This is a genomic window from Kitasatospora sp. NEAU-CNBT7 (assembly GCF_057220535.1).
The window spans coordinates 1-57404 of the sequence record NZ_JBXQQB010000036.1 but is presented as its reverse complement, the minus strand read 5'-3'; the positions used below and the strand labels follow the sequence as shown (position 1 = coordinate 57404).

The following is a 57404-nucleotide window of genomic DNA, read 5'->3' as shown; positions in this document are numbered from 1 at the left end:
CCGTCAGGGGATCACGATGACGGGTCGGTTGGCCCGGCGGGCCAGCCGGCTCGACACCGACCCGAACAACTTGCCCAACAGCCCGTGGGTGCTGCCGACGACGATCGCGTCGGCGGCGTACTCCCGGCCGACCTCTTCGATCTCATGGCAGATGTCCCCACCGCGTTCGACCAGGATCCACGGCACTCCGGCGAGGAAGTCGGCGCAGGCCAGTTCCAGCCCCAGGATCTCGGTGCGGTGGTCGGGAAGATCCACGAAGACCGGCGGCTCGCAACCCGCCCAGACCGTGGCCGGCAGCCGGTTGGCCACATGGACGATCACCAGCCCGCACTGTGAGCGCCTGGCCATGCCGACGGCGTAGGCCAGCGCACGCTCGCTCGACAACGATCCGTCGAAGCCGACGACCACACCGTGCTGGAAGGCCGGGTCCAGTTCCCGTGCGGCCTGCTCCTGGGCGCCCGGTTCCCCGTCCATCGGGCCACCGACCGGTCCGGCATCGGTCCGCCGCCCTGGCACAGCCCCGGTACCGCCGGTCTGAGCGGCGTCACCGGCGCCGTCGCGGCGCACGGCTTCCGCGCGGGGCGCGCGGGGCGCCGGCATCCCGGGCACCTGCTGCTGCCCCTGCAACGGTCCCGCCTGCAACTGTCCCGTCAACGTCGCCCGATTCGTCCGGCCCGACCGGACGAGCCCACGCACCCATGCCAGGGCATGCCACCGGGGCGCCCTGGGGCTCGGTACGGAGTCGTCGACCCGTCGCGCAGCGGCATCCGCACGGGCGGATCCGGGAGGCTCAAAACCAACCATGGCTCAAAGCTCTTCACACTGAAGCGGGCCGACAGGAGAGGCCGAAACGGCCCCGACAACAGATCCACTCCGCGGCATCGCGCCGGTCCACGCCGAGCACCACTGAATGCGACCTGTTCCTTTCAGAGTACGACGAGCCGGGGCTCCGGCCCAGCGCCGGAGACCGGATCCGGCGGACGATCCCGCCAATGGCGGGGTGCACGCCGAACCGAACGCGCCCCCTACGCCGACCGGAGCCGGAGGCAGTACCGAACCCCGGACGGAGAGAAGGTTCCCTGGAGCTTGACCGAACAGTCGCCCGCACGCAACAGGACGTCCACACAACGTGACCCGACCGTCATACCCCTGCGTCCTGTCCCTTCCGCCCGCCGCCGCAGCGGCCGATCCGTCCTGAACCCATCCGCCCCACCCGACACGCGTATCCCTGGCGTCACGCAGGGTCGACTCGATCCGGCCATTCCCCTGCATTTCGGGCCGCCCGTTGGCAATTGCCAGATGCATACGGTTCGTCACTGGCAGCATGCTGCGCATGTCGCTGCTCCTGTTCGACCTCGACAACACGCTCCTCCCGAGGGACGCCGCCTACCGATCCTGGGCACAGGACTTCCTGGCCGAGCACAGGCTGCCGGCCACCGACATCGAGTGGATGTCCACCATCGACGGGAGCGGCTACGTGCCCCGGGAGACGGTGTTGGGTGCCACCAAACGCCGTTACGGACTCGACCACTCGCTCGACCTTCTTCTTGCCCACTACCGCCGGGGAATCAACTCCCATATCGCCTGTCCGGATTCACACGTCCAAGCCCTCCACGCCGCCCGCTCGGCAGGCTGGACACTCGGCATCGTCAGCAACGGAGGAACCCGCCCGCAACTGGAGAAGATCCGGCGTACCGGGCTCTCCGCCCTCGTCGACGGCTGGGTGATCTCGGAGGAGGCGAACTGCGTCAAACCCGACCCGTTGATCTTCGAGATCGCCGCACAGCGATGCGGTGTACCGCCGGTGGCCGGCTGGGCCGCCGAAACGTGGATGGTGGGTGACCACGCACCGGCGGACATCGCGGGTGCGGAGGCCACCGGGCTGCGCAGCGTATGGCTTCACCACGGGCGGCCCTGGAGCGAACAGGGCTACCGGCCGACCCTAAAGGCCCGCGGGTTGCCCGAGGCTGTCGGGATGATCCTCACTGCACGCAGCGCCCCGACCGCGGTCGGCTCCCGCGCGGCCCGGCCCCGGCTCCGACCCCAACTGGCCCGCGCCGCACGGAGCCTCCAGGGTGTCGCCCCGGGCGTCCAGGGCATGGGACCGGACGCTCACGGCATCCCGAGCGTCACGGGAGTCGCGGGCGTCCCGGCCACGCCGCTCCCCCGTCCGGTGAAGCTTCCCCAGACCGCCCAGTTGCCGCAGACCGCCCAGGCCCGCCAGGCTGCCCAGCCCGCATAGACCGGGGCCGGGACCGAGGCCGAGGCCCGACTGGGGCCAGGGCCGGGGTCCGGCCCGCCGAAGCACGGTTCGGGGCGCCCCGGAGCAGCTCGCTCCGGCCTCCGGATCGATCCGTACGCGGGCGGCGAACTCGATGGCCGCACCGAACACCTACGCCGAACTACGTCGGGGTCATCTACGTCAGGGTCTCCTACGCCGGGTCCGCGGCCGATGACGCCGCGGGCGCGGTCCCCGGGTAGCGCCACCAGCGGCTCACGCCCTGTTCCCGGAAGCCCATCCGGCGGTAGAGCGGTTCACCCGACTCGGTGGCCGTCAGAGTGGCGAGCCGATCGGGGTGGGCCCCGAGGGCCCGTTCGATGACGGCCCTGGCGGCTCCCTTGGACCGGTGTTCCGGGAGTGTGGCGACCCAGTACACACCCACGGCCACTCCGTCGTCGTACGTCACGCAGGCGCTGGCCGGCGTACCTCCGCGCCGGGCCAGCCAGACGCGGTAGCCGGGACGTTCCAGCAGCGCGGCCGGGAACAGCCCGCCGCGCTGCCAGGGCAGCCGGGCGACTTCGGGGAAGCCGTAAACCACGGTGCGCTCGGCCTCCGCAAGGGCGTCGACGCCGACCACCTCATGGACCGTCAGACCGGCGTCGGCCGGGAAGCGGCCGCGCCCGGCGTCAGCTCCGGAATCGGCATCGGCATCCGCCCCGACACCGACACCGGCGTCGGCACCGGGCGGACCTGACGGGCGGGTCATCACAGGCTTTCCTCGCGCCGCCTCGCAGCCGAAACGGGAGAAGTCCAGGCGCCCGTACGGGTCCTCGAGACAGAGGTGACCGGTGTCCCATTCCTTGAAGAGTCCGACGAGTTCGGCTTCCAGTGCGCTCGGGTCGGCGTACGGTCGGGTCACCACCGCGCGGTCGGCCTCGACCTGCTCGGGGCCGCGGTCAGGCCGGACCGCGGCGAACCCGGGACGCCGGAGAGCGAGCCACCCCCGGGCCTCGGCCTGGGCGAGCTGGAACGCGGCCGCGTTGTCGTTGGCCAGTTCGAGCCGGCCCGGTATCTCCATGGCCCGACGATAACGGGCTCACGGGCAGGCGGCGGCCGGGCCGTCATCCGACCACCGCGGCGCCTCACCGGCGACCACCACGGCGCGACAGAACACCACCTTCACCCACGTGACCACGTGCCCGCGCACCCGAAGTCACCACTCCCCAGGCCCCGTCCCCTCCCGCTCCTTCTCGCCCGCTCCCGCCCCTGCTGGCGCCGCCAGACACGTCATCGCGCCCGGCGCGGGTCAGGTCATCGCACCCGGCCACCTGTCCACCCCATGTCCACCCCACGGGTCCTGCCGGGAACCGTGCGTGAGCTCGGACGCCAACCCCTCCGCTCCGACTCTTGCGCCTACGGCGGAACCCCTGTGCTGTCAGGCCTCAGGAGGCGCGCGTGAATGGCCTGCGCGCCCCTGTCTCCCACCGCCTATTTTCAGTCAATCTGCAGACACCCCCTTCCGCTTGGACAAAGCCGCAGTCCAAGCCGATGACAGAGGGGTGGCGATCGGCGACGGCGGGTGATCGGTCGTGTGACAACCAGCCACCATTGCGCCCGCCCCCTTCACAGGGGGGTCGACGGGTGCCACGCTTCGTGATCGAATGCATCGCGCCAAATTGCCATGTCGACATAGCGTCGGATGGTGAACTTGTCACAACGGCAACGGTCCACCAAGTAGATTCGATCTTGGCGAGCAGCGCGGCACCACCACACCACACCACCGAAGGGGCTGGAGCGCCTTGAGCAGGGTGAGCAGGAGCGACACGGGTCCTGACAGCGGCCAGCCGTCGACGAGTCTCCCGGGCCGAGCCTCCAGAGCTGGTGCGTCCAGGCCGAATCGGGTCGCGCCGGCGAGTCCCGGCCATCCGACCGCCGGTCAGATCGGCCACCGCACTGCCGATTCCGCCACCTCGCCCGCCGTCCCGACCGCAGCCACCGGCTCAGCCCTCGGCCCCGGAAGCGGCCCCGCTCACAGCGCAAGCGTCAACGCCGGGCCCGGCACCGGCTCCGGCCTGACGCACGGCCAGTTCTCCTCCGGCGGACGGGCTTCGGCGGCGTACGCTCCGTCCACGCACCTTACCTCGCGCGGCACCGGGCCCGGCGCCCCGTCCGGAGCGCCGTTCGGAGCGCCGTTCGCCGGGTCGGGCGCGTTCGCCGCCGCCCACGGCAGCGGACCGGGCAGCGGCGCGACCCTGGGCGGCGCAACTTCAAGCGGCATGGGCGGCGCAACTGTCGGCAACGCAACTTCAAGCGGCATGGGCGGTGGGGGCGGCAGCTACGGCACCTCCCCGGGCCACCCGGCCGGTCCGTACGGGAGCCCGGGCCCGGCGGCCGGTCTGCCCACCGGCTCCGCTGTCTCCTCGTCGGCCCTCAGCGGTCCGGGCGGAGTCGGGAACGGAGGAGGCGCCGCCGCCAACGCCCTCACCAGCGGCACGGGTGGCACGGGCGGCACCGGCGGTACGGGGGCGAACGGACCCGTACCGCTCGCCGGCCCCGCCCCCCGCAAGCTCTCCGGTCGACGCCGCCGGGAGACGGTGGCGGTGCTGATCTTCAGCGGCGCGCCGATCTTCGAGAGCTCCATCCCGCTCTCCGTCTTCGGCGTCGACCGCCAGGACGCCGGGGTGCCGCGCTACCGGCTGCTGGTCTGCGCCGGTGAGGAGGGCCCGCTGACCACCACGGGCGGCCTCACCCTGACCGCACCGTACGGGCTGGAGGCGCTCGCCCGGGCGGGCACCATCGTGGTCCCGGCCTGGCGGTCGATCTCCCAGCCGCCGCCCGCCGAGGCGATCACCGCCCTGCGCAAGGCGCACCACGAGGGCGCCCGGATCATCGGCCTGTGCACGGGCGCGTTCGTCCTCGCGGCGGCCGGCCTGCTCGACGGCCGTCCGGCCACCACGCACTGGATGTACGCGCCGACGCTGGCCAAGCGCTACCCGCGCGTGCACGTCGACCCGCGCGAGCTCTTCGTCGACGACGGGGACGTGCTCACCTCCGCGGGGACGGCGGCCGGCATCGACCTCTGCCTGCACGTGGTCCGCAGCGACCACGGCACCGAGGCGGCCAACGCCCTGGCTCGCCGGCTGGTGGTGCCGAACCGGCGCAGCGGCGGCGGTCAGGCCCAGTACATCGATCAGTCTTTACCTGAGGAGATCGGCAACGACCCGCTGGCCGAGGTGGTCACCTGGGCGCTGGAGAACCTCAACCAGCAGTTCGACGTCGAGGTGCTGGCGGCTCGCGCGTACATGAGCCGGCGCACCTTCGACCGGCGGTTCCGCACGCTCACCGGCAGTGCGCCGTTGCAGTGGCTGATCACCCAGCGGGTGCTGCAGGCCCAGCGGCTGCTGGAGACGTCCGACCTGTCGGTGGACGATGTCGCGCGCCGTTGCGGTTTCCGGTCGCCGGTGGCCCTGCGGGGGCACTTCCGGCGCCAGTTGGGCGTCTCGCCGGCCGCGTACCGGACCACCTACCGCGCCCGTCGGCCCGCGCCGTCCGGCCTGGTCCCCGCGCAGGCGCTGCCGGGCGAGCGTCCGGCTCCGAGCCTGGCCGCGGCGGGCCAGGGCGGTGTGACGGGCGGTCAGAGCGTGACGGGCGGGTACGGCGGAGCGGGTGCCCAGGCGGGCACGTCGGGGTACCTCGGCGCGCCGTCGAACGCTCCCGGCGGCCAGGGCGGACCGGGGCTCCCGGGTGGCCCCGGCCTCCACGGCGCCGCGGCCTCCGGACAGCCCTCGGGATCGCCGGCGGGTGCGCGCAACCGCGTCCGCCCGATGGTCCCGCCCCAGCCGGGTCCGTCGACCGGCGGGCGCCCGGCCCGCGGCTCCGACCGGCTCCAGGACCGCATGCCCGACCGCACCGCGGACCGGGCGGGCGAGCGACCGCTCGAACGGCCGCTGGAGCGTCCGCTCGGCCGTTCCGGTGCGCTCGCGCCCGACGCCCCGGGTCCGGGGCGGCTCGGTCCGCGGTTCGACCCTCGGACCGGCCTGCACACCGGTCCCCGGGAGGAGCAGCGGCGGGAAGATCTGCGGCGGGAGGACCTGCGGCCGGGCGACCGCGTGGGCAGCAGGACCGACAGCCGGGCCGATGGCGGGACCGATGGCCGGACCGACAGTCGGGCCGGCGGCAGGGGCGAAGGCAGGGCCGTGGAGCACGCGGTCGCCGACGACCAGGGCCAGGACCAGCCGAGCGCCCGCGGTCAGGGTCTGGGTCACCGTCCGGACCGCGGCCCCGGACCGGCCGCTCCCCATCCGGACGAGGACGAGGCGGCGGTCACCACCGTCCCGGGTCCGGAGGTGGCGCCGCGCGCGGGCGACGAGCAGGCCGAACGCGACGAGGCTCCGCACGCCCGTACGGCCCGACCGCTCTCCGCGACGCGTGATCGCGCCGTAGGGTGAGTGGCGTGAATGACCGCTTGGTATGGATCGACTGTGAAATGACCGGCCTCGACCTCGACCGGGACGCCCTGGTCGAGGTCGCCGCGCTGGTGACCGACTCGGAACTGAACATCCTCGGCGAGGGCGTGGAGGTCGTGATCCGCCCGCCCGCCGAGGCGGTGGAGACCATGCCGGACGTGGTGCGCACCATGCACACCGCCTCCGGCCTGCTCGCCGAGCTGGAGGCCGGCGTGACCCTGGCCGAGGCCGAGGAGCTGGTGCTCGCCTACATCCGCGAGCACGTGCCCGAGGCCGGCAAGACGCCGCTGTGCGGGAACTCGGTCGCGACCGACCGCGGCTTCCTGTCCCGGGACATGCCGACGCTCGAGGGGTACCTGCACTACCGGATCGTGGACGTCTCCTCGATCAAGGAGCTGGCCCGCCGCTGGTACCCGCGCGCCTACTACAACAGCCCGCAGAAGGGCGGAAACCACCGGGCCCTCGCGGACATCCGCGAGAGCATCGCCGAACTCCGCTACTACCGCGAGGCCGTGTTCGTCGAGCAGCCCGGCCCGGACGGGGACACCGCCCGGGCCATCGCGACCAGGCACCAGCTGCCGACGCCCTGACCAGCCCTCCGGTCCGGAGGGTGTGCGAAACCCTGGCGCGAGCACCCTTCCGGATCCTGTAGAGTTCTTCCTGTCGGAGCGGGAACGCCCCGGACAGATGGTGGGTGTAGCTCAGTTGGTAGAGCACCTGGTTGTGGTCCAGGTGGCCGCGGGTTCGAGTCCCGTCACTCACCCCATCGACCAGAGGGTCCGATCTCTTCAGGAGATCGGGCCCTCTGGCGTTTCCGCGTACCCGCACCGGCCGGCGCCAACTCCACGTACGGGCACCCCTCCCCGATGAAGCTACCCACTAGTAACATTGCTGCCATGACCACACCTTCGATCGGGCAGCTGCTCGACTCCACCGTCCCCATGGCGCACACGCTCAAGATCGAGTACCTGGAGACGACCCCCGAGCGGGCCGTGCTCCAGCTGCCCGACCAGCCCGCCTTCCACAACCACGTCGGCGGTCCGCACGCCGGTGCGATGTTCACGCTGGCCGAGTCCGCCAGCGGCTGCATCGTGCTCGCCGCCTTCGGGGACCAGCTGTCCCGCGCCGTGCCGCTGGCCGTCAACGCCGAGATCGCGTACAAGAAGCTCGCGATGGGCGTGGTCACCGCGACGGCCACGCTGGGCCGGCCGATCGCCGATGTGGTGGCGGAGCTGGACAAGGGCGAGCGCCCGGTCTTCCCGGTCACCGTGGAGATCACCCGTGCCGACGGCGACGTCACCGGTGTGATGACCATCACGTGGACCCTGCGCCCCAACTCCTGAGCCACGTCCACACCTGACGCTCCGGGGGCCGCCGCTCGCACGACCAGGGCCTCCGGAGCGTCCACGCCGCGGCAGCTCCCTGTCCCGGACACCCGGTGCGGTCGGCAGGCGCGGAGGGCCTGGCAGGCCCGGAGGGGCCGGTACGTACAGCCGGCAGGTACAGCCGATAGGAACGGCCGTGGCCGTACCTGCCGGGTCGGACGGCGCGCGGGCGGCGGGAACCGGACCCCCGGATCGGGCCTCGGGCGGTGGGGAGCTGAGGCACCGGTGCCGGGAGTACGCCGCCTGTCCGAAGGGCTGCCAGATCGGCCGGAAATCGACCCTCACGGGCGGCGGCCGCCAGCCCGGACACCCGGGCGGGCCCAGGCCTTCCCGTCGGACCCCGGGCATCCCGGGGTCCGGCGCGGCGCCGCGGTGGCCCTCGAACACGCGCCGATGCTGACGCAGAGTCACCGCCGGGCGTGACCTTCGACCCTGTCCGCTCGTTCTCCCCTCACGTGCGAGCCAATCATGCGAAGCCCCCGCCTCCGGATGCCGACAGCAGTCCTCGCGCCACCGGAGGCGGCGGGGCGGACCTCGACATCACCGGCCGTAGCGGGCTCGGCACCGGCCCCACCGGCCGCACTGGCCGCACCGACCGCACCACGATCACCGGCCGCACCGGAATCACCGGCTCCACCGGTCCCGCCCCCGCCGGCATCGCCCGTACGGGCGGCGCGGCCGGGCGGCTGCCCGGGGCGAGAACGGGGTCCACGGCCCGGACACTGGCCGCAGGTGGCGCCGTGCTCGCCCAAGTCTGGGGGCTGGGACTCGGGTTCAGCACCGCCGCGCACGCCACGACGGACACCGGGCGCCGCGCCGCCCACGCGGACGCCCCGGCGGGCGCACTGCTCGACGGGCTGACCGATACCGTCGCACCGGTCCTGGACCGACCGGCACGGCCGGTGGAACAGGTGCTGCAGGACCGGATCCGGGCCGGTGGCCTCCCCCTGCCCGGCCAGGCCACCACCGTGCCCGACGCCTTCGCCCTCGCGACCGTGCTGCTTCCCTCCGTGCCGCCGCAGAGCCGGGGCGACGTCCCGGCCCGCGCGTCCCGTTCCCATCCGGCGGGCAGCGAGGAGGGGTCGGCGGATCCGGCTGCGCCGCTGCCCGCGGTACCGGTCGCCGGGAGCGGCCCCGGCGTTGCGGACACGGCCGGCTCCGAGGAGGACCTGGGTACCGAGGTACCGGATCCGGGCGCGGTGTCGCTCCCGGGGTCCGGCCACGCGGGGGCGTTCCCGTCGGGGCGGGCGGTCCTTGCGATCCCCCCGGCCGTCGCCCAGGGTCCGGACGGGCAGGGCCCCACCGATCAGCTGGCCCTCGCCGCCGCCCCGGGCCGGCGGGGTGGCGCGGAGAGCGGAACGGCGGTGCTGGTACCGATCGTCGCCGGGCTGCTGCTGACCGGCGCCGCCACGTACAAGCACCGGGGCCTGCCCCGCGGCCACTGAAGCGGCTCCACCGCGGACCCGCCACCACCTCACCGGCCGCCCCGGACCAGGCACCCTGAACCGGACACTTTGAACCAGGCACCCTGAACCAGGCACGCCGGACCGAGCCCCTGACCCAGGCACCCCGGCTGCCCGCATCCGCGGATGCCCGCGCGGGCGTCCGTCAGCCGAAGACGCCGGGTGGCGGGGCGGGTGACGGGGCCGCCGTGGCGTCCGTCGCCGGGGCGGCCCCGGCCGTGAAGTCGGTCAGGGCGCGGCCGTGCTCGATCCGTCCGAGGTAGGAGTCGGAGGCCACCCGTCGGCCCAGTTCGGCGAGCGGCAGCGGCTGGTGGCCGGCCAGCAGGATCAGGTTGCCGAACCGCTTGCCGCGCAGCACCGCCGGGTCGGCGACCAGGCAGACCTCGGGGAAGACCACGAGCAGGGTGGCGGCCTGGCTCCGGGCGAAGGGCAGTGTCGAACCGTCGGTGATGTTGACGGCGAACCGGCCGCCGGGCGCCAGGGCCCTGGCGGCGAGCGCGGCGAACTCCACCGTGGCGCAGTGGGCTGGCACCCGGGCGCCGGCGAAGACGTCCGCGATGACCAGGTCGGCTGAGCCCTCCGGCGTCCGTTCGAGCACCGAGCGGGCGTCCGAGCCGCGCACCTTGATCTGCCAGCCGCGTTCCAAGGGGAGCTCCGCGCGCACCAGTTCGGTGAGCGCGGTGTCGATCTCGGCGACCTGCTGGCGGGAGCGCGGGCGGGTGGCGGCGACGTAGCGGGCCAGGGTCAGGGCCCCGCCGCCCAGGTGCAGGACGGTGACGGGACGGCCGGGCGGGCCCGCCAGGTCGATCACATGGCCGAGCCTGCGCTGGTACTCGAAGCCCAGGTGGGCCGGGTCGTCGAGGTCGACGAGCGACTGGGGGGCGCCGTCCAGCAGCAGGTGCCAGGCGCGCGGGCGGTCCCGGTCGGGGCGCAGTTCGGCGTGGCCGGAGTCGACCGCGCGGACCAGCGGGCCCTGCGCGTGGGTACGGCCGCCGGGCGCACCCGGAGACGTACCGGATGTGCCGGACGTGCCGGACGAGGCGCCGGTGGTGGCGGTGGTACCGGCCTGATCGGCCCTGTTCGTAGCCTTGCCGGCCCTGCTGCGTCCCATGCGGCCATTATCTGCCGATATCCGCCGGCCACGGCCGGGGGGTGACCGCCGTCCGCCCCAGTCCGGTGCCGCAGGGGGCCGTCTGCCGCGGGCGGGGTCAGAACGGGCCGAGGCCGCCTGCGGTCAGCGTGCAGGCGGCCTCGCAGAGCGCCGAGCGCAGCACCCACGCATCGGTCGGCCTGGCCGGGGCCTCGGGTCCGGTCGGGGGGATCACCCAGCGCGGATCGGAGGGGGCCAGCACGGCGGCGCCGGCGGTACAGGAGCTGCCGGGCAGGTGCCAGCTGTCGGCGGTGCCGGCCGGGACCAGGAAGGCGATGGCCGATCCGCCCGCCGTCTGCAGCACTGCTCCGCAGGCGCGGCGGAGCCGGAGGATGTCGACGGTCTCCAGGCCGTGCCGGACCGAGACCGTCACCAGGTCGTACCGGACCGGCGGGCGGGGCGACTTGGGCGGCCGGCCCGGGGTGGCGCCCTGGCAGACCGCCGGACGGGCGGATCCCGCTCCGCCCCCGCCGAGGGCGGCCCGCTCGCCGCCCGGGGCCTCCGGCAGGAGTGCGGGGGCCACGCCGGGCAGGACCCACTGGGTGGCCAGACGTCGATGGTGGGGCACTCCGATGGCCATGAGCCCTCCTGCTGTCACCTCGTCAGGTCGGAAGCCGGGTCACTCGGTCGGGTGGGGGCGGGTGACGGGGGCTTCCACGTATCAGGACAACGCACGGAGGGCGCCCGAGGCCACGGGGTGGCGTACAGCAAGGCATGGCATTTCGTGGCGGATACCGGCGCGCCGGAGCGATATGTCCGCTATTGCCCGGAGATTGCGCGACAACCCGCAGTAACCGGTGCGTGACGGCGGGTACTGTCTTGCCGACACCGGGAGGCCACCCGAACCACCCGGCCCCACCTCCCCCCGGCCCCGCCCGGCGCGTCGGCCCCACCCGCGCGCCATCCGCACACCACCCCCGCACCACCCTCCCGGCACACCCTGAAACACCCTGGAACACCCCGGCACCCCCGGCACACCTCCCGGCGCACGACCACGGAGCGCAGCATGACAGCGACCCGACCGAACGGGCCCGCGCCCGCGGCCCCCAACACCGTCATGCGCGAGCTGCGCGGCGACCTCTCCCCCGGGGAGTTCGCCACCGCGGTGCGCCGGGCGGCGCGGGAGATCGGCGAGCACGTGTCCTGCGACGCGCGCTACGTCGGGCGGGTCGAGGCGGGTGAGATCCGCTGTCCCAACTACGCGTACGAGCGAGTGTTCCGCCACATGTGGCCGGGACGTTCCCTGGCGGACCTAGGCTTCGCCCCGCGGACCGCGGTCCGCCGCCGGACCGCCGGCGGCGGACCGGCCGCACCGCCCCCGCTCGACGACCTGCACCGGCCCGATGAGGAGAACGACGACGTGCGTCGCCGGACATTCCTGAGCGGCGGCCCGACCGCCCTCGCGGCTGCGCTCGGCCTGGACGGCCCCGCGCAGGCCGCGGCCCCGCCGCCGTTCGACCCCCGGCCGGACCTGCCGGCCCCCCGCAGGGTGGGCGCCGCGGAGGTCCGGGGGGTGGAGCAGGCCGTCCGGGAGATCCGGCTGCTCGACGACGCCGTCGGCGGCGACACCCTGTTCGAGCGGGCCGGGCAGTCGCTGCGCAACGCCTACCTGCTGCTCAACGACGGCCTCCACAGCGCGGCCACCGAACGCCGGCTCCAGGCCGGGGCCGGTGAACTGGCCATCTCGGTGGGGTGGTTGGCGCACGATTCGAACCGGTTGATGGACGCCCGTTCGTTCTACTCCGAGGCGCTGGCCACCGCCCGGATGGCGGGTGACGCGGCGCTGGAGGCCCATGTCTTCTGCAACAGCGCCTTTCTGGCCCGGGACGCCGGCCGGCCGCGGGAGGCGCTGCGCGCGGCCCAGGCCGGACAGGCCGCCGCCCGGCGGCTGGGCTCCGCGCGCCTGCTCTCGCTGCTCTCCCTGCGGGAGGCCGGCGGCTGGGCCCTGCTGCAGGACCGGGCCGCCTGCGAGCAGGCTCTGTCCAGGGCGTACGCGCTGTTCGACCGCGGCGGGTCGGGCGCCGACCCGGAGTGGATGTCGTTCTTCGGCGAGGCCGAACTGGCCGGTCTGGAGGCCCAGTGCCGGGCGGCGCTCGGCGAGTGGGACCTGGCGAGCGAGCGGGCCCGGCAGGCGATAGCGCTCCAGCAGCCGCACTTCGTCCGCAACCGGGCGCTCTACACCGCCGAGCTGGCCCACGACCGGCTCGGGCGCGGCGACCTGCTGGGCGCCGCCGAGCACGCCGGCGCGGCGACCGGACTGCTGGCGCAGGTCCGCTCGGCCCGGATCCGGGGGATGCTCGCGCACACGGCCGGGCGGCTGCTGGAGCACCGGCGGGTACCGGAGGTGCAGCGGTTCCTGGAGTCCTACCGGACCGCCGTCGCGGCGGCCTGAGCAGCCGCGCCGAGGTGGCCGGTCCTCCCCGGGTACCCGGGACCGGCCCCGGGGAGGACCGGCCGTCCGGGGCAGGTCAGTCGAGGTGGCTGTGGTCGTTCCAGATCTCCACCGCGGGCAGGCCGTACTCCCAGGACAGCACCGACAGCGAGGCCGTGCCGAGCTTGAAGCGCTGGGCGTACTCCGGCGGCAGGCCGAGCCAGCGGGCGGTGAGGATCCGCAGCAGGTGGCCGTGGGCGAACAGCACCACCTCGCAGTCGGCGGCGTGCATGGTGGTGGTGTCCGGATGCGGGAGCCCGTGGCGGGAGTTGAGGTCCTCGATCAGGCTGTCGACCCGGGCGGCCACCTCGGAGAGCTTCTCGCCGCCGGGCACGCCGTCGCGCCAGATCAGCCAGCCGGGGTGGTCGGTGGCGCGGATGTCCTGGCCGGTACGGCCCTCGTACTGGCCGTAGTCCCATTCGAGCAGTTCGGGCCGGTCGATGGCGCGGTCGCCGAAGCCGGCCAGCTCGCAGGTCTCCCGGGCCCGGGACAGCGGGCTGGTGTAGACGACGGCCTCGGGCAGGCTGTTCCACGGCGCCTTGGCCAGCCGGGCACCGAGGGCGCGGGCCATCGCGCGGCCCTCCTCGGTGAGCGGGACGTCGGTGCGGCCGGTGTGCTGGCCGGTGGCCGACCACGCGGTCTCACCATGACGGACGAGCACGATTCGGGCTGGCATGCGGTTTCTCCTCGCGGCTTGGTACGCGGCGGCCTGGCTCGCCGTTGAGGGCCCCCTCCTCATGATCTCGCACCGGTCGGCTACCGGCGGGTAGCGGGAGTCCCGAGAACGGAACGCCGCCGCGGACCGCCGGGTTCCGGACCGGCCCGGCGGCCGCCCCCGCGGGGGGAGCGTCCGGATTGTCGGTGCCGGGTGCGACACTGGGCCGCACCATGAACGTCTCGCACCCTGCGCAGGCCGACCCCCTGGCGCGACGGCTCGCCGAACTGCGCGGACCGACGCCCCAGCGCAGCCTCGACGCCCGCGCCCTCGCCGCCCTGGCCGCCAACCCCGGCTGTCGCCGCCGGGCCGTGCTCGACGCCGCCGGTGTCGACAAGGCCGCCGTCGCCCAGCAGCTGGGCCGCCCCGCACCGTTCGGCCAGTCCCCCTTCGCCATCGCCCGCGGCAACGTGTTCGAGGCCAGGCTCAAGGACGACGGCTACGCGGCGCTGCTCGGCCCGCTGCGCCGTCTGCTCGGCCTGCCGCCCGAGGGCGGCACCCCGCCGACCGTGCCCGACCTGCTGCCCCGGGCCACCCCGGCGGTGCGGGCCGAGCGCACCCGGGAGGTGCTCGCCGCCGCGGCCGCCGACCTCGACGGCTGGACCCTGCTGGACCATCCCATGCTGCGGCTCACCGTGGCCGGCAGCCTCGCCTACCTGGAACCGGACGCGGTGGTGGTGCACGGCGGGCGGTGCACCGTGGTGGAGATCAAGTCCTTCCCGGTGCTGGACGGTGTCGCCGACCCGGCCAAGGTCGGCGCGGCCGCCCGGCAGGCCGCGGTCTACGTGCTGGCGCTCCAGGAGACGGCCGCGCTGCTGGCCGGCCGCAGCGCCGCCGCCGGGCCGTACCAGGTGGACGAGTTCCCCGGCAGCCCGGCGCTGACCGTGCTGCTGGTCTGCCCGCAGGACTTCAGCAACCGGCCGACCGCCGCGGCCGTCGACGTCCGGCGCGAACTGGCGACCACCCGGCGCCAGCTGGCCCGGCTGACCAGGATCGACCAGCTGCTCGGCGCACTGCCCGCCGGGACCACCTTCGACCTGGCCCCGGACAGCACCGGCGCCCCCGCCCGCCCCGCCGAGGAGCTGGCCGCCGCGGTCGCCGCGGTGCCCGCCTCCTACAGCCCGGACTGCCTGTCCGCCTGCGAACTCGGCTTCCACTGCCGGGCGCAGGCCCGGTGCGCGGACGCGGTGGAGCAGCTCGGGCGGGGGGTGCGCGGCGAGCTGGGTTCGATCCGGACGGTCGCCGGGGCGCTGGCCGCGGCCGAGGGCACCGGCTCCCCCGGCGCCGCCCCGGTCCCGGCTCCCGTACCGGCCGGCCCCGGGCCGGACGACGACGCGGACCCCGGCAGCGACGCCGACGAGGCCGCCGCCCGGCTGGCGTACGCGGCGGCGCTGCGGGCCGAGGCGCTGGGGAGGCCGGTCCGGTGAGCCTGCTCAGCACCCTCGCCCGGCTGGAGGCGGTCCGCAGCGGCCGGGCCGAGCCACTGGCCACCGTCCGGCACCGGCACCTGTCGGAGCGCCCGATGGTGGTCGTACCGCTGGCGGCGGCCGGCGAGGAGGGCGCGCCGCTGGCCGTGCTGCTGGGCACCGACCGGCTGGCGCCGCGCCTGTTCGTGGTGCCGCAGCCGCTCAACCGCACCCAGCGCTTCGACTTCCTGGCCGCCTTCGCGGGCGAACTGCTGCCCTACCTCGAGTCGTTCGCCGACGAGGTGGAGCAGATCGAGGGGTCCGAGAAGGATCCGGAGTCCGGCGAGAAGGTCCCCGTCGTCCGCGAGCTGTGTGCGGACGCCCCGCAGCTGATCGTCCCCAACCCGGGCGCGGTGCGGCACCTGGCGCTGCTCGGCCGGTCGACCCGGTTCCGGCGCACGGCCGAGGACGCGGACCCGGGACCGTACCCGGCGCCCCCTCAGGTCCCGCTGCTGGGCCGGTGGCTGACGCACCTGGCCGAGCGCGCCCAGGTGCCGGGCAGCAGCATGCTGCTGCCGATGACGGGGCTGCTGGCCCGGCACTGGGCCACCGGCCAGAGCCACCTGGAGGACCAGCACCTGGCCGCCCAGCTGGCCTGGCACCACCCGCCCGACGGGCTGACCGGCGCCGAGGCGGCGGAGCGCGCCGAGACCGGGCGCGACGGTGACGGCCGACTGCTGCACCCGCCGGCCGGCCCGCTCACCGACCCCCGCTTCGACTCCCAGGTGCTGGCACCCGCGATCACCCGCCACGACGCGGCGCTCGAGGCGCTCCGGCGGGCCGGTCCGGCCGACGGTGACCGGGCCGCCCTGCACGTCAAGCAGGCCCTGGAGCGGCTGCACGAGGCGCTGGAGGCCGAGCTGCTGCCCACCTGGCGGGACCTGTGGCAGGGCCTGGACCTGCTGCGCGGCCTGCCGCCCGCCGCTCATCTGCCCGAGCGCTGGGAGGGCGACCGCTGGTCGTACACCGGCCACCGCGACCGGGTGGCCGCCGGTGAGCCGCCCCAGCCGCGCCGGGACGACGCGGTGACCGCCGCCCGCAAGCTGGCCCAGCGCGAACGGGAGCAGGCCCGGCTGGACATCCAGGAGGCGCTGGACGATCCGCTGGCGATGGCCGGGCACCGGCTGGCCGGCGAGGCGTTCAGCGGCACCGTGACGGAGGTGGTCCCGGAGTACGACACCTCGGGCCGCTCCCCCAAGCCCCGGCCGCTGGTGACGCTCGCCACCCCGGACCGTCCGCACGCCGATCCGGGCCGCGAGGTGCACCGGGCCGGCGGCCCGGTGGCCGCGCAGCGGGCGGAGATCGTCGCGGCGGCGCCGGGCGAGGTGACGGTGCGGCTGGTGTCCGGGATGGGCCGCAGGAAGGAGCCGGAGCCGGGTACCGTGCCGGAGGTCGGCGAACGGGTGGTGTTCACCCTGTTCGAGCTGACCGCCCGTCAGTCCGCCCCGCTGCCCGAGCCGGACGACACCCCGTGGACGCACGGCGGCCCGCCCGGCGCCGGGCAGAGTTCACCCATCGGCTCCGAAGAGTGGGAATGACCACCGCCATGACCGTCCATCAGCCCCCGGTCCTGTTCGGCGTCCCCGGCCCCGGCGCCGGGCCCGACGGGCCCGTCCCGCCCGGTGCGGCCGCCGACGCCGCCGTCGCGGCGATCCTCGCCGAGACCGTGCACCCGGTGCCCGGCGCGCCGCGCGGCGTGGTGGTGGACTCCCCGCCGGGGGCGGGCAAGTCCACCCTGGTGGTGCGGGCCGCCCGGGAGCTGGTCGCCGCGGGTGAGCGGCTGATGATCGTGGCGCAGACCAACAGCCAGGTGGACGACCTGGTGGACCGGCTCGCCGAGAAGGGCCCGGACCTCACCATCGGCCGGCTGCACGCCGCCGACTCCCGGCCCGCCCCGGAGGCGCTGCGGCACGGCAACGTCACCGCCTCCGCCAAGGCCGGCGACCTGCTGGAGCTGGACGTGGTGATCTCCACCGCCGCGAAGTGGCAGTGGGTGAAGGACGCCGACCCGTGGCGGCACGCGATCGTCGACGAGGCGTACCAGATGCGCTCGGACGCGCTGCTCGCGGTGGCCCGGCTGTTCGAGCGGGCGCTGTTCGTCGGCGATCCGGGCCAGCTGGACCCGTTCACGGTGGTCGGCACCGAGCAGTGGGCCGGGCTGTCGTACGACCCGTCCGGCAGCGCGGTGGTGACCCTGCTCGCGCACAACCCGGCGATCCGGCCGCACCGGCTGCCGGTGTCCTGGCGGCTGCCGGCGACGGCGGCGCCGCTGATCTCCTCGGCGTTCTACCCCTACACGCCGTTCCGGTCGGGCACCGGCCCGGGCGAGCGGCGGCTGACGGCCGGGGTGCGGGCGGACGGCTCCGCGGTGGACGCCGCGATCGACGAGGCGGCCGAGCACGGCTGGGCGCTGCTGGAGCTGCCCGCCCGGCACACCGTACGGACCGACCCGCAGGCGGTGGCGGCGGTCGCGGCGACCGTCCGGCGGCTGCTGGACCGGGGGCTGTCGGCGCACTCCGAACAGGGTTCGACGCCGCTCACGGCGGGCCGGATCGCGGTCGGCACCGCGCACCGCGACCAGGCGGCGGCGGTCCGGGCGGCGCTGGCCGGGCTCGGGGTGCCGGTGGATCCGGCGGCCGGGCCCGCGGTGACGGTGGACACCGCCAACCGGCTGCAGGGCCGCGAGTACGACGTGACGGTGGTGCTGCACCCGCTGTCCGGGCGGCCGGACGCCACCGCGTTCCACCTGGAGACCGGGCGGCTGTGCGTGCTGGCCTCCCGCCACCGGCACGCCTGCATCGTGGTGGCCCGGGCCGGGATCGCGGAGCTGCTGGACGAGCACCCGTCCACCGAGCCGGTCCAGCTGGGGGTGGCGGTGAAGTTCCCCGACGGCTGGGAGGCCAACCACGCGGTGCTGGCGCACCTGGCGGAGCACCGGGTCCGGCTCTGAGGGGAGAGCGGGCGGCGGCGCCCCGGGGCGTGCGGCGGGGTCCGCGCCACCCGAAACGGGGAATAGCAACCGCACGCGCACCGTTCCGCTACCGGTGGCCGCGGAGTGACAATGGACGGCGGCCCGGTCCCGACCGGCCGGCCCCCGGGTCGGCCGACCATCTGGAGGAGCGTTCATGCCCGATCCCCGTACACCGGCGTCCGACCGCAGCGGCGTGCCCGCACCGGCCGCCCAGGATCAGGGCGGCACCGCACCCCGCCGGCTGCGTCCGGCCCAGCTGATCTTCGAACCGCAGGCCGCCGAACCCGAGGCGGAGCGTTTCTTCGACCTGGAGTCGATCGACGACCCGACCGAACTCCTGCGCCGCTCGACCGAGTTGACCGTGGCCTTCCGGGCCGCCGCCGAGCGGGCCACCGACTTCCAGGCGCTCGCCGCGGCCCAGCTGGCGGATCCGCGGCGCTTCGACGCCCTGACGCCGGCCGAGATCGGCGCCCGCGCCGACTGGACGCCGGACTACGCGGCCCGGATGGTCGAGTACGGCCGCGGGCTGCAGCGCCGCGGCGAGCAGCTCTGAACCCACCCCCGCACCACCCCTGACCTGCGGGAGAATCGATTCCGCGCGGGGGCCGCGGCCGTCCGTCGACCAGTTCGAATCGCCACTGGCATATGCGGCCGGGAAGGGTACGCCGTCACCCCCCGATTTGTCCGCCGAACGTCACTTCCCGCGCGCGCGGGTCGCCGCGCGGGCCAGGCTGCTGCCGTGGACATCTGGACGTATCAATCCGTGGAGTACGTCACCGTCGCCGGGGAGACCTGGCTGGCCTCGGCGAGCGAGTACCCGCGCAGCATGCGCGCCCTGTGGGAGTCGCGCCCGTGGGCGCCGGCGGTGCTGCCCTGCGGCAGGGTCTTCGACGTGATCAGCATGCCGGCGCTGTTCGGCCGCCGGGTGCTCGACGAGCTGTGGGCCTCCGGGCCCGGTTGCGGCCCGGTGGCCTCCTTCCGCGGGCGCACCCTGCTCTTCGTGCAGCCGGGCGCGGCGGCCCGGCTGCGCTCGCTGCTGGCCTGGGAGGAGTGGGCCCGGGACGTGCCGCCGCTGCTCTGCCACGGGCAGGGGGACGCGGTCACGGTGCCGCCGGTGCAGCGGATGCTGAACGCGCCGGACTCCCCCGGGCAGGGCCCCGGGCGGTGGATCGTCGCGCCGGACACCCAGGACCCGTGGCTGCCCGGTGCGGCCGTGGTGCTCTGGGCCTGCGTACGGGCCGCCCGGGCCGCCCACGGCCCGGGTTCCGGCGCCGGGATGCCGCCCGTCGAGCTCCCGGCGCCCACCCCGCTGCGCTGAGGGCGGCGGAGGCTGCGGCCGGGGTGACGGGCGGCGGGGTGACGGGCGGCGCAACGCCCGTTGAACCCCGGGTGCCCGGGCGGCCGTATTCGATTTTGGTTCCGCGCCCGGCCGCTGCTAAAGTCTTCCACGTCAGCAGGCGCCGCTAGCTCAGTTGGTTAGAGCAGCTGACTCTTAATCAGCGGGTCCGGGGTTCGAGTCCCTGGCGGCGCACCGACGGTCGAAGGCCCCCTTACGAGAGCAAGGGGGCCTTCGGCGTTCCCGGGCACCGGAATTCGGCGGCGCCACCGGCCGGTCCGCTGCTAACCTCCGCGGCCATGACAGCCGATGATCACCGGGCCGGGTGGGAGCAGTGGCTCCGCGCCGAGCTGGCCGCCCCGGAGGCGGCCGCCCTGCGGGCGCACCGCGCCGCCCGGCGCCGGTGGCGCCTGGCGGCCGGGGCGGCGGTACTGGCGGTGGTGGTCCTGGTCGCCGTGGCGCTCTCGCTGCCCGGCCCGGCCCGCGCCCCGCGGCCGGTGCCGACCGCCTGCCCGCCGTGCCGACCCGCCGGGCACTGAGCCCGGCGGGGCGGCGGGCGGCGCGGAGGTCAGCGGCCGCGCAGCTCGCGGTAGCGGTCCACCAGCGCGGTGGTGGAGCTGTCCAGCGCGTCCGCGCCCGCACCGGTGAGCAGCACCGGCTCGATCCGCTTGGCCAGCACCTTGCCGAGCTCGACGCCCCACTGGTCGAAGGAGTCGATGTTCCAGACCGCGCCCTGGACGAACACCTTGTGCTCGTAGAGCGCGACCAGCTGGCCGAGCACCGAGGGGGTGAGGCCGGTGGCCAGCACGGTGGTGGTCGGGTGGTTGCCGCGGAAGGTCTTGTGCGGCACCAGCTCGGCGGGCACCCCTTCGGCGGCGACCTCCTCGGGGGTCTTGCCGAAGGCGAGCGCCTGGGTCTGGGCGAAGAAGTTGGCCATCAGCAGGTCGTGCTGGGCGACCAGGCCGGGCAGCAGGCCGGGGACGGGCGCGGCGAAGCCGATGAAGTCGGCGGGGATCAGCTTGGTGCCCTGGTGCAGCAGCTGGTAGTAGGCGTGCTGGCCGTTGGTGCCGGGGGTGCCCCAGACCACCGGGCCGGTCTGCCAGCCGACCGGGTTGCCGTCGCGGTCGACGGACTTGCCGTTGGACTCCATGTCCAGCTGCTGGAGGTAGGCGGTGAACTTGGACAGGTAGTGCGAGTACGGCAGCACGGCGTGCGACTGGGCGTCGAAGAAGGCGCCGTACCAGACCCCGAGCAGGCCCATCAGCAGCGGGACGTTCTGCTCCGGCGGGGCGGTGCGGAAGTGCTCGTCGACCAGGTGGAAGCCGTCCAGCATCTGCCGGAAGTTGTCCGGGCCGATCGCGACCATCAGCGAGAGGCCGATCGCCGAGTCGTAGGAGTAGCGGCCGCCGACCCAGTCCCAGAACTCGAACATGTTGGCCGGGTCGATGCCGAAGTCGGCGACGCCCTGGGCGTTGGTGGACAGTGCGACGAAGTGCTTCGCCACCGCCTCCTGGCCGGCGCCGAGTTCGGCGAGCAGCCAGTTCCGGGCGGAGACGGCGTTGGTGATGGTCTCGATGGTGGTGAAGGTCTTCGAGGCCACGATGAACAGGGTCTCGGCCGCGTCCAGGCCGTGCAGCGCCTCGTGCAGGTCGGCGCCGTCCACGTTGGAGACGAAGTGCAGGTCCAGGCCGCGGTCGGTGTAGGCGCGCAGCGCCTCGTAGGCCATCGCCGGGCCCAGGTCGGAGCCGCCGATTCCGATGTTGACGACGTGCCGGATCCGGCGGCCGGTGTGGCCGGTCCACTCGCCGCTGCGGACCCGGTCGGCGAAGGCGGCCATCTTGTCGAGGACGGCGTGCACGGCGGGCACCACGTTCTCGCCGTCCACCTCGATGACGGCCCCGCGGGGGGCGCGCAGCGCGGTGTGCAGGACGGCGCGGTGCTCGGTGATGTTGATCTTCTCGCCGCGGAACATGGCGTCCCTCAGCTCCGCCACCCCGGTGGCCGCGGCCAGCTCGCGCAGCAGCGCCAGCGTGCGGTCGGTGACCAGGTGCTTGGAGTAGTCGACCTGGAGGTCGCCGACGCTCAGGGTGTAGCGGCGGCCCCGGTCCGGGTCGGCGGCGAACAGCTCGCGCAGGTGCTGCTCACCGAGCTCCGCCCGGTGCTTCCCCAGCGCGGCCCACTGCGGTGTGCGGTCCAACGGGGTACGGCCGGTGGCGGGGTTCTCCGACATCGGTTTGCTCCTCGAGTCATCCGGTTTGCGGTTACCGGCAGGGCCCAGCGGAGGGTTGCGCGAGGTCCGGCGGTACAGCGGTGCGTGCGCCGACTCCGTTGACGGCCTTGCCCACGGCCAGCCTAAGGCCAGCCCGGCCCGCGGCCGCCACGGCCACGCGACGGCGGCTCACCGGGTGTCATCCGGGCCCGGCCGCAACGCCGGTCACCCGCCGTCACTTGCGGTGCGAGCGCAGGTCGAGCTGGCGCAGCACCTGGTCGGCGACCTCGGGGTCGGCGCCGGGTTCGCCGCGGGCGGCGAGCACCTCGCGGCGGGAGGCGGCGATCATCTCCTGTTCGATGCCGTAGGCCTTGCGCCACAGCGAGATCCGGCGCTTGGCCTCGGCCGCCTCGCCGTCCTCGTACCGCTCGGGGTAGAGCCGGGTCAGCCGGTCGTGCTGGCGCTCGCGCAGCCGTTCGACCAGTTCGGAGGGCAGCTGTTCCTCGTCCTCCAGTTCGTTGAGCCGCCGCAGCCCGGCCTTGGAGGCGCGCCACCACAGCTGTTTGGCGGCCTGTTCGTGGGCGTCGCCGTCGGTGTCCAGGCCGATCCGCCGGACCAGCCAGGGCAGGGTCAGGCCCTGGACGAGCAGGGTGAAGAAGACCACGCTGAACGCCACGAAGATCAGTTCGCTGCGGCCCGGGAAGGCGGTGTGGTCGTGCAGGGTGAGCGGGACGGCCAGGGCGAGGGCGACGGTGGCCACGCCCCGCATCCCGGACCACCACAGCACCACGGTCTCCCGCCAGCTGAGCGGGGTGTCCTCGTCGCTGCGGCTGACCCGCCGGGACAGCCAGGCGGCCGGCAGCAGCCAGACCAGCCGGACCAGCACCACGGTGGCGATCACCGCGGCGGCGTCCCCGAGCATGCCCCGCCAGCTGTTCCTGACGTCGGCGAGCACGGTGGACAGCTCCAGGCCGATCAGGCCGAACGCGACGCCGGTGATCAGGGTCTCGACGATCTCCCAGAAGGCGTTCCCGACCAGCCGGTAGGCGACGTCGTCGGCGTCCGCGGCCCGGTCGGCGAGGTACAGGGCGCAGACCACCACGGCCAGCACACCGGAGCCGTGTCCCTCCTCGGCCAGGGTGTAGGCGGCGAACGGGACCAGCAGGTTGAGCGCGACCTGGAGGGTGGGGTCGTCCAGCAGCCCGGCGAGCTTGGCGTTGAGCCAGCCGAGGGCGATGCCGATCAGTACGGCGACCACCGCGGACAGCACGAAGCGGGCCAGCGCATGCGGCACCGAGAGGTCGTGGCTGACCACGGCGTCGATGGCCAGCGAGTAGATCACGATCGCGGTGACGTCGTTGAACAGGCCCTCGCTCTCCAGGATGGCGACCAGCCGGCGGGGCAGTCCGACCGCGTTGGCCACCGCGACGGCGGCGACCGGGTCGGGGGGCGAGACCAGGGCCCCGAGGGCCACCGCGACGGCCAGCGGCACCGCGGGGACCAGCCAGTGGTACACCCCGGCGACGGCCGTGGTGGTGACCACCACCAGGGCGACCGCCAGCAGCAGGATGGAGCGCAGGTTGGTGCGGAAGTAGTGCACTGAGGAGCGCCGGGCGACCGCGAAGATCAGGGGTGGCAGCACCAGCGGCAGGATCAGCTCCGGTTCGACCTTCACGTCGGGGATCTGCGGGACCAGGGCCATCACGATGCCCAGCAGTGTCATCAGCACGGGCTGCGGGATCCCGGAGCGCCGGGCGACCGGGACAGTCACCACCGCGGCGAGCAGCACCAGGAAGAGCAGCGACAGCTGGGCCACCGGGGTGCTCCCTCTCCTCGGCTCGGCCCGGGACCGGCTCCGGGCGCTCCGATCAGAATAAAAGCGGCAAAGCGCACCCATCCCGCGGCTCGCCGGTCCGGGGCGGTCCGGCGGCCCGGAACCGATTGGGAGTTTCGGCCGCTGACCAGGTAATGTTCTCTCCGTCAGCAGGCGCCGCTAGCTCAGTTGGTTAGAGCAGCTGACTCTTAATCAGCGGGTCCGGGGTTCGAGTCCCTGGCGGCGCACCGACGGTCGAAGGCCCCCTTGCGAGAGCAAGGGGGCCTTCGGCGTTCCCGGGGCGCGTCCGAGGCACGTCCGGGTCGCGGCCGTCAGTCCGGCACCTGGTTCACGCAGAGGATGTTGCCCTCGCTGTCCTTGAACCAGGCCGCCCGCATCCCGTCGGCCTCGGCGACCCCGTCGACCGTCTTCAGGCCCGGCAGGTCGTACTCCTCGAAGACGATCCCGCGGCCGCGCAGGTCCGTCATCTCGGCGTCCAGATCGGCCACCTTCCAGCTGGCCAGGGTGTGGGCCGCCTGGCCCCCGCTCGGGGTGCGGTAGACGGCGAGCTGTGTACCGCCGCACTCGAATGCGATGTCCTCCGTACCCTCCCGGGCGACCTTGAGACCCAGCGTGTCGCGGTAGAACCGCTTCGCCCGGTCGAGGTCCCCGGCAGGGATGACCGCCACCAGCGGTGCGTCCGCCAACATGGTCACCACCTCCTGTCTCCAGGCTAGGCCCGCGGTGACGGGGGCCGCACGCGCGCGGCGGGCCGGGACGGCGCCGCCGGCCTCCGGCACCCCTCGCAGGGGCCGGAGGTCGGCGGCGTCCGCCGTGCGGCGGGTGGTCAGCCGAAGTAGCTGTCGAAGTTCCGGGAGAACTCCTTGCCGCCGAACTGGTCCCAGTTGACCGACCAGGTCATCAGGCCGCGCAGGTTGGGCTGGGCGCCGCTGCGGGGGACGTAGCTGCCGCAGTTGGCCGCCTTGGTCAGGCAGTCCAGCGCCTTGTCGACCTCGGCCGGGGCGAGGTAGCCGTTGCCCGCGTTGACGGTGGCCGGCATGCCGATCGCCACCTGGGAGGGGGCGAGTGCGGGGAACATGTTGGCGGTGTTGCCCGCCACCGGGAAGCCCTTGAGCAGCATGTCGGTCATCGCGACGTGGAAGTCGGCGCCGCCCATGGAGTGGTACTGGTTGTCCAGGCCCATGATCGAGCCGGAGTTGTAGTCCTGGACATGCAGCAGGGTGAGGTCGCCCCGCATCGCGTAGATCACCGGCAGGTACGCGCCGGCCCGCGGGTCCTGGCCGCCCCACGGTCCCGAGCCGTAGTACTGGTAGCCGAGCTGGACGAAGAAGGTCTCCGGGGCCATGGTCAGCACGAAGTCGGGGCCGTACTTGGCCTTCAGGGTCTTCAGCGCCGAGATCAGGTTGACGATCACCGGGGAGGTCGGGTTCTTGAAGTCGGTGTCGCCGGTGTTCAGTGACAGCGAGTGGCCCTCGAAGTCGATGTCGAGGCCGTTCAGTCCCCAGCGGTCGATGATCGCGGAGACCGAGGAGACGAAGGCGTCCCGGGCGGCCGTGGTGGTCAGCTGGACCTGGCCGTTCTGGCCGCCGATCGAGATCAGCACCTTCTTGCCCTGCGCCTGCTTGGCGGCGATGGCCGCCTTGAAGTCGGCGTCCGACTCCACCGAGGGGCACTCGCTGACCGGGCACCGGTTGAACCGGATGTCACCGGAGGTGACGGAGGTCGGCTCGCCGAAGGACAGGTCGATCACGTCCCAGGAGGCCGGCACGTCGGCCATCCTGGTGTAGCCGGCGCCGTTGGCGAAGCTGGCGTGCAGGTAGCCGACCAGGGCGTGGGTGGGCAGCCCGCCGCCGGGCGGCGGTGTGGTGGGCGGCTGGCTGGTCGGCGGCTGGGACGTCGGGGGCTGGGACGTCGGGGGCTGCGAGGTGGGCGGCTGGGACGTGGGCGGCTGGGACGTGGGCGGCTGGGTGGTCGGCGGGTTGGTGGGAGCCCCCGGGCCGTCCAGTGAGACGTCGTCGGCGTAGTACGTGCCCTGGCCGTACCAGCCGTGGGTGAAGACGGTGGCGCTGGTCTGCCCGGCCGCGGTGGTGAAGGAGACCGTGAGCTTCTGGTAGGCCCCGCCGGTGCCCGGGGTCCAGGTGGAGGCGCCGCCGTTGACGCCCAGGTAGACGTAGGCGCCGTTGACGTAGGCGCTGAGCGTGTACGTGGTGCTCGGCTGCACCGTGACGGTCTGGGTGCACTGGGCGTTGTCGCTCGCCGAGGCGGCCCCGGCCAGGGCGTGGGTGCCGCCGTGGGCCTGGCCGGTGACCACGCTGCCGGTGGCGCCGCTGCAGCTCCAGGGACCGAGCGCGCCGGTCTCGAAGCCGCCGTTGACCAGGAACTCGCCGGCGCTGGCCGAGGGGGCCAGGCCGAAGCTGAGCGCGACCGCGCCGGCCGCGGCGACGGCCCAGGCGGTACCGGCCGCCAGCGTGCGGCGGCCGCCGCGGCGCAGAGCTGTTCTTCGGGGAGTACGCATGTGGGGGATGCTCCTGCCTCAGGACATGGGGGTGCCCAAATGCCTTGTGGGGGAAGGCCGGACGCGCGACGGCGCGCCACCGATTTGGACTAGACCACTGAAGCGAATCCGGCAGTCCCTGTCAATGGATCCCGGACCGGCCGCGGCCACCGCCGCCCGCCCGAGTCAGTCGCTGGTCAGGGCGTGGTCAGCCGCCCGTGTTCGCATGTTGCCCACGTGGGGCCGGCAGGGACGACGGCCCAGAACCGACGGAGGCGGTCGCTTTGCCGAACTTCTCCCCGCGCGGAAACGGGTGCACGCGATGAGTGAATCCATAGCGACGATCGAACTGCTCCGGTCGCTGCCCCGGTCCGAGCGCCGGGAGGCCCTGGAATCCCTCGTGGTGACGGAATTCAAGGCCAGCCTGCTGATGGACGAGGACGAATACCTGCCCACCGACGAGAGCTGGTTCCAGCTGGGCTTCACCTCGCTGCGCATCGTCGAGGTGAAGACCCGGCTGGAGGCGCAGCTGGGCATCGCGGTCAGCACCACCACCCTGTTCAACAGCCCGACGATCGACCAGCTGCTGGACCACCTGACGGGCGATCTGCTCGGCGACCTGTTCGACGAGCTGCCGGCCGGGTCCGGCTCCCTGTAGACGGGCGCGCCCGGCACCTCAGCGACCTGCCGCAGCACGGCGGCCGACCTTTGAAAGGGAAGAACGGGAATGTCGAACAAACCGGAGCAGAACGAGCCCATCGCGATAGTCGGTATCGGCCTGCGCTTCCCGGGTGGGAACGAGTCTCCCGAGGGGTTCGCCGAGTTCCTCGGCCAGGGCCGCTCCGGTATCCGCCCGGTGCCCGAGGACCGCTGGGACGTCCCGGCGTTCAAGCCCGCGGATGCCGAGGAGAAGGGGAAGGTCCACACCACCGGGGCCGGATTCCTCGACCAGATCGACCAGTTCGACGCCCAGTTCTTCAACATCTCCCCCAAGGAGGCGAACTTCGTCGACCCGCAGCAGCGGCTGCTGCTGGAGACCGCCTGGGAGGCGCTGGAGAACGCCAACATCGACCCGGGGACGCTGCGCCACGGCAACGGCGGCGTCTACATCGGCGCCAGCTCGATCGACTACGCGCTGGAGATGGAGGGCCTGCCGTACGAGGAGCTGGACGGCCACCTCGCGGCGGGCATCACGCTGTTCCCGCTGTCGGGACGGCTGTCGTACTTCCTCGGCCTGCGCGGTCCGAGCCTGAGCGTGGACACCGCCTGCGCCTCCTCGCTCACGGCGATGCACCTGGCGGTCGAGGGGCTGCGCAGCGGCGCGACCGACATCGCGCTCTCCGGCGCGGTCAACTGCCTGCACCACCCGCGCATCTTCGTGATGTTCTCGCAGGCCAACATGCTGGCCCCGGACGGGCGTTGCAAGACCTTCGACGAGTCGGCGGACGGCTACGTGCGCGCCGAGGGCTGCGCCGTGCTGGTGCTCAAGCGGCTCTCGGACGCGGAGCGGGACGGCGACCGGGTGCTCGCGCTGATCCGCGGCACCGCGATCGGCGAGGACGGCGAGAGCGCCGGCCTGACCGTGCCGAACGGCACCGCCCAGGAGATCGTGATCCGCTCCGCGCTGCGCAACGCGCACCTGGAGCCGGCCGACATCCAGTACGTGGAGGCGCACGGCACCGGCACCCCGCTGGGCGACCCGATCGAGATGGGTGCGATCAGCGACGTGTTCGCGAAGTCGCACACCAAGGAGAACCCGGTCACGGTCGGCTCGCTGAAGACCAACCTCGGGCACATGGAGCCGGTGGCCGGCATCGGCGGTGTGATCAAGACCGTGCTGCAGATGCGGACCGGCACCGTCTTCCCGCACCTGAACCTCTCCACCCCCTCCGGCCGGATCCCGTGGGACTCCATCCCGGTCACCGTGCCGACCGAGGCGCGGCCGTGGAAGGCCGAGACCCGCCGTGCGGTGGTCAACAGCTTCGGCTTCGCCGGTTCCATCGCGGCCGCCGTGCTGGAGGAGGCACCCGCGGTCGAGGACATCGCCCCGGCCGCCGCCCCCGAGGAGCACGAGGGCGGTCACGTCTTCACGCTCTCCGCCAAGACCAAGCGCTCCCTCCAGCTGCAGGTGGAGCGCTACCAGCGGTACCTGGAGCAGCACCCCGAGCTGGACGTCGCGGACCTCTGCTTCACCGCCAACACCGGCCGCAGCCACTTCGCCCAGCGGATCGCCGGCAACGTGGCCGACCGCGAGGAGCTGGCCGCGCTGCTGGCCAAGCACGCGGGCACCGAGCCGGCCGGCCCGCGCGGCGACATCCGCAAGGTGGCGTTCCTGTTCACCGGCCAGGGCTCGCAGTACGCGGGCATGGGCGCCGCGCTGTACCGGCAGTTCCCGCTGTTCGCGGAGCACGTCGACGAGTGCGACCGGCTGTTCGCGGGGCACCTGGGCCGCTCGGTCCGGGAGATCATGTTCGACCTGGACGGCCAGGGTGAGGCGCTCGGGCAGACCCTGTACGCGCAGCCGGCGCTGTTCACGCTGGAGTACGCGCTGGCGAAGCTGTGGATGTCCTGGGGCGTGAAGCCCAACGTGCTGATCGGGCACAGCATCGGCGAGGTGGTGGCCGCCGCGGTGGCCGGCCTGTTCGGCCTCGCCGACGCCGCCGCGCTGGTGTCGGCCCGGGCCTCGCTGATGCAGTCGGTGACCGCGCCCGGCGGGATGGCCGCGGTCTCCGCGCCGGTGGAGGAGGTGGCGCCGCTGCTGGAGCCGTACCCCGACCTGGCCGTGGCGGCCGTCAACTCGCCGCAGCAGACCGTGATCTCGGGCGGCTCCGAGTCGCTGGCCACCGTGGTGGCGCAGCTGACCGACGCGGGGCTGACGGTCAAGCAGCTGAAGGTCTCGCACGCCTTCCACTCGCCGCTGATGGCCGAGGTGTTCGACGACTTCCGGGCCGCCATCGCGCACGTGGAGTTCCGTGAGCCGGCGCTGACCCTGATCTCCAACCTGACCGGCAAGGTGGCCAGGTTCGCGGAGCTCAGCGACCCGGAGTACTGGATCCGGCACATCGGTGAGGCGGTCGAGTTCTCCGCCGGGATGAAGACGCTGGAGCGGCGCGGCAAGCACGCGATCGTCGAGATCGGGCCGTCCCCGGCGCTGACCGGTGCGGCCAAGCAGTCGGTCACCCCGCAGGACCACCTGTGGATCGGCGGGCTCAGCCCGAAGGAGACCGCCGGCCGGACCATCCGGGCCGCCATCGCCCAGTTCTACGCGGCCGGGCTGGCCTTCTCCTGGAGCGGCTACCACGCGGGCCGCCCGCACCGGCTGGTGTCGCTGCCCGGCTACGCCTTCGACCGCAAGTCCTACTGGCTGCCGAACCGGGCCAACCGGCACGGTCTGCGGGCCGCCGGGGTGGACGGCCGCACGGCGAGCCACCCGCTGCTCGGCAGCGAGACCACCACCCCGGAGCAGCTGGCCGACGGCGTCCGGGAGTTCAGCAGCTCGGTGAGCCCGACCCAGCCGGCCTACCTGGGTGACCACGTGGCCATGGGCCAGGTCGTCTTCCCCGGCACCGGCTACCTGGAGATCGTGCTGGCGCTGCTGGACGCGGTGCACGGCCACACCCGCCGGCCGGTGCGCGACGTCGGCTTCCGCGAGGCGCTGTTCCTGGACGAGGAGCGCGCCACCCGGCTGCGGACCCGGCTGCGGACCGGCCCGGACGGCACCGGCGCGGTGGAGATCGTGTCGCTGGCCGAGACCCGGGACGCCCAGGGCGAGCCGGCCGTGATCGAGCGGCTGCACGCGGTCGCCGTGATCGGCGCCGAGGCCGAGGTGTCGGACGAGCTCACCGCGGCCGCGCAGGAGCTGCTCGCGCTGGCGGAGGCGGCCGAGCGGCCGGAGGACGTGCTGCGCGCCGAGGACGTGTACGCCGCGTACTCGGGCGCCGGGCTGGACTACGGCCCGGAGTTCCGGCTGATGCGCTCGGTGCACCGCTACCCGGGCGACCTGACCGTCGGCGACCTGGAGGGCCGCAGCGCCGGGGCGCTGGAGCACATGCCGCCGGCCCTGCTGGACGCGGCGATGCACAACATGGCCGCGCTGGCCGACGACGGCAACGACTACCTGCCGGTGCGCTTCGGCCGGTTCCGGCTGTTCCGCAAGCCGAAGGCGGACACCCTGCGCACCCTGCTGCGGGTGGTCCCGGCCGACACCGACGAGGTCGACCTGTCGGCCGACCTGCTGGCGCTCGACGGCGACCGGCCGGTGTTCGAGCTGAAGGGGCTCGGGCTGAAGCGGGTCGCCGAGACCTTCTCGGGTGCGCGCCGCAGCTTCTTCCACGAGATGCGCTGGGTGAAGCGCTCGCTCGCCGGGGCGAACAGCGTGGCCGGCCGGCACCTGCTGGTGGTCGGCCGGGACGCGGCCGAGTTCGAGGGCGCGCTGCCGCGGCTGGCCGAGCAGGGCGGCAGCCTGAGCTTCGCCGCCACCGCGGCCGAGGTGACCCGGGTGCTCGCCGGACAGCAGGTCACCGACCTGGCCTGGTACTGGCAGCCCGGCGACGGGGCCACCGGCGCCGAGGCGCTGCGGGCCGAGTCCGAGCGCAACTACCGGGCGCTGCTGGAGCTGCTGGCCGCGCTGGAGCAGGCCGGCTTCGGCCGCAACCAGCGGCTGTGGCTGGTCACCGAGCGCTCGCAGGTGCTGTACGGCGACGAGCCGGGCAGCGGGGCGCAGCTGGCCGCGTCCAGCCTGTGGGGCTTCGGCCACACGCTGCTGAACGAGTTCCCGGCGTACCGCACCACGCTGCTGGACCTGCCGGGCACCGGCGGCCACCTGCCGCTGCTGGACGAGCTGCACGCCCGGGAGACCGGCGAGTTCCAGGTGGCGTACCGGGAGGGCTTCCGGCACGTGCGCAGGCTGCTGGCGGTCGACCCGCGGGCCAAGCAGGACGCCAACTTCGGGCTGGCCATCAAGGAGTACGGCCAGTTCGGCGGGATCAAGCCGGTGCCGGCGGAGGAGATCGCGCCGGTCGGCGACCAGATCCAGGTCGAGGTGCACGCGGCCGGCCTGAACTTCAAGGACGTGCTGAACGCGCTCGGCATGCTGAAGGACTTCGGCGACCAGCCGCTCGGCTTCGAGTGCGCGGGCACCGTGCTGGCGGCGGGCCCGGACGCGCGGTTCGCGGTCGGCGACGAGGTGATCCTCAACTACCTCGACCTGTTCAAGCGGCGGGTCACGGTGCCCTCCGCGGTCGCGGTCCGCAAGCCCGCCAACATCGACTTCACCGCCGCGGCGGGCCTGATCTCGGTGTACGTCACCGCCTACTACGCGCTGCACCACCTGGCCGGGATCAAGCAGGGCGACCGGGTGCTGGTGCACGCGGCGGCCGGCGGTGTCGGGCAGGCCGCGGCGCACCTGGCGCGGCTGGCCGGGGCGGAGGTCTTCGCCACCGCCAGCCCGCACAAGTGGCCGCTGCTGAAGGCCCAGGGCATCGAGCACGTGATGAACTCCCGCACGCTGGACTTCGCCGACGAGATCGAGCGGATCACCGGCGGACGCGGCGTCGACATCGTGCTGAACAGCCTGAACAAGGACTACATCCCGGCCGGCATGCGGGCGCTGGGCACCGGCGGCCGGTTCATCGAGCTCGGCAAGGTCGGCGCCTGGACCCCCGAGCAGGTGGCCGCCGAGCGGCCCGACGTCACGTACCACAACTTCGACCTGAGCGAGCTGCCGCAGGATCAGCTGATCCCGCTCAACCAGGAGATCATGCGGACCGTGATCGCCCTGGTCGAGTCCGGCCAGCTGCCGCCGATCGTGGCGACCGCGTACACCCTGGACGAGGTCGAGGAGGCCTTCGGGGTGCTCAGCCGGGGCGCCAACGTCGGCAAGCTGGTGCTGGACTTCGCCGGTGAGCGGGCGCCTGCCGCCCGCGAGGTGGCGATCTCCCCGGACCGCACCTACCTGATCACCGGTGGTCTGGGCGCGCTCGGCCTGGTCACCGCGGAGAAGCTGGTCGACCTCGGGGCCCGGCACCTGGCCCTGGTCAGCCGCCGCCCCGAGCCGGTCGAGGACGTCAAGCACCTGTTCGACCGGCTGGCCGAGCGGGCCGAGGTGACCGTCCTGCAGGGCGACATCGCCGAACCGGCCGACGTGGCCCGGATCATGGCGGCGCTGGCCGGCGGTGCCCACCCGGTGGCGGGCATCATCCACTCGGCCGGCACCGTGGACGACCGCCCGGTCCCCGCGCAGACCTGGGAGAGCCTCGACGAGGTCTTCCGGGCCAAGGTGTACGGCACCTGGCTGCTGCACGAGGCCGCGGCCGCCCTGCCCGACCTGGACTTCTTCGTCGGGTACTCGTCGGCGGCCTCGGTGGTCGGCGCACCCGGCCAGTCCAACTACGCGGCGGCCAACTACTTCCTGGACACCCTGCTGCACTGGCGGGCCGGACAGGGGCTGCCCGCGCTGTCGGTCAACTGGGGGCCGTGGGCCGAGGTCGGCATGTCGGCCCGGCTGGACGACTCGCTGATCAAGAAGTGGGAGGACGAGGGGATCCGGCTGTTCACCCCGGCCAAGGGCACCCGGGCGCTGGCCTCGGTGCTCGGCCGGCCGGTCGCCCAGGTGGTGGCCGGTGAGGCGGACTGGGACCGGTTCACCGCGGCCAAGCCGGTCAGCGACGCGCTGTACGAGCTGCTGGTGAAGGCCGGCGCCGACTCGGCGCGGACCCTCGACCTGGACGCGCTGACCGCCCTGCCGAAGGCCGAACGGCTCGTCGTGATCGACGAGTTCGTCCGCTCCAAGGTGGCCGACGTGCTGCACTTCGAGGACGCCGACGCGATCGACTCGTACACCGAGTTCGTCCAGCTCGGGCTGGACTCGCTGGTGGCGGTCGAGCTGAAGAACTCGCTGGAGGCGGCCTTCCGGGTGCCGCTGCCGCCGTCGCTGGCCTTCGACCACCCGTCCGCCGGGCAGCTGAGCGAGTTCCTGGAGCAGCAGATCACCCCGGCGCCGGCCGCGGCCTGACGCCGGTCCGGTGGGGGCCGCAGGCAGCTGCGGCCCCCACCGGCCTGACCGAGATCGGACGGAGAGGACCATGGACCAAGCAGCACAGGCCACCATCGGCGCGCGGTCGGCCCGGCACGCCGCCGAGCGGCCCGAGCACCCCGCCGTCATCTGCGACGGCCGCGCACTCAGCTACGCGCAGCTGCACCGGGAGAGCAACCGCACCGCGCACGCGCTGCGCGCCGCCGGCCTCGGCCGCGGCGCCCGGGTCGCCTATCTGGGCCGGGAGTCGGAGCACTACTACGACCTCGCGGTGGGCTGCGCCAAGGGCGGCGCGGTGCTGGTGCCGATCAACTGGCGGCTGACCGCCCGCGAGGTGGAGCACATCCTGGCCGACTCCGGCGCCGAACTGCTCTTCGTGGAGCGGGAGTTCCTGCCGACGGTGGAGAAGGTCCGGCCGGCCTCGCTGAAGGCGCTGGTGGAGCTGGACACCGACCTCGACCGGGTCGGCGGCTTCCTGGCCTGGAAGGACGCGGCACCCGACACCGACCTGCCCGCCGAGGCGGTCACCGACGACGCGGTGCTGCAGATGTACACCAGCGGCACCAGCGGCCTGCCCAAGGGCGTGGTGCTGGCCCACCGCTCGTTCTTCACCTTCATCGAGTCGATGCGCCGGCACGGCACCGACTGGATCGACTGGCGCGCCGAGGACCGCACGCTGATCTGCTTCCCGGGCCTGCACTCGGCCGGGATGGCCTGGTTCATGCACACCTTGAACGTCGGCGGCACCAGTGTGATCATGCGGATGTTCAACGCCGAGGAGGCGGTCCGGCTGATCGAGCGGCACGCGATCACCACCACCTGGGCGGCGCCCGCGATGCTCGACATGATGCTCGCCGAGCGCGGCGTCACCCGGGAGACCTTCGCCTCGCTGCGCAAGGTGGTGTACGGCGGCGCGCCGATCTCCCCCGCGCTGCTGGCCCGCTCGATCGACGGTTTCGGCTGCGACCTGGCCCAGATGTACGCGGCCGCCGAGACCGGCAGCGTGGTCACCTGCCTCGCCCCCGCGGACCACGTGCCGGGCAACCCCCGGCTGACCTCGGCCGGCCGCTCCTGCCCGGGCAACCGGGTGCGGATCGTCGACGACGAGGGCCGGGAGCTGCCGGCCGGGCGGATCGGCCAGGTCTGCGTCGACACCCCGGCCCACTTCGTGGAGTACTGGCGCCAGCCCGAGGCCACCGCCAAGGCGCTGGTGGACGGCTGGCTGCGGCTCGGCGACCTCGGCTACCTGGACGAGGACGGCTACCTGTTCCTGTGCGACCGGATCAGCGACACCATCATCGTCGCCGGGCAGAACATCTACCCCGTCGAGGTGGAGAACGCGGTCCGCGAGCACCCGGCGGTCGCCGACGTCGCCGTGATCGGCGTACCGGACCAGCGCTGGGGCGAGACCGTCCGGGCCTGCGTGGTCCGCGCCCCCGGGCAGCAGGTCAGCGGGCGCGAGCTGATGCTCTTCCTGCGCGGCCGGCTGGCCGACTTCAAGATCCCGAGCAGCTACGACTTCCTGGACGTGCTGCCGCGCAACCCCACCGGCAAGGTGCTCCGCCGGGTCCTGCGGGACCAGCTGGCCGCACCGAGCCCGTCCTGAGGAGGCAATTTCGATGGCGGAGCGCACCGCACCGGTCACCGGGCGCTGGTTCCAGGCGGAGTCCGACCCGGACGCGCCGACCCGGCTGTTCCTGTTCCACTACGCCGGCAGCGGCGCCTCGATCTACCGCGAGTGGCTGCCCATGCTGCCGGCCGACATCTCGGCCCAGTCCATCCAGCTGCCGGGCCGCCAGGACCGGCTCAAGGAGGAGCCGTACACCGAGATCGAACCGCTGATCGAGCAGCTGGCGGACGAGATCGAGGACGAGTTCGACGGCCGGCCGTTCGCGTTCTTCGGGCACTGCATGGGCGCCCTGCTCGGCTACCGGCTGGCCGAGGAGGTGCGGCGCCGCGGCGGCCCCGCCCCGGTGCTGCTGGGCGCCTCCGCCTGGGCCCCGGTCGGCTTCCGCACTCCCCCGGTGGAGCAGCTGGAGGTGCCGGAGGAGGAGATCGTGGAGTGGGCGCGGGGCCTGGGCTCGCTGCCCGAGGAGATCCTCAAGGACCGCCAGACGCTCGACATGATGATGCCGACCATGCGGGCCGACCTGCTGGTCTGCGCCAGCTACCAGGACGACGGCGCCAAGGTGCCGTGCCCGATCGTCAGCTACAGCGCCACCCAGGACCCGCTGGTGGACTCCTCCGCGATGGCGTCCTGGGCGCCGCGCACCCCCGAGTACCTGGGCAACCGGGTCTTCCCCGGCGGGCACTTCTTCCTGCACCAGGAGACCCTCTCGATCACCGCCGACTTCGTCCGGCTGCTGCGCCGGCAGGTCAGCGACGCGGCCTGACCCCTTCCCCGAGCCCCGCCCCCTGAAAGGAGTACCGGAATGACCAACCCCAACGAGTTCGCCGACCGCTACGTCGCGCTGTGGAACGAGAGCGACCCGGATGCCCGCCGCAAGGCCGTCGAGGAGCTGTGGGCGCCCGAGGGCAGCTACTTCAACTTCCTCGCCGAGTCCAAGGGCCACGAGGCCATCGCCACCCAGATCGGGTACGCCCACGAGGCCTACAAGGTCGGCGGCTTCGCCTTCCGCTCCTCGGCCAACGCGGTCGGGCACCACTCCACCCTGCGCTTCAACTGGGTGATGGTGTCGGCCGAGACCGGCGCGCTGGAGGCGATCGGCTTCGACTTCGTCGTGCTCGACGAGCACGGCAAGGTCACCGCGGACTACCAGTACATCGACACCCCGCCGTCGTACACCGTGCCGCCGCCGGCGGCCGCCTGAGCCCACCGAGGCCGGCCGGGGGTTGCAGCCCCGGCCGGCCTCGGTGCGTCCCGCGCCGCTCCGGCGGGCCCCGGCCTCAGCCGCGCAGCAGCGCGCCGGTGGCCGCGTCGGCCGGGAAGAAGGTCTCGATCGCGAGCTCCGCGACGGTGATGTCGAGCGGCATCCCGAAGGTCGCGATGGTGCAGAACAGCGCCAGCTCGGCGCCCCGGTACCCGATCCGCAGCGGCACCATCAGGTCGCCGCTGTCGGGCACCTCGGGCGTCCCGGGCTGCGGCCCCGGGTAGGGGTAGGCGCTGACCTCGCGGTACAGCTCGGTCAGCCGGGGTTCGGCGGTCAGCGCGACCCGGCGCTGCAGCCGGGTGAGCAGGTGGGCCCGCCACTCGGCGAAGTTGAGGATCCGCGGGGCCATGCCCTCGGGGTGCAGGGCGAGCCGCAGGGCGTTCATCGGCCCGCGCAGCAGGTGCGGGGCGGCGCCCTCGGTGAACAGCGCGAAGCCGCTGTTGTGCTCGACGATGTTCCAGCCGCGGTCGACCACCAGGGCGGGCAGCGGGTCGTGGCCGGCCAGGATCTGCCGGAGGGTCTCACGCACCGGCGCCATCTCCTGCGCGTCCAGCGGCGAGTCGCCGTACGCCGGTGCGAAGCCGGCCGCCAGCAGCAGGTGGTTCTGCTCCCGGTGCGGCAGTTCCAGCTGCTCGGCCAGGCGCAGCAGCATCTCCCGGCTGGGCGAGGACCGGCCGGTCTCCATGAAGCTGAGGTGCCGGGTGGAGATCTCGGCGCGGGTGGCGAGGACGAGCTGGCTCAGCCCCCGCTGTTCGCGCCAGTGGCGCATCAGCTCGCCGACCGGTCGCTGGTGGCGCTTGTCCGTGGCGGTGGGCACGTGGGTCACCTCTCAACCCTGCGGCATCCGGCCCCCGCGGCACAACTCGGCTGGCCGACGGACCGTCAGGGGTGGACAGGACACGGCGGGAGGGCGGCACGCGGCCGCCCTCCCGCCGTTGACCCGACATCAGATGGTGAACCGGTAGTGGGCGGTGAACAGACCGTCCTCGCCGCGGATCAGGAAGTCCACGCCGGTGACGGCCGGGCCGCCGTCGGCGGGGGTCAGCTCCCAGCCGTAGCGCACCGCGTTGTGCTGGGTGGAGGCGTGGCCGCGCAGCCGGCGGACCTCGCCCGCGGGGGCGGCGGCCAGCGCGCTCGGCACGTCCCGCTCGGCGGCGGCGTCGACCAGCCGGGCGTGCGGGCTGTACAGCGCGGCGATCTGCTTGCCGCGCAGCTCCTCGTCCGGCTCCATGGCCAGCGCGAGCAGCCGGCCGGCCAGCTCGTCCAGCTCGGCGACCGGGGCCGGCGGCTCGTTGAACTGGTAGTCGACCCGGATCCGGCCGGCCTCGTCCAGCAGGACGAAGTCGAAGCCGACGGCCAGCACGTCGTGGCTGCTGCCGGGCGTCATCTCCCAGTTGAAGACGGCGGCGTCGTGGTGGGCGACCAGGTTGTCGCGGTGCCGGAAGAGCAGGCCGGAGCCGCCGACGAACTGGTCGTACGCCTCGGTGGTGCGGGCGTCCAGGGCGTCGGTGCCCCGGAACACCCGGGTCTGGGTGTAGTGCAGGCCGTCCGGGGTCCACAGCTCGGCCACCGCGGCGCGGCGGGCGGCCGGGTCGGGCTCGTTCCAGACCCTGACGTAGCGGTCGAGGAAGGAGGCGGATGCGGTCACGGGGAGTCCTCTTTCGTGGTTCGGGATTCGATCGGTGCGGTGACGGGCCCGCCCCGGCCGCGGTACTGGCCGGCCGGGGCGGGGTGGGTCACCACTCGGGGTCACTTGCCGGAGTTGCCGCGGGGCAGCATCTGCACCAGGGCGGCCAGCACCACCGCGACGCCGACCAGGAAGATCACGCTCAGGTCGAACGCGTGCGGGTAGTCGCCGACGACCGGGGTGTCACCGAGCGCGTTGTAGAAGATGATGCCGATGATCGAGACGCCCAGCGCGTTGCCGATCTGCAGCGCGGTGGTCAGCACGCCGGAGGCCGCACCCGCGTACTGCGGGGAGACCCGGGCGAGCACGGTGGAGGCCAGCGGGGCGACCGCCAGACCCATGCCGGCGCCGTCGATGACCAGGCCCGGGATCAGCCAGAGGATGTGGCCGGTGGTGCCGATCTGCGAGGCGGTGATGCCCAGCACGACCAGGCCGGCGCCCATCAGCAGGGCACCCACCGCGATCACCTGGCGGCCGAGCTTGGCCGCGAACTTGCCGGCGTTCATCGAGGTGTACATGTACCCGGCGCCGATCGCCGCGAACAGCAGACCCGCCTGGAGGGCGTCCAGGCCGCGGCCGCGCTGCACGTAGAGGGCGAACACCAGGAAGAACGAGGCCTGGCCCATCCAGAAGACCAGCTGGCTGAGCAGGCCGGCGTTGAACGCCCGCTCCTTGAAGAGCGACAGGTTGACCAGCGGGGAGCCGCCGCGGGCGGCGAGCCGGCTCTCCTGCAGGGCGAACAGCGCGAACAGCACGGCGGACGCGGCGAAGGACAGCCAGGTCCACAGCGGCCAGCCCTTCTCGCGGCCCTCGATCAGCGGCAGGACCAGGGCGACCAGGGCGAGGGTGATGACGGCGACGCCCACCAGGTCGAGCTTGGGCTTACCGGGTGCCCGGGTCTCCGGCACGTACTTCAGGGTCAGCGCGATGATCGCGGCACCGATCGGCAGGTTGACCAGGAAGCAGGACCGCCAGCCGAGGCCGGCGATGTCCGCCTGGATCAGCAGACCGCCGATGAGCTGCCCGAACACCGCGGCCAGGCCCATCGCCAGACCGTAGCCGGTGAACACTTTCAGCTTGGCCGCGCCCGTGTAGACGGTGCCGAGGATGGCCAGGACCTGCGGGGCGAGCAGGGCCGCCGAGACACCCTGGCCGACCCGGGCCGCCACGAGGTAGGAACCGCTGGTCGCGATGCCGCAGAACAGCGAGGCGATGGTGAACAGCGCCAGTCCCAGCAGGAACATCTTGCGGCGCCCGTACAGGTCGCCGAGGCGGCCACCGGTGATCAGGCCGACGCCGTAGGCGAGACCGAAACCGGCCACCACCCATTCGATCGCCGAGGCGGTCGCGTTCAGGTCGGCCTGGGTCGACGGGATGGCGACATTGACGATGAAGAAGTCCAGCGTCGTCATGAATACGCCGGAGAGCACGATCGGCAGAATCGCCCGGTGTGGCTCGGCCGCGACGTCCGCGGCCGGCGCCGACGGCGCTGCCGTGGCGGGGTTTGTCTCAGTGGTCATAGGTCCAACTCCTGGTCGATCACGTAGTCCTGCTCTGCCACAGCCGATCCGGAGGCTGTGTCCAGCTTGGCCGCCCCTGACCAGGGCGGTCAATTACCTGAGAGGTAATGGACGCCGCCCCACGGTTCGGCGACCCGCTGACAATTCGCCGACGAACGGTATTACCGCAAAGCCGCCCGGAACCCCGGCCGGCGGCATGCCGGACAGCGCTCCGGGAACTCTGTTCCGGGAATTCGGAGATTCGGGAATTCGGGATTTCGTTCGGATGAATGCTGATCATGTTCGGGAACGCGTGAAACTGGTCGCCTCGGCACACGGGCAGGGGAGCCGCCCGATGTCGGACGTCCCCGGAAAGCACGGTGACAGAGCGTCCTGGAGCGACTGCGGACCCTGGGTGGATACCCGGTGGAGCACCGCTCGACCCCTGCTGGGCGTCCCCGGCACCCTCCAGCCGGGCTCGAGCCCCCGCCCCGACAATCCGCACGCCTGTTCCGCCGGCAACCAACCGCTCTTCACCACAGGGGGAACACATGCAGTTCAGGATCCTGGGCCCGGTCGGGGCCGTCGTCAACGGCCGGTTCGCCACCATCCCCGGCACCAGACAGCGCACCCTGCTGGCCACCCTGCTGATCCGGGCCCGGCGCCTGGTGCCCACCGAACAGCTCTACACCGAACTCTGGGGCGACAACCCGCCGGCCACGGTGGAGAACTCCCTGCAGGCCCACGTCTCCCGGCTGCGCCGCACGCTGCGCCGGCTGGCCGGCCCGCACGGCGAGGTGCCGCCGCTGATCACCCAGGCCTCCGGCTACATCCTGGAGGTCGCACCCGAGGACGTCGACCTGTACCTGTTCCGCGAGCAACTCGCCGCCGCCCGGCACGCCGTGACCGGCGACCCCGAGGTGGCCGGCGCCCTGCTCGAGGGCGCGCTCGGCCTCTGGCAGGGCAGCCCGATGCAGGACGTCGCCCCCGGACCGCTGTGCCAGAGCATCGCCCTGCAGCTGGACGAGGAGTACCTGGCGGCGCAGGAGGACCGGCTCTGGATGGGCGCCCTGTTCGGCGAACCGACGCACGTGATCGGCGAGTTGAAGCGGATGAGCGTCGCCCACCCGTGGCGCGAGCGGATCACCGAGATGCTGATGCGCGCGCTCTACCGCTCCGGCCGGCAGGCCGAGGCGGTCGAGGTCTACAACACCGCCCGGCAGCGGCTGGTCGACGAACTCGGCATGGAGCCCTCCCCGCAGCTCAAGCAGCTCTTCCGGGAGGTCCTCATCCAGGCCCCCGCGCTGCACCAGCCCACGGCGCTCCACCTGGTCCGCTCCGCCTGAGCGGACCCCCACCCAGCACAACGGCGCGACGTCCGGGGGCGTCGCGCCGTTGTGCCGTTCCTGTCCCTGTGCCGTTCCTGTCCCTGTGCCGTTCCGGCCCTTGCGGGCGTGGTGCCGTGCGGGGCCCGGTCTCAGCTCTCCACCGCACCGCCCGGCAGGATCCGCCGGAAGCCGGTGTACGGCACCAGCGCCTCGGGCAGCAGCACCGAACCGTCCGGCTGCGCACCCTGCTCCAGCAGCGCCGCGACGGTCCGCCCGATCGGCAGCGCCGAACCGTTCAGGGTCGCGGCCGGCAGCTTGCGCCCCTCCGCGGTCCGGTGCCGGATGCCCGCCCGGCGCGCCTGGAAGCTGCCGCAGTCCGACACCGAGGAAATCTCCCGGTACGAGTCGCTGCCCGGCAGCCACACCTCGATGTCGTACGTCATCCGGGCCGAGAAGCCCATGTCACCGGCGGGCAGCAGCACCACCCGGTACGACAGCTCCAGCCGGCGCAGGCACTCCTCCACCTGGCCCACCATCAGCTCCAGCTGCTCCTGGGCGTCCTCCAGCGCGCAGATCCGCACCAGCTCCACCTTCTCGAACTGGTGCAGCCGCAGCACCCCGCGGGTGTCCCGCCCGTACGAGCCCGCCTCGGCGCGGTAGCACGGCGTGCGGGCGGTCATCGCGATCGGCAGCGCCTTGGCGTCCAGCAGCTCCTTGGCCACCAGGTTGGTCAGCGGCACCTCCGCGGTCGGGATCAGGAACAGCTCCCGGCCGCCGACCGAGGTCGCGAACAGGTCCTCCTCGAACTTCGGGAGCTGGCCCGTACCGGTCATGGTCTCCCGGTTCACCAGGTGCGGCACCGAGTACTCGGTGTAGCCGTGCTCCGTGGTGTGCAGGTCCAGCAGGAACGAGGCCAGCGCCCGCTCCAGCCGGGCCCCCGCACCCCGGCTCACACTGAACCGGGCCCCGGACAGCGCGGCCGCCCGGCCGGCGTCCAGCACCCCCAGCGACTCACCGAGATCGGCGTGGTGCCGGGCCTCGCCGGCGGCGGGGCGCAGCGCCGGACCGCCCTTGCGGACCTCCACCGCCTGCTTCTCGCTGTCGCCGTCCGGGACGGTGTCGAGCGGGAGGTTGGGGATGCCCGACAGGGCGTCCTCCAGGACGAGTTCGGCCGAGCGGACGGCCGCCTCGGCCTCCTGGACCTGCTCCCGCAGCCGGCGCGAGTCCTCCCGGGCCTGCTCGGACGCGGCGGGGCCGCGCGAGGCGCGCTTCAGCTCGCCGCGCAGACGGTCGACGGTCTCGAGGGCTTCGGTGCGGCGGCGGTGCGCCTCGCCCAGGAACTCCAGGTCGAGCCGGAACCGGCGCCGCGCGAGCCGGCGCACCGCCTCCGGACCCAGCTCGATCAGCTCACGTACGTCGTGCACGGCACTCTCCTCTGGAGACGGATCACAGGTCATGAACGGACAGGGAGCGGGGGCTGGGGGGGCGGAACTCGCGCAGCGCAAAGCCACCGGACAGGCACCTCCCGTTTCGCGCAGTTCCGCCCCCAGCCTTCGGCCGGGAGGTACCCCCAGCGCCCCTGGGTAGTGCCCCCTTGGGGTCCCTGTCAGGGGGTCAGGGGGTGGGGACGAGGGGGGTCGGGGCCGGGGCCGGGGCCGGGGCGGGGGTGTCGGCCGGGCCGGTGAGGCGGGCGTAGTGGGACGGGCGGGCGGTGCGCAGCCACCAGCCGTACCCGAGGCCGAGCAGGCCGATCACCGGGACGGCCCACGGCAGCGCGGAGACCAGCCCGTTGTGCGTACCGGTCAGCAGGTCGAAGTTGCCGACCACCAGCCAGACCGTGACGGCGAGGCCGGCGAAGCCCAGCAGCGGGGCGATCACCCCCTGCCACACCCCGGCCTTCAGCCCCTTGCGGGCGAGCCCGAGCACGGCGAGCGCGGCCAGCGCCTGCAGCACCACGATCCCGAGCGTCCCGAGTCCGAGCATGCTGGTGGTGAGGTCGGCGTACGGGTCGAGCCCGGCCAGCGCGAAGCCGCCCACCACGACGGCGCTGAGCACCGTCTGCGCGATGCTGGCCAGGTGCGGCGAGGCGTACCGGGGGTGGACGGCGCCGAGCCGGCGGGGCAGCAGGCCGTCGTCGGCGAGCACCTGGGCGTACCGGTTGGCGGCGCTGTGCAGGGCCAGGGTGGCGGCGAACAGGCTGGTGCAGAGCATGATCTGGAGGATGGTGGAGCCGGCCCCGCCGAGGTAGTCGGTGCCCAGCACGAAGAACAGGTCGCCGAGCTGGTCGCCGGCGGTCTGCCGGACGGCGTCGGGGCCGATCGCGCCGACCGCGGCCCAGCTGGTGAGCGCGTAGAAGCCGGCGATCAGGACGACGGCGATGTAGGTGGCGCGCGGGACGCTGCGCCGCGGGTCCTTGGCCTCCTGGCCGTACAGCGCGGCGGACTCGAAGCCGATGAAGGAGACGAAGGCGAACATCAGCGAGACGCCGAGGCCGGGGCCGGTCGCGATGTGGGGCGAGAAGGAGTCGAGCGGCAGGGCCGAGGTGCCGTGCCGGCCGAGGACGGCGAGGTCGAGGACGGCGAGGACGCCGATCTCGCCGGCCATCAGGACGGCCAGCACCCGGGCGCTGACCGCGATGTCGCGGTAGCCCAGGACGGCGACGGCGGCCAGGCCGACGGCGGCGCACAGCTGCCAGGGCAGGTCGAGGCCGTGGGCGGCGAGCACCAGCTGGGTGAAGTAGCCGAGGGCGCCGACCAGTCCGACGGTGGCGCAGTTGTAGGCGAGCAGGGCGATGTAGCCGCTGCCGACGGCGGGCGGGCGGCCGAGGCCGTCGGCGATCGAGGCGTAGAAGCCGCCGGAGCCGCCGGTGCGGCGGGCGCTGACGGCGTAGCCGACCGAGAAGCAGAGCAGGGTGACGCCGGCGAAGGCGAAGGCGGCGGGCACGCCGGGGCCGGTGCCGATCGCGAAGGCCAGCGGCACGGTGCCGACCATGGCGGAGAGCGGGGCGGCGGCGGCGACGATCAGGAAGACGATGTGACCGGTGGTCAGCCGTCTGGAGGTCGGGGACGCGGCGGGAGGTGCGGCGGTCATCGGGGAACTCCAGGTGGAGGAGGGGACGGGATCCGGGCGGGCGGGGCGAAGGGGATCCGGCGCGACGGGCCGGGCGGAGGGGGGAGGTCCGCGTCGGCCCGTCGCGCCGGTTTCGGCCGGTCAGGGAGCGGCGATTGCCAGCACCGCGTTCTGCCCGCCGAAGCCGAGGGAGTTGCTGAGGGCCAGCTCGATCCGGGTGCCGGTCTCCTCGGTGGCGACCTTGATCTCCAGCTCCGGGTCGAGGGTGTGCAGGTTGGCCGTGGGCGGGACCAGCTGCTGTTCGATCGAGAGCACGGTGAAGACCGCCTCGACGGCGCCGGCCGCGCCCAGCAGGTGTCCGGTGACGCCCTTGGTGGAGGTGACCAGCGGGTCGCCGGTCAGGGTGCGCCGCAGCATCCGGGCCTCGGCGAGGTCGTTCAGCGGCGTGGCGGTGCCGTGCGCGTTGACGTACTGGACGTCGCCGGCCGAGGCCCCGGCGTCCTCGAGCGCGGTGCGGACCGCGCTCTGCACGCCCAGGCCGTCGGGGTGCGGCGAGGTCATGTGGTGGGCGTCGGCGGTGGCGCCGTAGCCGGCGATCCGGGCCCGGATCCGGGCCCCTCTGGCGCGGGCGTCGGCGGCCCGTTCCAGGATCACCACGCCGGCGCCCTCTCCGGCCACGAAGCCGTCCCGGTCCAGGTCGAACGGCCGGGAGGCCGTCGCGGGATCGTCCTCGCGGCGGGAGAGGGCGCCCATCTGGGCGAACCCGGCCATGACCAGTGGGGTGATCATGGCCTCGCTGCCCCCGGCCACGACGATGTCGCAGCGGTCCAGCAGGAGCAGGTCACGGGCGGTGCCGATGGCGGTGGCACCGGAGGCGCAGGCGGTGGCGACCACCAGGTTGGGGCCCTTGGCGCCGAACTCGATGGCGGTCTGGCCGGCCAGCATGTTGGGCAGCTGCATCGGCAGCAGCAGCGGGGAGACCCGGGCGGGCGACTCCTCGACCAGCACCCGGTGCTGGGTCTCCACCGTGCCGGGCCCGCCGTCGGCGCAGCCCAGGATGACGCCGACGCGGGCGCCGTCCCAGGTCTGCGGGTCGAGCCCGGCATCGGCGATCGCCTCCCGGGCCGCGACCAGCGCGAACTGGGTGAAGCGGTCCAGCCGGTGGGCCCGGCGGCCGCCGAGCAGCTGCCCGGGATCCCAGTCGGGCACCCGGCAGGAGATCCGCACCGGGTTCCCCTCCAGGGCGGGGTCGAGCGCTGCGGTCGGGCGGCCGGCCCGGACCGCCGCCCAGGAGGCGGCGGTCCCGATCCCGCCCGGGGTGACCAGGCCGAGCCCGGTCACGGCGATGTCGATGCCGGCCATCAGACCCGCGCGCTCCGCTCTTCGATCAGGGCCGCCATGTCGCCGATGGTCTCGGCGTCGAGCAGTTCGTCGTCGCTGATCTCGACGCCGAGCTCCTTCTCCAGGACGAGGGAGAGCTCGACGACGGCGAGCGAGTCGAGTTCGACGTCCTCCTTGGTGGCCTCCGGGGTGACCTGCTCCGGCGACACCTTGAGCTTGCTGACCAGGATTTCCTTGAGCGTCTCGAACATCGGACAGTCCTTTCCGGGTGTGTCAGTGCCCGAGGTCGGGCCAGGTGATGGTGGTGGCGCCCCAGGCCAGCCCGCCGCCGAAGGCGGTGAGCAGGACCCGGTGGCCGGGCCGCAGTTCGCCGCGTTCGGCGGCCTGGGCGAGCAGCAGCGGGATGGACGCGGCGCCGGTGTTGCCGACCCGCTCGATGTTGGACAGCCGGCGTTCGGCCGGGATCTCCAGCCGGTCGGCGACCGCCTGCAGGATCCGGGCGTTGGCCTGGTGGGCGGCGAAGCGGTCGAGCTGGGAGAGGTCCCAGCCGGCCGAGCCGACGGCCTGTCTGGAGGCCTCGGTCATCCGCTCCACCGCGTGCCGGTAGGTGGCCCGGCCGGCCATCTGGAAGTACTCGTCGCCGGGCTTGGGTTCCTGCCGGGCCGAGCGGTGGCGGGAGCCGCCGCCGGGCACGGTGATCAGTTCGGCGTTGTCGCCGTCGCTGCCGAGCACGATCGGTCCGACCGCGCCGGGCTCGTCGGCGTTGCCGGCCCGCAGCACCACGGCGCCGGCCCCGTCCGCGAAGATCACCGCGGTGGTGCGGTCGCCGGGGTCGATGATGGTGGTGAAGGCGTCGGCGGCGATCAGCAGCACCCGCTCGGCCACCCCGGCGGCGATCAGGCCGGAGGCGGTGGCCAGGCCGTACAGGAAGCCGGTGCAGACCGCGGAGACGTCGAAGGCGGCCACCCCGCCGAGGCCGAGCCGGGCGGCGACCGCGGGTGCGGTGGCCGGGCACGGGTGGTCGGGGGTGGTGGTGGCCAGGACGACGGCGTCGACCTGGGAGTCGTCGGCCGACTTCAGGGCCCGTCGCCCGGCCTCCACCGCCAGGTCGGAGGTGGCGGTGCCCGGGGCGACCATGTGCCGGGTGGCGATCCCGGTCCGGGTGCGGATCCACTCGTCCGAGGTGTCCAGCCGGGTGACCAGGTCGCCGTTGGTGACCAGGTCGGGCGGGACGTAGCTGCCGACCCCCACGATGACCGCGGCGCGTCCCGGCGGCGGGCCCGCGGTCATACCGCGTCACCCCCGCCGCTGCTGAGCACCTCGACCGGCAGGCCCATGTACGCCATCCGGGACTCGGCCATCTCGTCGGTCCACCGCTCGGCCATGTCGTAGCGCTGCTCCGGGGTGGTGTCGAGCAGCCGGACGCCCGGCCAGACCTCGTAGTCGCCGATCAGGTCGGCGTGGTCGAACATGCCCTGTTGGAACAGCTCCTCGCGGTGGATCACGAACGGCTTGTCCGGGATCTCGTCCCAGAGCTTCACGCCGGCCCGCAGGATCTCCAGCAGCCGCGGCCGGTACTCGGGGTGGGCGGCGACGTGGTCGCGCAGGATGGTGCTGGCGACCGTCAGGTGGCGGATCTCGTCGATCGCGGTGCCGCGGGAGATCTCCCCGGTGGCCGGCGAGAGCGGGGTCCACTTGCGCTCGCTCAGCTCGGCGGCCGGGGCGAGCACGCCCTCGATCACGATCGCGAAGACCGCCACCCCGCCGATGAAGTCGCCCTGGTCGCGGACGATGTCCAGGGTGAAGTCCTCGACCGGCTGGAGCACCGTGCGCCGGTACTCCGACGCCATCGCGTCGATGTCCTTGAGCAGGGTGGCCTCGGGCAGGCCGAGCTCGACCAGGTGGTTGCGGAAGACCCGGGCGTGCCGGGCCTCGTCGAGCAGCTGGGTGGCGTAGAACTCCAGCTCCGGGATGCCCGGGGCGATGGCCACGTAGTACGACAGCAGCCGGGTGGCGATCTCCTCGGAGAGCCCGCGGAAGCCGAACTCCAGGGTCAGCGCCTCGCGCAGCGGGCCGGGGCGCTTGAGGAACTCGGGCACCAGGGCGCTCTCGTGGTGCCCGGTGACGCCGCGCTCGCGCAGCGTGCCCTGGGCGACCTCGGTGATCCAGTAGGCCAGGTTGCACTCGTCCGGGCCGAGGGTGAGCTCCTTGGCTCCGTCCAGCAGGCCGGGAGCCTCGTCCCAGTCCGCCTCGGGTGCCACTGAACCGGTCATGTCCGTACTCCTTGCTGGGTGGTGTGGCCGGACGGGGTCATTCGCCCGGGGCCGGCTGGAGGGCGCCGGCGAACAGGCCGCCGGCGAAGCTGAGCAGCGGTGCGCCCTCGCCGGTGGCGGCGTGCACCACCTGGCCGAGCAGCACCTCGTGGTCGCCGACCCGGACGCACTCGGTGACCCGGCAGGCGTAGTGCGCCAGCGCGCCGTCCAGCAGCGGGGCGTCCGCGTACGGGGCGGAGGTCCACGGCAGCCCGTCGAACTGCCGGGCGCCGTCCGGGCGGGAGCTGTCGGCGAACCAGCGGGCCACCGGGCCCTGGCCGCCGCCGAGCACGTTGACCGCGAACCGGCCCTCGGCGACGGCCAGTTCGGCGAGGACCGAACCGGACTTCAGGCAGGCGCCGAGGATCAGCGGGGTCAGCGAGACGGTGGTGACGGTGGAGACCGTCGTGCCGTGCAGCCGGCCCTGGTGGCTGACCGTCAGCACCGAGACCGGTGCCGCCAGGTGGCGCAGGGCACGGCGGCGCAGCTGCGCCGCCGTGGGCGCGGTCCGTACCTCGGCGGCGGTGCTCACCGGGCCGCCGCCGCGGCCGGCTCCGGCGCGGTCTCGGCCCGCACCGCCGCGGCGCGGTGCGCCGGGAGGTGGCCGACCGGGACCGGGTCGAAGGTGTGCGCGATCGGCTTGGGGTGGGCCAGGCCGAGGTCGTCCAGCAGCTTCAGGTAGCCGCTCTGCCGCACCGGCTCGAACGGCAGCGCGAAGGACTTCATGAAGTTGCCGAACAGGCCGCGGTCGCCGAACAGGTGGAACGGGATCACCAGCAGCGCCCACTCCGGCTTGACCAGCCAGCACCACAGCGCGGCGACCGCGCCCTGGGTGATCAGGCTGTGCATGATGTTGTACGCGATGTAGTAGCCCTTGGCGATCGGCTGCCCGCCGGACTTGCGGAAGGCGATGGCGCCCGGGATGTAGCCGATCAGGTCGATGTAGAGGAACAGCCCGATCGCCGGGAGCCAGCGGACGTCGCCGAGGTGGGCGATCAGCACGCCGGTGGTCACCGCGAAGGCGACCAGGTACTCGGCGCGGTGCAGCGAGAAGGTTCTCGGGGTCTCGAAGGGGTTTGCCTGGTCCATTGCTTCACTCCTGGAGCGACGTGCCGGTGAGAGGGACGGTCAGCGCGCGGCCGCGGCCGGGGTGGTGAGCTCGATGTCGCCGACGATCCGGGTGGCGGCGTACAGGCCGGTGACGGCCCAGGCGACGGTCTCCCGGATGACCCGCTCGGCGATCGGGTCGAGGATGCCCTCCAGGCTCGGGATGCCGAAGTCGAAGTCGGCCTCGAAGTGCACCTGGACGTCGTCGCCGTCCTGGCGCAGCCGCCAGGTGCCGGTGAAGCTGTCGAAGTCGCCGTCGGTCTGCTCGAAGTGGATCTCCAGCTGCTCGGGCCGGAAGGTGTCCGCCTCGGTCCAGCGCAGCAGGCCGCTGCGGAAGTGCAGCTCCCAGCTGGAGCTGCCGACCGGCTCGGGGAGGGTGGAGTGCACGGTGGTGGCCCGCACGTGCGGGGCCAGCTCCGGGTAGCGCTCCCAGCGCAGGACGGCCGCGTAGACGTCCTCGGCGCGCTCGGAGCTCACCACGGCGTCGAGTTCGACGTGTCGCATGGTTCAGTTACCGCCTTCCGGCATCTTGGCCGAGCCCGAGATCAGGTCGAGGGTGGCCTTGTGGAACGCGTCGAGCAGGTACTCGACGTCGCTGTCGCTGAGGATCGCCGGCGGCGTGAAGCGCACCACCGAGCTGCCGTTCATCGAGTGGTTGGCGACCACCCCGTGGTTGAAGAGTTCGATCAGCAGCTCGCCGGCCAGCCCGGCCTCGACCAGCTCGACGCCGATCAGCAGGCCCTGGCCGCGGACGTCCACCACCAGGTCGGGGATGTTGCGGTGGGCGATCTCGGCGATCCGCGGCAGCAGCCGGGCGCCGAGCTCCTGCGAGCGGGTGACCAGCCGCTCCTCCTGGATCGCCTGGACGGCGCCCTGGACGGCCGCCATCAGCAGCGGCTGGCCGGAGAAGGTGGCGGTGTGCACGTACGGGTCCTTGTCGAACGGCTTGAAGGCCTGCCGGGTGGCGATGGCCGCCGAGACCGGCACCACGCCGCCGCCGAGCGCCTTGCCGGCCAGCAGCACGTCCGGCTGCACGCCCTCGACGTCGGCGCCCCACCACTCGCCGAGCCGGCCGAAGCCGGTCTGCACCTCGTCCAGGATCAGGAAGCCGTCGAACTCGCGGACCAGCTCCTCGACCCGCTTGAGGTAGCCCTTCGGCGGGATGATCACGCCGCCCTCGCCCTGCACCGGCTCGATGATCACGCAGACCTCGCCCGGGTGGGCGGCCAGCTCGGCGCGGAGCGCGTCCTCGTCGCCGTACGGCAGGTGCGTGACGTCCGGGATCAGCGGGCGGAACGGCGCCTGGTAGACCTCCTTGGCGGTGGCCGACAGGGCGCCCAGGGTCTTGCCGTGGTAGCCGCCCTTGAACGAGACGGTGCGCTTGCGGCCGTTGGCGCGGGCCAGCTTGAGGCCGGTCTCGACCGCCTCGGCGCCGGAGAGGGCGAAGTGCACCCGGTCCAGGCCCTGCGGGGTGATCGAGGTGAGCGCCTCGGCGGCGCGGGCGACGGTGGGCTCCAGCAGGATCCGGGTCGCCACCGGGTGGGTGTTCAGCTGGCGGGTGACGGCGTCGATCACCAGTGGGTGGCGGGCGCCCATGATGAACACGCCGTAGCCGCCGGCGTTCAGGAAGCGCTCGCCGTCACTGGTGGTGAGCCAGGCGCCGGAGGACTCGACCTCCATGTGGCTGCCGAACAGCTCGGCGAGCGTCGCCCGGCCCTTGCTGAGGTGGGCGCGGTAGAGGTCGAGGATCTCGCCCTCGGTGTCCACCCGGCCCGCGCCGATCGGGGCCTCTTGGATCGCGGTCACGTGGGAAACTCCTTGGTTCGATGCCGGGCGGTGCCGGACGGGCGGTCAGGACAGGTCGAGCGGTTCGCCGTTGAAGTACGCCAGCAGGGCCTCGGCCGCGCTCGCCCGGGACGGCGGGTGGAAGGCCAGCGGGCGGACCGCGACGGCCTGCTTGGCGTGGTCGGCGGAGCGGATGAAGTCGAGCCCGCCGAGCAGCTCGAGGGCCTGGTCGGCGGCGCGGTTGAGCGCCTCCTGGGCGGCGAACCGGGCGACCAGCACCTGGGCGACCGCCTCCTCGCCGCCGACCCCGTCGCGGACCGCGCGGGCGGTGCCCTCCAGCAGGCCGGCCGCGGCCTCGATCCGGATCGCGGCGTCGGTGCGGTCGCCCACGCTGCCGCGGCCGCGCTGCAGCACGTGCTCGACCAGGCCGGAGGCGGCGCCCAGGTAGCCGGCCGAGATCAGCAGCTCGAACCAGACGAAGCCGGCGTTCTGCAGGTCCTCGATCCGGTGCGGGTCCTCCTCGGAGGTGCGCACCACCAGGTCCTCGGGCACGAACACGTCGGCCAGCTGGATCTCGTCGCTCTCCGCCGCGGCCAGCACGTCGTTGCCCCAGAAGGGGTGCACGGTCAGGCCCGGCGAGGCGGCCGGGATCAGCGCGAGCGCCAGCTCCGGCTCGCCGCCGGCGCCCGGGACCGCGATCGAGGCGGTCAGCAGGTCCATCGAACCGGCCAGGCTGCAGGGCTTCTTGGAGCCGTTGAGCCGGTAGCCGCCCTTGGCCGCGGCGGCGGTGACGGCCGGGGTGAGGATGTTCTGCTGGGTGCGGCCCTCGGCCCAGCCGGAGGCCATCAGCCGCTGCTCGGGGACCACGCTGTGCAGCAGCGACAGCTGGGCCTCGGTGAGCCGGCCGGTGTCGTCGTCGGCCAGCGCGTACAGCATCGCGGCGGTGAAGTGGTGCATGGTCACCGCGGCCGCCAGCGAGGGCGACAGCGCGCCGAGCGCCCGCTGCACCCGCACCGCGTCCAGCGGGTCGGCCCCGTGGCCGCCGTACGCGACGGGGACCAGCAGGGCGACGCCGTCGTGCGCCCGGAACAGGTCGATCACCGGGCTGCCGGCGGCCTCCCGCTCGGCGTACGGGATCTCGGCGAGGGCCTTCACCAGCCCGGGGTGGTACCGCTCGCTGGTCTCGCGGGCGGTGTCGAGGGAGCGCATGGCAGGTCAACCTCCAGCGGGGGACGGACAGGGGGGCGGCCCCGTCGGGGGCCTCGGCGGCCGGCGCCCCGGACGGGTGCCCGGGGCGCCCGGGGGTCAGGCGTCGAAGGCGCCGAAGACGGCCTCGATCGGGCTGACGTCGCGGGCGACGCTGACGCCCTGGATGTGCGAGGTCTTGAGCATCGGGTAGTTGGCCTCGCCGTAGACGCCGCCGGTCAGGCCGGTGCCGCCGTGGCTGGGCAGGTACGGCAGGAAGCCGATGTGCGAGTCGTTGATCTTCAGCAGGCCGCCGTTGGTGACCCGCTGCACGAAGGCGTTGATCACCCGGGCGGACTTGGCCCACAGCGAGTTGCGCAGGCCGTACTCGTTGGTGTTGACGAAGTCGATGAAGCTGTCCAGCAGCTGGTCGTTGGGGGCCGCGTCGGGCACCACGATCGGCAGCAGCGGGAAGAAGGTCTCGTGCCGGACCACGTCGTGCTCGCGCGCACCGGCCAGGCCGTTCACCCGGACCACGGTCGGCTGCAGGAACACCCCGGTCTCGGACGGCGTGCCGTCCACCTCGGTGCGCCGGCCGCCGGTGACCAGCTCGGAACCCAGGTCGAGGGTCTGCTTCAGCAGGCCGAAGAACTTCTCGCTGCGCCGCACCGGCGAGAGCAGCACGTCCTCGTCCTCCGGGTAGCCCGGCTTGACGGTGGCGACCTGCTTCTTGACCTCCTCGATCAGCTCGTCGGCGATCGCCGGGTGCGCCAGCACGTAGTTGGGCACCATGCAGATCTGGCCGGAGCCGTAGAAGGACTCCCGGATCGCCTCGGCCGCGTACTTGAGGTCCGCGCCCTCCCAGATGATGATGCCGTCGTTGCCGGCCAGCTCCAGGATCGGCTTCTTGCCGTGGGCCACGCACTGCTCCTGGAAGCGCAGGCCCTCCTGGCTGCCGCCGATGTAGAAGATGTCGTTGACCAGCGGGCTCTCCACCCAGCGGTCCAGGGTCTGCTTGGGGTTGCTGCAGACCGCGTTGAGCACCCCGGGCGGGGCGCCGACCTCGTCCAGCAGCGGCGCCACCACGTCGCGCAGCACCCACATGGTGGACAGCGCGATGGAGCGCGGCGCCCGGACGATCACGGCGTTGCCCGCCATCAGGGCGAGCACGGCGAGCGCGGCGCTGGGCGCCGGGGCGTTCTGCGGCGGGTTGAAGGCGACCACGCCGTCCGGCTGGCGGCGGACGATCAGGCGGCGGCCGTTGTGGTCGAACTCGGTGTGCATCCGCTGCCGGTACCAGTCGATGCTCTCCTCGCTGTACACCTGCAGCAGGCAGCTGAGCTCCCAGCGGGCCAGCTTCACCGGGTGCGCCTCGGAGACCAGCATGTCGACGAACTCGTCCTGGCGGCGCAGCAGTTCCTCGCGGAACAGGGTGCCCAGGCGCAGCCGCCGCTCGAGCGGCACGGCCGCCCAGCCGGGGGCGGCGGCCGCGGCGGCCTCGGTCGCCAGGTCGATGGCGGCGTCGCCGGCGATGGCGCAGCGGCCGACCACGTACGGGTGCTGGGCGGCGTCGGAGTCCGGGTCCTGCTCGAGCGCGCGCTTCAGGCTGACGCTGGTGAACACGTCCTCCAGCAGCGAGCGGGCGCTGACCGTGTAGACCCAGCCGTCACCCTCCACGTCCTTTCCGGCGATGTACAGCTGGTAGCTGCTCAGCGGCTTTTCCCGACCGCCGGAATTACCGGGAAGAATCCCCGACGCCGTTTCGTCAAGAAGCATGATCAGGCCCTTCCGAAGGCACGGTTCCATGTCCGAATCGACTTGATGGTGACAAGCGGGTCTGACCCGCGCCTGACACGGAACTGATGCCGCCGGCCGGCTCCCGACCGCCCCGGAACGCCGGAAGCCCGGCCGCCTTGGGAACGCGGCCGGGCTCGGCGGAACAGGCGGAGAGGGCAGGATTCGAACCTGCGCAGGCGGGCGTGACCACCCGGCCGGGGCCTGGGCCCCGGCCCCCGATCAACCACTCCGGGCACCTCTCCGTGTTTTCGGCCCGGTTTCCCGTGCCGTTCACGGGAACGACATTGCCAGCCGTTCCTGATACCCGGCTGACGTATCACTGACATTGCATCACCAGGTTTATCCAGCCCTTCCTCCCGCCATTTCCGAGTGCTGTACTTGTTTTACCGCCACCGTCCCCGAAGGGAAATCACATGTCACCGTCCGCCGCGACCGCGACCGAGACCGGGAGCCAGGTCCTGTCGGCCGTCTCCACCCACACCCGGTCCGAGAACCCGAGCTCCTTCCTTGCGCTCAACTCCGGCAACAGCGTCTTCACCACCCCGGGCGCCGACGGCGTCGCCGTCTACCGGCGCACCGGCCGGCACCTGGTCCAGTTCGGCGGCCCGTTCGCCTCCCCGGAGACCTACGACCTGCTGCTCGACGGCCTGGTGGACCACGCCCGCAGCGAGGACCTGCGGCTGGTCGCCGTCCAGCTGCAGCGCTCGGACGCCGAGCGCTACGCCGCGCACGGCTTCACGGTCAACCAGCTCGGCGCCTCCTGGGCGGTCCACCTGCCGGACTTCAGCCTGCGCGGCACCCGGTTCATGCAGCTGCGCAACAAGATCTCCCGGGCGTTCCGCAACGGCCTGCAGGTCGAGGAGGTGCCGGCCGAGCAGTGGCAGGACGGCATCGCGGAGATCGACGGCGCCTGGCTCGGCTCGAAGGGCGACCACGCCCGGCAGCTGGAGTTCCTGGTCGGCCAGATCGGCGGCCCGGCCCAGGCGCACCGGCGGCTGTTCGTCGGCACCATCGACGGCGCCCCGGTCGGCTACATCTCCTACTCCCCGGTCTACGGCAGCCGGGCCGGCTGGATGCACGACCTCAGCCGCCGCATCCCGGGCGGCTCCCCCGGTCTGATGGAGGCGATCAACTCCACCGCCATCGACGTGTTCCGCGCCGAGGGCGTGGACTGGCTGCACTTCGGCTTCACGCCGTTCACCGGCCTCGGCCAGGAGAACGAACTGCCGGGCTACAGCCCGTCGTTCCAGTGGCTGATGCACTTCCTGTGGGCCGAGGGCGAGGCGATCTACCCGGCGCAGACCCAGCTCGCCTACAAGGACAAGTGGGCGCCGGACGTGCTGCTGCCCGAGTACGTGGCCTTCCACGGCCCGGCCTCGCTGGCCTCCTTCGCGCACATCTTCCGCGCCTGCAACGCCTTCTGACCACCCGGACCGACCCCGAACGCCCGGACCGCCGGGCCGAGCATCCGAGGAGAGCACTCATGACCCAGCAGGATCCCTCCACCGACCAGCTGAAGCAGTCGGTCGTGGAGTCGTTCATGGCCATCATCGGCGCACCGGACGACCTGGACACCGCGCGGGCCGCGGACGACGTGGTGAGCGCCCTGGACGCCCGCCTGATCACCGAGGCGGCCGAGGCGGCCTGCGCCTGATCCGCACCACCCGCCCGCACCGCCCGACGGCGCGGTGCCGCGGCCCCCGTCCGGGCCTGCGGCGCCGCGCCGCCCGCGTCCCCGAGGCCGCCCCGGGCCACCGCCCGACCACCGCCCGGCCACCGCCCGTCGTCCGTCGCGCACCCCCGAGGAGTCCGAACCATGTCGACGTCGTCCTCCCCGCACCGCCCGGCCGTCCGCCTGCGGCTGCTGCCCCCGGACGCCCACCGGGCCCGCCGGAGCCCCGGCACGGCCGGTCTCCCGCGCCGGCTGCTGCTGATCGCGGCGGACGCCGGGCTGGCCTTCGCGATCGTGCTGCCGGCCGTCCAGCTCGCCCTCGGGCTGTACCACCTGGTGCTCGGCTGATCCCGCGCCAATGCCCCGGGGCCCGGCTCCGCGTCGCCGTCTGGCGGACGTGGTGCCGGGCCCCGGGGGTGCGCTCGTACCGGAGGAAGAATCGGGTCGGGTCAGCTGGTGCGGCTCTCCTGGGCGAGGAAGGCCGCCATGGCCGTGACCGTGGGGTGCTCGTAGGCCACCGCGGGCTCCAGGTAGAGCTCGAACTTCTCCTCGATGTCGCCGAAGAGGCTCAGCGCGGCCACCGAGTCCATCCCGAACTCAGCGAACGGCATCTCGGTGTTGATCTCGTTCTCCGGGCGGGAGAGGTAGCTGCTGAGCCGCTCGACCAGCCAATCGCGGATGTCCTGCTCCACCTGCTCAAGGTGAATCGATCCCTGGACTGTCATCAGATACTCCTTCGCAGTGGCGTCTCGCCGCAGGGTGCACCCACGCCCTCAAGGGCCACTCGAACGGATCTGGATCTGCTGCTCGTCAGGCCGCCGTGCGCCAGCTGCGCGGCGACGGGTAGTCGATGCCGACCGGCCGCAGCCAGGCCTGTGCGCGGCGCCGGGTGCGCTCCTCGGCGCCGGCCCGCGCGGCCAGCACGGCGGCCAGCACGACGGTCAGTGCGGCCAGTTCCTCGTCGGTCGGTGCTCCGCGTTCCACGACGATGTTCATCCGGGTCCCCTCCGAGGGCTCAGGCGGGCGGGTTGCCGTGCTTGCGGCTGGGCAGGTCGGCGTGCTTGGTGCGGAGCATGGCGAGGGCGGAGGCGAGGACGGTGCGGGTCTCGGCCGGGTCGATGACGTCGTCGACGAGGCCGCGTTCGGCCGCGTAGTACGGGTGCATCAGCTCGCTCTTGTACTCCTTGATCTTCTGGGCGCGCATCGCGTCGGGGTCCTCGGCGCCGTTGATGTCGCGGCGGAAGATGACGTTCGCGGCGCCCTCGGCGCCCATCACGGCGATCTCGTTGGTCGGCCAGGCGTAGGACAGGTCCGCGCCGATCGAGCGGGAGTCCATCACGATGTACGCGCCGCCGTACGCCTTGCGCAGGATCAGCTGGATCCGCGGCACGGTGGCGTTGCAGTACGCGTACAGCAGCTTCGCGCCGTGCCGGATGATCCCGTCGTGCTCCTGGTCCACACCCGGCAGGAACCCGGGCACGTCCAGCATGGTGATCAGCGGGATGTTGAACGCGTCGCACATCTGCACGAACCGGGCGGCCTTCTCCGACGCGTGGATGTCCAGCACCCCGGCCAGCGACTGCGGCTGGTTGGCGATGATGCCCACCACATGCCCGTCGATCCGCGCCAGCGCGCAGATCACATTGGTCGCCCACCGCTCGTGCACCTCGAGGTACTCGCCGTGGTCGACGACCTCCTCGATCACCTTGCGCATGTCGTACGGCCGGTTGCCGTCCGCCGGCACCAGGTCCAGCAGCGCGTCGCCCCGCCGCTGCACCGGGTCGTCGTTCGGCTGCACCGGCGGCATCTCCCGGTTGTTCTGCGGCAGCAGCGACAGCAGGAACCGCACCTCCTCGATGCACGACTGCTCGTCGTCGTACACGAAGTGCGACACCCCGGACACCGTGGAGTGGACGTCCGCGCCGCCCAGGCCGTTCTGCGAGATCTTCTCGCCGGTCACCGCCTGCACCACGTCCGGGCCGGTGATGAACATCTGCGAGGTCTCCCGCACCATGAACACGAAGTCCGTCAGCGCCGGCGAGTAGGCCGCGCCGCCCGCGCACGGGCCCAGCATCACCGAGATCTGCGGGATCACCCCCGACGCCCGGGTGTTGCGCTGGAAGATCCCGCCGTACCCGGCGAGCGCCGTGACGCCCTCCTGGATCCGGGCACCCGCGCCGTCGTTCAGCGACACCAGCGGCGCACCCGCCGCGATCGCCATGTCCATGATCTTGTGGATCTTCTGCGCGTGCGCCTCACCCAGCGCACCGCCGAAGATCCGGAAGTCGTGCGCATAGGTGAACACCGGCCGCCCGTGCACCGTCCCCCACCCGACGACCACGCCATCGGTGTGCGGCTTCTTCGCCTCCAGGCCGAAACCCTGCGCCCGGTGCCGACGCAACGGCTCCACCTCGTTGAACGAACCCTCGTCCAACAACAGCGCGATCCGCTCACGCGCGGTCAGCTTCCCCTTCGCGTGCTGCGCCTCGGTGGCCTTCTCGCTCGGGCCACGGCGGACCTGCTCCCGAAGGTCGTGCAGCTCGGCCACCCGACCCCG

At 73.3% G+C, this 57404-nt stretch carries 47 protein-coding genes, 4 tRNA genes and 1 pseudogene; 24 read left to right on the top strand and 28 right to left on the bottom strand.

Annotation, left to right across the window (positions count from 1 at the left end):
* Positions 1-3 precede the first annotated feature (3 nt).
* The gene (locus AC2TEW_RS32590; protein WP_484626880.1) at positions 4-474 is read right to left on the bottom strand and encodes a universal stress protein; all 471 of its coding nucleotides are present in this window, start codon (positions 472-474) and stop codon (positions 4-6) included.
* Between the two features lie 859 nt (positions 475-1333).
* Between AC2TEW_RS32590 and AC2TEW_RS32585 the strand changes: the two genes are divergently transcribed.
* Positions 1334-2242, top strand: a complete 909-nt coding sequence (locus tag AC2TEW_RS32585) for an HAD family hydrolase (RefSeq protein ID WP_484626879.1) — start codon at positions 1334-1336, stop codon at positions 2240-2242.
* A 190-nt stretch (positions 2243-2432) separates the two neighbouring features.
* On the opposite strand, the gene AC2TEW_RS32580 is transcribed toward AC2TEW_RS32585, so the two are convergent.
* The gene (locus AC2TEW_RS32580) at positions 2433-3299 is read right to left on the bottom strand and encodes a GNAT family N-acetyltransferase (protein ID WP_484626878.1); all 867 of its coding nucleotides are present in this window, start codon (positions 3297-3299) and stop codon (positions 2433-2435) included.
* A 1468-nt stretch (positions 3300-4767) separates the two neighbouring features.
* Between AC2TEW_RS32580 and AC2TEW_RS32575 the strand changes: the two are divergent.
* The 5 genes and pseudogenes from AC2TEW_RS32575 to AC2TEW_RS32555 form a co-directional block, all read left to right on the top strand.
* Positions 4768-5832 (top strand): annotated as a pseudogene (locus AC2TEW_RS32575) (helix-turn-helix domain-containing protein); the annotation flags it as partial.
* A gap of 842 nt (positions 5833-6674) precedes the next feature.
* The gene (gene orn, locus AC2TEW_RS32570; protein WP_484626877.1) at positions 6675-7277 is read left to right on the top strand and encodes an oligoribonuclease; all 603 of its coding nucleotides are present in this window, start codon (positions 6675-6677) and stop codon (positions 7275-7277) included.
* A gap of 100 nt (positions 7278-7377) precedes the next feature.
* Positions 7378-7453, top strand: a tRNA-His gene (locus tag AC2TEW_RS32565).
* 130 nt (positions 7454-7583) lie between these two features.
* Entirely contained in the window at positions 7584-8030 is a 447-nt protein-coding gene (locus AC2TEW_RS32560) for a DUF4442 domain-containing protein (protein WP_033818152.1), read from the top strand.
* A gap of 782 nt (positions 8031-8812) precedes the next feature.
* Positions 8813-9517 (top strand): hypothetical protein, encoded by a 705-nt coding sequence (locus AC2TEW_RS32555; RefSeq protein ID WP_484626876.1) that lies wholly within the window; start codon positions 8813-8815, stop codon positions 9515-9517.
* 163 nt (positions 9518-9680) lie between these two features.
* Here the strand turns inward: AC2TEW_RS32555 and AC2TEW_RS32550 are convergent, their stop codons facing one another.
* The gene (locus AC2TEW_RS32550; protein WP_484626875.1) at positions 9681-10646 is read right to left on the bottom strand and encodes a spermidine synthase; all 966 of its coding nucleotides are present in this window, start codon (positions 10644-10646) and stop codon (positions 9681-9683) included.
* A 97-nt stretch (positions 10647-10743) separates the two neighbouring features.
* Entirely contained in the window at positions 10744-11265 is a 522-nt protein-coding gene (locus tag AC2TEW_RS32545) for a hypothetical protein (RefSeq protein ID WP_484626874.1), read from the bottom strand.
* Between the two features lie 426 nt (positions 11266-11691).
* Here AC2TEW_RS32545 and AC2TEW_RS32540 point away from each other — a divergent pair, with 426 nt between their 5' ends.
* Positions 11692-13077 (top strand): NsdA family TPR-like regulatory protein, encoded by a 1386-nt coding sequence (locus AC2TEW_RS32540; protein ID WP_484626873.1) that lies wholly within the window; start codon positions 11692-11694, stop codon positions 13075-13077.
* 76 nt (positions 13078-13153) lie between these two features.
* Here AC2TEW_RS32540 and AC2TEW_RS32535 read toward each other — a convergent pair whose 3' ends face one another.
* Positions 13154-13792, bottom strand: a complete 639-nt coding sequence (locus tag AC2TEW_RS32535) for a histidine phosphatase family protein (RefSeq protein ID WP_484626872.1) — start codon at positions 13790-13792, stop codon at positions 13154-13156.
* A 212-nt stretch (positions 13793-14004) separates the two neighbouring features.
* Between AC2TEW_RS32535 and AC2TEW_RS32530 the strand changes: the two genes are divergently transcribed.
* The 7 genes from AC2TEW_RS32530 (at position 14005) to AC2TEW_RS32500 (ending at position 20143) form a co-directional block, all read left to right on the top strand.
* Positions 14005-15258 carry a hypothetical protein gene (locus AC2TEW_RS32530; RefSeq protein ID WP_484626871.1) on the top strand — a complete coding sequence of 418 codons (1254 nt, stop codon included), beginning with the start codon at positions 14005-14007 and terminating at the stop codon, positions 15256-15258.
* Positions 15255-16835, top strand: coding sequence for an amino acid adenylation domain-containing protein (locus AC2TEW_RS32525; protein ID WP_484626870.1), 1581 nt, complete (start codon positions 15255-15257; stop codon positions 16833-16835). The genes AC2TEW_RS32530 and AC2TEW_RS32525 overlap by 4 nt, the downstream gene beginning before the upstream one ends.
* Positions 16832-18247, top strand: coding sequence for an AAA family ATPase (locus AC2TEW_RS32520; protein ID WP_484626869.1), 1416 nt, complete (start codon positions 16832-16834; stop codon positions 18245-18247). The genes AC2TEW_RS32525 and AC2TEW_RS32520 overlap by 4 nt, the downstream gene beginning before the upstream one ends.
* Before the next feature lie 175 nt (positions 18248-18422).
* A complete protein-coding gene (locus AC2TEW_RS32515; protein WP_233288901.1) occupies positions 18423-18821 on the top strand; it encodes a DUF8844 domain-containing protein in 399 nt (132 codons plus the stop codon).
* A 24-nt stretch (positions 18822-18845) separates the two neighbouring features.
* Complete coding sequence (locus AC2TEW_RS32510; RefSeq protein WP_484626892.1) at positions 18846-19586, top strand: bifunctional DNA primase/polymerase; 741 nt, start codon at positions 18846-18848, stop codon at positions 19584-19586.
* Between the two features lie 139 nt (positions 19587-19725).
* Positions 19726-19799, top strand: a tRNA-Lys gene (locus AC2TEW_RS32505).
* A 104-nt stretch (positions 19800-19903) separates the two neighbouring features.
* Entirely contained in the window at positions 19904-20143 is a 240-nt protein-coding gene (locus AC2TEW_RS32500; RefSeq protein WP_484626868.1) for a hypothetical protein, read from the top strand.
* A 29-nt stretch (positions 20144-20172) separates the two neighbouring features.
* Here AC2TEW_RS32500 and pgi read toward each other — a convergent pair whose 3' ends face one another.
* Entirely contained in the window at positions 20173-21834 is a 1662-nt protein-coding gene (pgi, locus tag AC2TEW_RS32495; RefSeq protein WP_484626867.1) for a glucose-6-phosphate isomerase, read from the bottom strand.
* 214 nt (positions 21835-22048) lie between these two features.
* The gene (locus AC2TEW_RS32490) at positions 22049-23629 is read right to left on the bottom strand and encodes a Na+/H+ antiporter (protein ID WP_484626866.1); all 1581 of its coding nucleotides are present in this window, start codon (positions 23627-23629) and stop codon (positions 22049-22051) included.
* A 171-nt stretch (positions 23630-23800) separates the two neighbouring features.
* Here AC2TEW_RS32490 and AC2TEW_RS32485 point away from each other — a divergent pair.
* Positions 23801-23874: transfer RNA gene (locus AC2TEW_RS32485), tRNA-Lys, on the top strand.
* 84 nt (positions 23875-23958) lie between these two features.
* On the opposite strand, the gene AC2TEW_RS32480 is transcribed toward AC2TEW_RS32485, so the two are convergent.
* Both AC2TEW_RS32480 and AC2TEW_RS32475 read right to left on the bottom strand, forming a co-directional pair.
* Positions 23959-24336: a VOC family protein gene (locus tag AC2TEW_RS32480; protein WP_033819479.1), complete on the bottom strand. Its 378-nt coding sequence runs from the start codon at positions 24334-24336 to the stop codon at positions 23959-23961.
* Positions 24337-24473: 137 nt separating this feature from the next.
* Positions 24474-26162 (bottom strand): chitinase, encoded by a 1689-nt coding sequence (locus AC2TEW_RS32475; RefSeq protein WP_484626865.1) that lies wholly within the window; start codon positions 26160-26162, stop codon positions 24474-24476.
* Positions 26163-26463: 301 nt separating this feature from the next.
* Between AC2TEW_RS32475 and AC2TEW_RS32470 the strand changes: the two genes are divergently transcribed.
* The 5 genes from AC2TEW_RS32470 to AC2TEW_RS32450 all read left to right on the top strand — a co-directional run bounded on the left by AC2TEW_RS32470 (position 26464) and on the right by AC2TEW_RS32450 (position 36005).
* Positions 26464-26799 carry an acyl carrier protein gene (locus AC2TEW_RS32470; RefSeq protein ID WP_033819471.1) on the top strand — a complete coding sequence of 112 codons (336 nt, stop codon included), beginning with the start codon at positions 26464-26466 and terminating at the stop codon, positions 26797-26799.
* Between the two features lie 69 nt (positions 26800-26868).
* On the top strand, positions 26869-33153 hold the full coding sequence (locus AC2TEW_RS32465; protein WP_484626864.1) for an SDR family NAD(P)-dependent oxidoreductase: 6285 nt from the start codon (positions 26869-26871) through the stop codon (positions 33151-33153).
* Positions 33154-33223: 70 nt separating this feature from the next.
* Entirely contained in the window at positions 33224-34780 is a 1557-nt protein-coding gene (locus AC2TEW_RS32460; RefSeq protein ID WP_484626863.1) for a long-chain-fatty-acid--CoA ligase, read from the top strand.
* Between the two features lie 13 nt (positions 34781-34793).
* Positions 34794-35567, top strand: coding sequence for a thioesterase II family protein (locus AC2TEW_RS32455; RefSeq protein WP_484626862.1), 774 nt, complete (start codon positions 34794-34796; stop codon positions 35565-35567).
* A 39-nt stretch (positions 35568-35606) separates the two neighbouring features.
* Positions 35607-36005, top strand: coding sequence for a nuclear transport factor 2 family protein (locus AC2TEW_RS32450; RefSeq protein WP_484626861.1), 399 nt, complete (start codon positions 35607-35609; stop codon positions 36003-36005).
* Positions 36006-36081: 76 nt separating this feature from the next.
* On the opposite strand, the gene AC2TEW_RS32445 is transcribed toward AC2TEW_RS32450, so the two are convergent.
* The 3 genes from AC2TEW_RS32445 to AC2TEW_RS32435 form a co-directional block, all read right to left on the bottom strand.
* Positions 36082-36882, bottom strand: a complete 801-nt coding sequence (locus AC2TEW_RS32445) for a helix-turn-helix domain-containing protein (RefSeq protein ID WP_484626860.1) — start codon at positions 36880-36882, stop codon at positions 36082-36084.
* Between the two features lie 129 nt (positions 36883-37011).
* Entirely contained in the window at positions 37012-37713 is a 702-nt protein-coding gene (locus AC2TEW_RS32440; protein ID WP_484626859.1) for a hypothetical protein, read from the bottom strand.
* Positions 37714-37814: 101 nt separating this feature from the next.
* Entirely contained in the window at positions 37815-39272 is a 1458-nt protein-coding gene (locus tag AC2TEW_RS32435) for an MFS transporter (RefSeq protein ID WP_484626858.1), read from the bottom strand.
* Between the two features lie 530 nt (positions 39273-39802).
* Between AC2TEW_RS32435 and AC2TEW_RS32430 the strand changes: the two genes are divergently transcribed.
* Positions 39803-40597: an AfsR/SARP family transcriptional regulator gene (locus AC2TEW_RS32430; RefSeq protein WP_484626857.1), complete on the top strand. Its 795-nt coding sequence runs from the start codon at positions 39803-39805 to the stop codon at positions 40595-40597.
* A 131-nt stretch (positions 40598-40728) separates the two neighbouring features.
* On the opposite strand, the gene serS is transcribed toward AC2TEW_RS32430, so the two are convergent.
* From serS to AC2TEW_RS32365, 13 genes are all read right to left on the bottom strand, one after another.
* Positions 40729-42003 (bottom strand): serine--tRNA ligase, encoded by a 1275-nt coding sequence (gene serS, locus AC2TEW_RS32425; protein ID WP_484626856.1) that lies wholly within the window; start codon positions 42001-42003, stop codon positions 40729-40731.
* A 190-nt stretch (positions 42004-42193) separates the two neighbouring features.
* A complete protein-coding gene (locus AC2TEW_RS32420) occupies positions 42194-43669 on the bottom strand; it encodes an APC family permease (protein ID WP_484626855.1) in 1476 nt (491 codons plus the stop codon).
* Positions 43670-43789: 120 nt separating this feature from the next.
* Positions 43790-45010: a beta-ketoacyl-[acyl-carrier-protein] synthase family protein gene (locus AC2TEW_RS32415; RefSeq protein WP_484626854.1), complete on the bottom strand. Its 1221-nt coding sequence runs from the start codon at positions 45008-45010 to the stop codon at positions 43790-43792.
* Positions 45010-45240: an acyl carrier protein gene (locus AC2TEW_RS32410; protein ID WP_350642159.1), complete on the bottom strand. Its 231-nt coding sequence runs from the start codon at positions 45238-45240 to the stop codon at positions 45010-45012. Before AC2TEW_RS32410 ends, AC2TEW_RS32415 begins: the two co-directional genes overlap by 1 nt.
* Before the next feature lie 22 nt (positions 45241-45262).
* Positions 45263-46279 (bottom strand): beta-ketoacyl-ACP synthase III, encoded by a 1017-nt coding sequence (locus AC2TEW_RS32405; protein WP_033825705.1) that lies wholly within the window; start codon positions 46277-46279, stop codon positions 45263-45265.
* Complete coding sequence (locus tag AC2TEW_RS32400; protein ID WP_484626853.1) at positions 46276-47262, bottom strand: ferritin family protein; 987 nt, start codon at positions 47260-47262, stop codon at positions 46276-46278. Before AC2TEW_RS32400 ends, AC2TEW_RS32405 begins: the two co-directional genes overlap by 4 nt.
* A 37-nt stretch (positions 47263-47299) precedes the next feature.
* On the bottom strand, positions 47300-47833 hold the full coding sequence (locus AC2TEW_RS32395; RefSeq protein ID WP_033825707.1) for a flavin reductase family protein: 534 nt from the start codon (positions 47831-47833) through the stop codon (positions 47300-47302).
* A complete protein-coding gene (locus tag AC2TEW_RS32390; RefSeq protein ID WP_484626852.1) occupies positions 47830-48390 on the bottom strand; it encodes a hypothetical protein in 561 nt (186 codons plus the stop codon). Before AC2TEW_RS32390 ends, AC2TEW_RS32395 begins: the two co-directional genes overlap by 4 nt.
* A gap of 39 nt (positions 48391-48429) precedes the next feature.
* Positions 48430-48912 (bottom strand): type II toxin-antitoxin system RatA family toxin, encoded by a 483-nt coding sequence (locus AC2TEW_RS32385; RefSeq protein ID WP_484626851.1) that lies wholly within the window; start codon positions 48910-48912, stop codon positions 48430-48432.
* A 3-nt stretch (positions 48913-48915) separates the two neighbouring features.
* On the bottom strand, positions 48916-50214 hold the full coding sequence (locus AC2TEW_RS32380; RefSeq protein ID WP_484626850.1) for an aspartate aminotransferase family protein: 1299 nt from the start codon (positions 50212-50214) through the stop codon (positions 48916-48918).
* A 45-nt stretch (positions 50215-50259) separates the two neighbouring features.
* Positions 50260-51402: an acyl-CoA dehydrogenase family protein gene (locus AC2TEW_RS32375; protein ID WP_484626849.1), complete on the bottom strand. Its 1143-nt coding sequence runs from the start codon at positions 51400-51402 to the stop codon at positions 50260-50262.
* Positions 51403-51498: 96 nt separating this feature from the next.
* The gene (locus tag AC2TEW_RS32370; RefSeq protein WP_082527224.1) at positions 51499-53154 is read right to left on the bottom strand and encodes an aldehyde dehydrogenase family protein; all 1656 of its coding nucleotides are present in this window, start codon (positions 53152-53154) and stop codon (positions 51499-51501) included.
* Positions 53155-53322: 168 nt separating this feature from the next.
* Positions 53323-53417, bottom strand: a tRNA-Leu gene (locus tag AC2TEW_RS32365).
* Positions 53418-53588: 171 nt separating this feature from the next.
* Here AC2TEW_RS32365 and AC2TEW_RS32360 point away from each other — a divergent pair.
* The 3 genes from AC2TEW_RS32360 (at position 53589) to AC2TEW_RS32350 (ending at position 55195) form a co-directional block, all read left to right on the top strand.
* Positions 53589-54599, top strand: coding sequence for a DUF2156 domain-containing protein (locus AC2TEW_RS32360; protein WP_484626848.1), 1011 nt, complete (start codon positions 53589-53591; stop codon positions 54597-54599).
* A gap of 59 nt (positions 54600-54658) precedes the next feature.
* Entirely contained in the window at positions 54659-54829 is a 171-nt protein-coding gene (locus AC2TEW_RS32355) for a hypothetical protein (protein WP_199520550.1), read from the top strand.
* Between the two features lie 162 nt (positions 54830-54991).
* Positions 54992-55195: a hypothetical protein gene (locus tag AC2TEW_RS32350; RefSeq protein ID WP_484626847.1), complete on the top strand. Its 204-nt coding sequence runs from the start codon at positions 54992-54994 to the stop codon at positions 55193-55195.
* A 101-nt stretch (positions 55196-55296) separates the two neighbouring features.
* Here the strand turns inward: AC2TEW_RS32350 and AC2TEW_RS32345 are convergent, their stop codons facing one another.
* The 3 genes from AC2TEW_RS32345 to AC2TEW_RS32335 form a co-directional block, all read right to left on the bottom strand.
* Entirely contained in the window at positions 55297-55572 is a 276-nt protein-coding gene (locus AC2TEW_RS32345; protein WP_051813970.1) for an acyl carrier protein, read from the bottom strand.
* Between the two features lie 85 nt (positions 55573-55657).
* Entirely contained in the window at positions 55658-55843 is a 186-nt protein-coding gene (locus AC2TEW_RS32340) for an acyl-CoA carboxylase epsilon subunit (RefSeq protein WP_484626846.1), read from the bottom strand.
* Between the two features lie 19 nt (positions 55844-55862).
* On the bottom strand, positions 55863-57404 hold a 1542-nt coding region (locus tag AC2TEW_RS32335), incomplete at its 5' end, for an acyl-CoA carboxylase subunit beta (protein ID WP_484626845.1).

Coding starts and splice junctions, on each gene's coding strand:
- AC2TEW_RS32590 (WP_484626880.1), bottom strand. CDS start 474: ATGGACGGGGAACCGGGCGCCCAGGAGCAGGCCGCACGGGAACTGGAC.
- AC2TEW_RS32585 (WP_484626879.1), top strand. CDS start 1,334: ATGTCGCTGCTCCTGTTCGACCTCGACAACACGCTCCTCCCGAGGGAC.
- AC2TEW_RS32580 (WP_484626878.1), bottom strand. CDS start 3,299: ATGGAGATACCGGGCCGGCTCGAACTGGCCAACGACAACGCGGCCGCG.
- AC2TEW_RS32560 (WP_033818152.1), top strand. CDS start 7,584: ATGACCACACCTTCGATCGGGCAGCTGCTCGACTCCACCGTCCCCATG.
- AC2TEW_RS32550 (WP_484626875.1), bottom strand. CDS start 10,646: ATGGGACGCAGCAGGGCCGGCAAGGCTACGAACAGGGCCGATCAGGCC.
- AC2TEW_RS32545 (WP_484626874.1), bottom strand. CDS start 11,265: ATGGCCATCGGAGTGCCCCACCATCGACGTCTGGCCACCCAGTGGGTC.
- AC2TEW_RS32540 (WP_484626873.1), top strand. CDS start 11,692: ATGACAGCGACCCGACCGAACGGGCCCGCGCCCGCGGCCCCCAACACC.
- AC2TEW_RS32535 (WP_484626872.1), bottom strand. CDS start 13,792: ATGCCAGCCCGAATCGTGCTCGTCCGTCATGGTGAGACCGCGTGGTCG.
- AC2TEW_RS32530 (WP_484626871.1), top strand. CDS start 14,005: ATGAACGTCTCGCACCCTGCGCAGGCCGACCCCCTGGCGCGACGGCTC.
- AC2TEW_RS32520 (WP_484626869.1), top strand. CDS start 16,832: ATGACCACCGCCATGACCGTCCATCAGCCCCCGGTCCTGTTCGGCGTC.
- AC2TEW_RS32515 (WP_233288901.1), top strand. CDS start 18,423: ATGCCCGATCCCCGTACACCGGCGTCCGACCGCAGCGGCGTGCCCGCA.
- AC2TEW_RS32500 (WP_484626868.1), top strand. CDS start 19,904: ATGACAGCCGATGATCACCGGGCCGGGTGGGAGCAGTGGCTCCGCGCC.
- pgi (WP_484626867.1), bottom strand. CDS start 21,834: ATGTCGGAGAACCCCGCCACCGGCCGTACCCCGTTGGACCGCACACCG.
- AC2TEW_RS32480 (WP_033819479.1), bottom strand. CDS start 24,336: ATGTTGGCGGACGCACCGCTGGTGGCGGTCATCCCTGCCGGGGACCTC.
- AC2TEW_RS32475 (WP_484626865.1), bottom strand. CDS start 26,162: ATGCGTACTCCCCGAAGAACAGCTCTGCGCCGCGGCGGCCGCCGCACG.
- AC2TEW_RS32470 (WP_033819471.1), top strand. CDS start 26,464: ATGAGTGAATCCATAGCGACGATCGAACTGCTCCGGTCGCTGCCCCGG.
- AC2TEW_RS32465 (WP_484626864.1), top strand. CDS start 26,869: ATGTCGAACAAACCGGAGCAGAACGAGCCCATCGCGATAGTCGGTATC.
- AC2TEW_RS32460 (WP_484626863.1), top strand. CDS start 33,224: ATGGACCAAGCAGCACAGGCCACCATCGGCGCGCGGTCGGCCCGGCAC.
- AC2TEW_RS32455 (WP_484626862.1), top strand. CDS start 34,794: ATGGCGGAGCGCACCGCACCGGTCACCGGGCGCTGGTTCCAGGCGGAG.
- AC2TEW_RS32450 (WP_484626861.1), top strand. CDS start 35,607: ATGACCAACCCCAACGAGTTCGCCGACCGCTACGTCGCGCTGTGGAAC.
- AC2TEW_RS32435 (WP_484626858.1), bottom strand. CDS start 39,272: ATGACCACTGAGACAAACCCCGCCACGGCAGCGCCGTCGGCGCCGGCC.
- AC2TEW_RS32430 (WP_484626857.1), top strand. CDS start 39,803: ATGCAGTTCAGGATCCTGGGCCCGGTCGGGGCCGTCGTCAACGGCCGG.
- AC2TEW_RS32420 (WP_484626855.1), bottom strand. CDS start 43,669: ATGACCGCCGCACCTCCCGCCGCGTCCCCGACCTCCAGACGGCTGACC.
- AC2TEW_RS32415 (WP_484626854.1), bottom strand. CDS start 45,010: ATGGCCGGCATCGACATCGCCGTGACCGGGCTCGGCCTGGTCACCCCG.
- AC2TEW_RS32410 (WP_350642159.1), bottom strand. CDS start 45,240: ATGTTCGAGACGCTCAAGGAAATCCTGGTCAGCAAGCTCAAGGTGTCG.
- AC2TEW_RS32405 (WP_033825705.1), bottom strand. CDS start 46,279: ATGACCGCGGGCCCGCCGCCGGGACGCGCCGCGGTCATCGTGGGGGTC.
- AC2TEW_RS32400 (WP_484626853.1), bottom strand. CDS start 47,262: ATGACCGGTTCAGTGGCACCCGAGGCGGACTGGGACGAGGCTCCCGGC.
- AC2TEW_RS32390 (WP_484626852.1), bottom strand. CDS start 48,390: ATGGACCAGGCAAACCCCTTCGAGACCCCGAGAACCTTCTCGCTGCAC.
- AC2TEW_RS32385 (WP_484626851.1), bottom strand. CDS start 48,912: ATGCGACACGTCGAACTCGACGCCGTGGTGAGCTCCGAGCGCGCCGAG.
- AC2TEW_RS32375 (WP_484626849.1), bottom strand. CDS start 51,402: ATGCGCTCCCTCGACACCGCCCGCGAGACCAGCGAGCGGTACCACCCC.
- AC2TEW_RS32370 (WP_082527224.1), bottom strand. CDS start 53,154: ATGCTTCTTGACGAAACGGCGTCGGGGATTCTTCCCGGTAATTCCGGC.
- AC2TEW_RS32360 (WP_484626848.1), top strand. CDS start 53,589: ATGTCACCGTCCGCCGCGACCGCGACCGAGACCGGGAGCCAGGTCCTG.
- AC2TEW_RS32355 (WP_199520550.1), top strand. CDS start 54,659: ATGACCCAGCAGGATCCCTCCACCGACCAGCTGAAGCAGTCGGTCGTG.
- AC2TEW_RS32350 (WP_484626847.1), top strand. CDS start 54,992: ATGTCGACGTCGTCCTCCCCGCACCGCCCGGCCGTCCGCCTGCGGCTG.
- AC2TEW_RS32345 (WP_051813970.1), bottom strand. CDS start 55,572: ATGACAGTCCAGGGATCGATTCACCTTGAGCAGGTGGAGCAGGACATC.
- AC2TEW_RS32340 (WP_484626846.1), bottom strand. CDS start 55,843: ATGAACATCGTCGTGGAACGCGGAGCACCGACCGACGAGGAACTGGCC.